The 57,671-nt window shown below is 62.4% G+C and carries 47 protein-coding genes; 14 read left to right on the plus strand and 33 right to left on the minus strand.

The window, feature by feature from the left end:
• A partial coding sequence (locus ACOOE2_RS00005; RefSeq protein ID WP_420380971.1) for a uroporphyrinogen decarboxylase family protein occupies positions 1-229 on the plus strand: 229 nt, incomplete at its 5' end.
• Positions 226-1,209 (plus strand): NAD(P)H-binding protein, encoded by a 984-nt coding sequence (locus tag ACOOE2_RS00010; RefSeq protein WP_420380972.1) that lies wholly within the window; start codon positions 226-228, stop codon positions 1,207-1,209. The genes ACOOE2_RS00005 and ACOOE2_RS00010, both read left to right, overlap by 4 nt.
• Before the next feature lie 15 nt (positions 1,210-1,224).
• Here ACOOE2_RS00010 and hemA read toward each other — a convergent pair whose 3' ends face one another.
• Genes hemA through bchF form a run of 14 tightly spaced genes read right to left on the minus strand, consistent with a single transcriptional unit; the run spans position 1,225 to position 16,740 of the window.
• Complete coding sequence (gene hemA / locus ACOOE2_RS00015) at positions 1,225-2,448, minus strand: 5-aminolevulinate synthase (protein ID WP_420381074.1); 1,224 nt, start codon at positions 2,446-2,448, stop codon at positions 1,225-1,227.
• Positions 2,449-2,462: 14 nt separating this feature from the next.
• Positions 2,463-3,251, minus strand: a complete 789-nt coding sequence (gene puhE, locus ACOOE2_RS00020) for a putative photosynthetic complex assembly protein PuhE (protein WP_420380973.1) — start codon at positions 3,249-3,251, stop codon at positions 2,463-2,465.
• On the minus strand, positions 3,248-4,333 hold the full coding sequence (gene acsF / locus ACOOE2_RS00025; RefSeq protein WP_420380974.1) for a magnesium-protoporphyrin IX monomethyl ester (oxidative) cyclase: 1,086 nt from the start codon (positions 4,331-4,333) through the stop codon (positions 3,248-3,250). The genes puhE and acsF overlap by 4 nt, the downstream gene beginning before the upstream one ends.
• Entirely contained in the window at positions 4,330-4,626 is a 297-nt protein-coding gene (locus ACOOE2_RS00030) for a hypothetical protein (RefSeq protein ID WP_420380975.1), read from the minus strand. Before ACOOE2_RS00030 ends, acsF begins: the two co-directional genes overlap by 4 nt.
• Positions 4,623-5,150, minus strand: coding sequence for a photosynthetic complex assembly protein PuhC (puhC, locus tag ACOOE2_RS00035; protein ID WP_420380976.1), 528 nt, complete (start codon positions 5,148-5,150; stop codon positions 4,623-4,625). Before puhC ends, ACOOE2_RS00030 begins: the two co-directional genes overlap by 4 nt.
• Positions 5,147-5,797 carry a photosynthetic complex putative assembly protein PuhB gene (gene puhB / locus ACOOE2_RS00040; protein ID WP_420380977.1) on the minus strand — a complete coding sequence of 217 codons (651 nt, stop codon included), beginning with the start codon at positions 5,795-5,797 and terminating at the stop codon, positions 5,147-5,149. Before puhB ends, puhC begins: the two co-directional genes overlap by 4 nt.
• Positions 5,794-6,576 (minus strand): photosynthetic reaction center subunit H, encoded by a 783-nt coding sequence (gene puhA / locus ACOOE2_RS00045; protein ID WP_420380978.1) that lies wholly within the window; start codon positions 6,574-6,576, stop codon positions 5,794-5,796. The genes puhB and puhA overlap by 4 nt, the downstream gene beginning before the upstream one ends.
• A gap of 11 nt (positions 6,577-6,587) precedes the next feature.
• Entirely contained in the window at positions 6,588-8,093 is a 1,506-nt protein-coding gene (locus ACOOE2_RS00050) for a BCD family MFS transporter (RefSeq protein ID WP_420380979.1), read from the minus strand.
• Positions 8,090-8,776 (minus strand): magnesium protoporphyrin IX methyltransferase, encoded by a 687-nt coding sequence (bchM, locus tag ACOOE2_RS00055; RefSeq protein ID WP_420380980.1) that lies wholly within the window; start codon positions 8,774-8,776, stop codon positions 8,090-8,092. Before bchM ends, ACOOE2_RS00050 begins: the two co-directional genes overlap by 4 nt.
• A 1-nt stretch (position 8,777) precedes the next feature.
• Entirely contained in the window at positions 8,778-9,683 is a 906-nt protein-coding gene (bchL, locus tag ACOOE2_RS00060; protein WP_420380981.1) for a ferredoxin:protochlorophyllide reductase (ATP-dependent) iron-sulfur ATP-binding protein, read from the minus strand.
• Positions 9,684-9,692: 9 nt separating this feature from the next.
• A complete protein-coding gene (locus tag ACOOE2_RS00065; protein ID WP_420380982.1) occupies positions 9,693-13,370 on the minus strand; it encodes a magnesium chelatase subunit H in 3,678 nt (1,225 codons plus the stop codon).
• Positions 13,360-14,928 (minus strand): ferredoxin:protochlorophyllide reductase (ATP-dependent) subunit B, encoded by a 1,569-nt coding sequence (gene bchB, locus ACOOE2_RS00070; protein ID WP_420380983.1) that lies wholly within the window; start codon positions 14,926-14,928, stop codon positions 13,360-13,362. Before bchB ends, ACOOE2_RS00065 begins: the two co-directional genes overlap by 11 nt.
• A 4-nt stretch (positions 14,929-14,932) precedes the next feature.
• Complete coding sequence (locus ACOOE2_RS00075) at positions 14,933-16,222, minus strand: ferredoxin:protochlorophyllide reductase (ATP-dependent) subunit N (protein ID WP_420380984.1); 1,290 nt, start codon at positions 16,220-16,222, stop codon at positions 14,933-14,935.
• Positions 16,219-16,740, minus strand: coding sequence for a 2-vinyl bacteriochlorophyllide hydratase (gene bchF, locus ACOOE2_RS00080; protein WP_420380985.1), 522 nt, complete (start codon positions 16,738-16,740; stop codon positions 16,219-16,221). The genes ACOOE2_RS00075 and bchF overlap by 4 nt, the downstream gene beginning before the upstream one ends.
• 228 nt (positions 16,741-16,968) lie before the next feature.
• On the opposite strand from bchF, the gene ACOOE2_RS00085 reads away from it, so the two are divergent.
• From ACOOE2_RS00085 to ACOOE2_RS00115, 7 genes are all read left to right on the plus strand, one after another.
• Entirely contained in the window at positions 16,969-17,913 is a 945-nt protein-coding gene (locus ACOOE2_RS00085; protein WP_420380986.1) for a cobalamin B12-binding domain-containing protein, read from the plus strand.
• A 90-nt stretch (positions 17,914-18,003) separates the two neighbouring features.
• A complete protein-coding gene (ppsR, locus tag ACOOE2_RS00090) occupies positions 18,004-19,401 on the plus strand; it encodes a transcriptional regulator PpsR (RefSeq protein WP_420380987.1) in 1,398 nt (465 codons plus the stop codon).
• A gap of 118 nt (positions 19,402-19,519) precedes the next feature.
• A complete protein-coding gene (chlG, locus tag ACOOE2_RS00095) occupies positions 19,520-20,428 on the plus strand; it encodes a chlorophyll synthase ChlG (protein ID WP_420380988.1) in 909 nt (302 codons plus the stop codon).
• Entirely contained in the window at positions 20,425-21,792 is a 1,368-nt protein-coding gene (locus ACOOE2_RS00100) for a BCD family MFS transporter (RefSeq protein WP_420380989.1), read from the plus strand. The genes chlG and ACOOE2_RS00100 overlap by 4 nt, the downstream gene beginning before the upstream one ends.
• Complete coding sequence (locus ACOOE2_RS00105; protein ID WP_420380990.1) at positions 21,789-22,991, plus strand: geranylgeranyl diphosphate reductase; 1,203 nt, start codon at positions 21,789-21,791, stop codon at positions 22,989-22,991. The genes ACOOE2_RS00100 and ACOOE2_RS00105 overlap by 4 nt, the downstream gene beginning before the upstream one ends.
• Positions 22,988-23,470 (plus strand): TspO/MBR family protein, encoded by a 483-nt coding sequence (locus ACOOE2_RS00110; RefSeq protein ID WP_420380991.1) that lies wholly within the window; start codon positions 22,988-22,990, stop codon positions 23,468-23,470. The genes ACOOE2_RS00105 and ACOOE2_RS00110 overlap by 4 nt, the downstream gene beginning before the upstream one ends.
• Positions 23,471-23,517: 47 nt before the next feature.
• Positions 23,518-23,721, plus strand: a complete 204-nt coding sequence (locus ACOOE2_RS00115; protein WP_420380992.1) for a hypothetical protein — start codon at positions 23,518-23,520, stop codon at positions 23,719-23,721.
• 38 nt (positions 23,722-23,759) lie between these two features.
• Here the strand turns inward: ACOOE2_RS00115 and ACOOE2_RS00120 are convergent, their stop codons facing one another.
• The 5 genes from ACOOE2_RS00120 to ACOOE2_RS00140 all read right to left on the minus strand — a co-directional run bounded on the left by ACOOE2_RS00120 (position 23,760) and on the right by ACOOE2_RS00140 (position 29,965).
• Positions 23,760-24,290, minus strand: a complete 531-nt coding sequence (locus ACOOE2_RS00120) for a c-type cytochrome (protein WP_420380993.1) — start codon at positions 24,288-24,290, stop codon at positions 23,760-23,762.
• Positions 24,291-24,961: 671 nt separating this feature from the next.
• Positions 24,962-26,194, minus strand: coding sequence for a replication initiator protein A (locus tag ACOOE2_RS00125; protein WP_420380994.1), 1,233 nt, complete (start codon positions 26,192-26,194; stop codon positions 24,962-24,964).
• Positions 26,195-26,505: 311 nt separating this feature from the next.
• Positions 26,506-27,567 (minus strand): ParB/RepB/Spo0J family partition protein, encoded by a 1,062-nt coding sequence (locus tag ACOOE2_RS00130; RefSeq protein ID WP_420380995.1) that lies wholly within the window; start codon positions 27,565-27,567, stop codon positions 26,506-26,508.
• Between the two features lie 62 nt (positions 27,568-27,629).
• Complete coding sequence (locus ACOOE2_RS00135) at positions 27,630-28,838, minus strand: AAA family ATPase (RefSeq protein ID WP_420380996.1); 1,209 nt, start codon at positions 28,836-28,838, stop codon at positions 27,630-27,632.
• Between the two features lie 137 nt (positions 28,839-28,975).
• Complete coding sequence (locus ACOOE2_RS00140) at positions 28,976-29,965, minus strand: AraC family transcriptional regulator (protein ID WP_420380997.1); 990 nt, start codon at positions 29,963-29,965, stop codon at positions 28,976-28,978.
• A gap of 267 nt (positions 29,966-30,232) precedes the next feature.
• On the opposite strand from ACOOE2_RS00140, the gene ACOOE2_RS00145 reads away from it, so the two are divergent.
• On the plus strand, positions 30,233-30,652 hold the full coding sequence (locus ACOOE2_RS00145; protein ID WP_420380998.1) for a DUF3291 domain-containing protein: 420 nt from the start codon (positions 30,233-30,235) through the stop codon (positions 30,650-30,652).
• Positions 30,653-30,736: 84 nt separating this feature from the next.
• On the opposite strand, the gene fahA is transcribed toward ACOOE2_RS00145, so the two are convergent.
• The 3 genes from fahA to ACOOE2_RS00160 all read right to left on the minus strand — a co-directional run bounded on the left by fahA (position 30,737) and on the right by ACOOE2_RS00160 (position 33,106).
• Positions 30,737-32,047 carry a fumarylacetoacetase gene (gene fahA / locus ACOOE2_RS00150; RefSeq protein WP_420380999.1) on the minus strand — a complete coding sequence of 437 codons (1,311 nt, stop codon included), beginning with the start codon at positions 32,045-32,047 and terminating at the stop codon, positions 30,737-30,739.
• A 169-nt stretch (positions 32,048-32,216) separates the two neighbouring features.
• On the minus strand, positions 32,217-32,711 hold the full coding sequence (locus tag ACOOE2_RS00155; protein ID WP_420381000.1) for a DUF427 domain-containing protein: 495 nt from the start codon (positions 32,709-32,711) through the stop codon (positions 32,217-32,219).
• Positions 32,708-33,106 (minus strand): thiol-disulfide oxidoreductase DCC family protein, encoded by a 399-nt coding sequence (locus ACOOE2_RS00160; RefSeq protein WP_420381001.1) that lies wholly within the window; start codon positions 33,104-33,106, stop codon positions 32,708-32,710. Before ACOOE2_RS00160 ends, ACOOE2_RS00155 begins: the two co-directional genes overlap by 4 nt.
• Positions 33,107-33,346: 240 nt before the next feature.
• On the opposite strand from ACOOE2_RS00160, the gene ACOOE2_RS00165 reads away from it, so the two are divergent.
• Positions 33,347-35,878: a glycoside hydrolase family 3 N-terminal domain-containing protein gene (locus tag ACOOE2_RS00165; protein WP_420381002.1), complete on the plus strand. Its 2,532-nt coding sequence runs from the start codon at positions 33,347-33,349 to the stop codon at positions 35,876-35,878.
• Between the two features lie 10 nt (positions 35,879-35,888).
• Here ACOOE2_RS00165 and ACOOE2_RS00170 read toward each other — a convergent pair whose 3' ends face one another.
• From ACOOE2_RS00170 to xylB, 3 genes are read right to left on the minus strand one after another with little or no spacing between them, the layout of a single operon-like run.
• Positions 35,889-36,803, minus strand: coding sequence for an aldose 1-epimerase (locus tag ACOOE2_RS00170; protein WP_420381003.1), 915 nt, complete (start codon positions 36,801-36,803; stop codon positions 35,889-35,891).
• Between the two features lie 57 nt (positions 36,804-36,860).
• The gene (gene xylA, locus ACOOE2_RS00175; protein WP_420381004.1) at positions 36,861-38,174 is read right to left on the minus strand and encodes a xylose isomerase; all 1,314 of its coding nucleotides are present in this window, start codon (positions 38,172-38,174) and stop codon (positions 36,861-36,863) included.
• Positions 38,171-39,631 carry a xylulokinase gene (gene xylB / locus ACOOE2_RS00180; protein WP_420381005.1) on the minus strand — a complete coding sequence of 487 codons (1,461 nt, stop codon included), beginning with the start codon at positions 39,629-39,631 and terminating at the stop codon, positions 38,171-38,173. The genes xylA and xylB overlap by 4 nt, the downstream gene beginning before the upstream one ends.
• A 156-nt stretch (positions 39,632-39,787) precedes the next feature.
• Between xylB and ACOOE2_RS00185 the strand changes: the two genes are divergently transcribed.
• From ACOOE2_RS00185 to ACOOE2_RS00195, 3 genes are all read left to right on the plus strand, one after another.
• Positions 39,788-41,200 carry a sugar porter family MFS transporter gene (locus ACOOE2_RS00185; protein WP_420381006.1) on the plus strand — a complete coding sequence of 471 codons (1,413 nt, stop codon included), beginning with the start codon at positions 39,788-39,790 and terminating at the stop codon, positions 41,198-41,200.
• Between the two features lie 101 nt (positions 41,201-41,301).
• Positions 41,302-43,269: a sialate O-acetylesterase gene (locus tag ACOOE2_RS00190; protein ID WP_420381007.1), complete on the plus strand. Its 1,968-nt coding sequence runs from the start codon at positions 41,302-41,304 to the stop codon at positions 43,267-43,269.
• A 147-nt stretch (positions 43,270-43,416) separates the two neighbouring features.
• Positions 43,417-44,493, plus strand: a complete 1,077-nt coding sequence (locus tag ACOOE2_RS00195; RefSeq protein WP_420381075.1) for a LacI family DNA-binding transcriptional regulator — start codon at positions 43,417-43,419, stop codon at positions 44,491-44,493.
• On the opposite strand, the gene ACOOE2_RS00200 is transcribed toward ACOOE2_RS00195, so the two are convergent.
• The 8 genes from ACOOE2_RS00200 to ACOOE2_RS00235 all read right to left on the minus strand — a co-directional run bounded on the left by ACOOE2_RS00200 (position 44,490) and on the right by ACOOE2_RS00235 (position 57,569).
• Entirely contained in the window at positions 44,490-46,982 is a 2,493-nt protein-coding gene (locus ACOOE2_RS00200; protein WP_420381008.1) for a glycoside hydrolase family 9 protein, read from the minus strand. The two genes, ACOOE2_RS00195 and ACOOE2_RS00200, sit on opposite strands and share 4 nt — an antisense overlap.
• A gap of 56 nt (positions 46,983-47,038) precedes the next feature.
• Positions 47,039-47,911 carry an alpha/beta hydrolase gene (locus ACOOE2_RS00205; RefSeq protein ID WP_420381009.1) on the minus strand — a complete coding sequence of 291 codons (873 nt, stop codon included), beginning with the start codon at positions 47,909-47,911 and terminating at the stop codon, positions 47,039-47,041.
• 178 nt (positions 47,912-48,089) lie between these two features.
• Positions 48,090-49,688, minus strand: a complete 1,599-nt coding sequence (locus tag ACOOE2_RS00210; RefSeq protein WP_420381010.1) for an alpha-N-arabinofuranosidase — start codon at positions 49,686-49,688, stop codon at positions 48,090-48,092.
• A gap of 52 nt (positions 49,689-49,740) precedes the next feature.
• Positions 49,741-50,754: a cupin-like domain-containing protein gene (locus ACOOE2_RS00215; protein ID WP_420381011.1), complete on the minus strand. Its 1,014-nt coding sequence runs from the start codon at positions 50,752-50,754 to the stop codon at positions 49,741-49,743.
• 19 nt (positions 50,755-50,773) lie between these two features.
• Positions 50,774-51,490: a SapC family protein gene (locus ACOOE2_RS00220; RefSeq protein WP_420381012.1), complete on the minus strand. Its 717-nt coding sequence runs from the start codon at positions 51,488-51,490 to the stop codon at positions 50,774-50,776.
• A 2-nt stretch (positions 51,491-51,492) separates the two neighbouring features.
• Positions 51,493-53,034: a tryptophan halogenase family protein gene (locus ACOOE2_RS00225; RefSeq protein ID WP_420381013.1), complete on the minus strand. Its 1,542-nt coding sequence runs from the start codon at positions 53,032-53,034 to the stop codon at positions 51,493-51,495.
• A 108-nt stretch (positions 53,035-53,142) separates the two neighbouring features.
• On the minus strand, positions 53,143-56,091 hold the full coding sequence (locus tag ACOOE2_RS00230) for a TonB-dependent receptor (RefSeq protein WP_420381014.1): 2,949 nt from the start codon (positions 56,089-56,091) through the stop codon (positions 53,143-53,145).
• 356 nt (positions 56,092-56,447) lie between these two features.
• Positions 56,448-57,569: a Gfo/Idh/MocA family protein gene (locus ACOOE2_RS00235; protein ID WP_420381015.1), complete on the minus strand. Its 1,122-nt coding sequence runs from the start codon at positions 57,567-57,569 to the stop codon at positions 56,448-56,450.
• Between the last annotated feature and the right edge of the window lie 102 nt (positions 57,570-57,671).

Below are 57,671 nucleotides of genomic sequence, written 5' to 3' on the forward strand. Positions count from 1 at the left end.
GGTCGATCCGGCCTGGGCCAACGCGGCGCTGCCGCGCCATCTGCCGGTCCAGGGCAATCTCGACCCGCTTGCGTTGATTGCGGGTGGTGCGCAACTCGATGCCGGGATCGATCGCGTGCTGCGCGCATTTGGCGATCGGCCCCATGTGTTCAATCTGGGCCACGGAATTTTGCCGGACACGCCGATCGCGCATGTCGAGCGGTTGCTGGCGCGCGTGCGGGGCATGTGACGCAAGGCCGGTCACTTCAACCCCGGCGCGTTTTTGTCATTGGCGCGACCGGCACGATCGGGCGCGCGACCGTTCGGGCGCTGGTACAGGCGGGCCACGACGTCGTGTGTTTCGTGCGGCCCGGCAGTGCCGCCCTGGCCGAGCTGGCAGGCGCTACGATCCGGTTCGGCCAGGTGACCGATGCCGGGTCAGTCGCGCGCGACGGGTTTCGCGCAGAGCCGTTCGATGCCCTGGTTTCGTGTCTGACGTCGCGAACAGGCGCACCTGGCGATGCATGGGCAATCGACCATGCCGCACATATCGTGGTGCTCGATGCCGCGAGGGCTGCCGGCGTAAAACATATGGTGCTGCTTTCCGCGATCTGCGTCCAGAAACCCACCCTGGCGTTTCAGCAAGCCAAACTCGCTTTCGAAAAGGTGCTTATCGAGTCGGGCATGGACTATTCGATCGTGCGCGCGACAGCATTTTTCAAATCGCTGTCCGGGCAGATCGACCGCATCAGACAGGGCAAGTCGTTCCTGATGTTCGGGGATGGCACAGCCACTGCGTGCAAGCCGATCAGCGACGACGACCTTGCATGGTTTCTGACCCAATGCCTCGACGAACCGAGCCGTCGCAACCGGATCCTGCCGATCGGTGGACCGGGCGAGGCTGTTACGCCGCGCGCGCAGGCCGACCGGCTGTTTGCCCTGCTCGGCCGCAAACCGCGTTTTACGCGCGTGCCGATTGCCCTGCTCGATACGATCATCGTGGTGCTTGCAACGCTTGGCCGGATCAGTCCTTCCCTCGCCGCCAAGGCAGAACTGGCACGCATCGGCCGCTATTATGCGACCGAATCCATGCTTGTGCTCGATCCTGTCACCGGCCGCTACGATGCCCTGGCCACGCCATCGACCGGATCGGAAACGCTTTTCGATTTTTACGCGCAGGTGATCGCCGGCGAACGCAGCGTTCAGCGCGGCGAACACGCGGTGTTTTGATCGTGCCGTTTCGGGCTATGCCGCGAGTTCCTGTCGCGCGAGGCGGCATTGCGACCAGATTTCGCTGATCGCTTCGACCAACCGGTCGATATCGGCATCGGTGTGTACTGGCGACGGCGTGATGCGCAGCCGTTCAGTGCCTTTGGGCACGGTCGGGTAATTGATCGGCTGAACGTAGATGCCATGATTGTCCATCAGCCAGTCGCTGATCATTTTGGCATGGTGCGCATCACCCACCATGATCGGGATGATATGGCTGGGATTGGGCAAATGCGGAATGCCCAGGGCATTCAGCCGGTCGCGCACGATTTTCACCCGGTTCTGGTGGCGCACGCGTTCGATCTGGCTTTCTTTGAGATGCCGGATCGATGCCGTCGCACCCGCCGCGATCGCCGGGGGCAAGGCGGTTGAAAAGATGAACCCGCTGGCAAAGCTGCGCACGAAATCGCAGACGTTTTTCGATGCGGCGATATAGCCGCCCATCACGCCGAACGCTTTGCCCAGCGTACCCTCGATTACGTCGATCCGGTGCATCAGGCCTTCGCGCTCGGCAATCCCGCCGCCGCGTGGGCCATACAGGCCGACCGCATGGACTTCGTCGATATACGTGAACGCACCGTGCTTTTCGCAGACATCGAGAATGTCGGCGATCGGAGCAATGTCGCCATCCATCGAATACACGCTTTCGAAGGCGACCAGCTTGGCCCGGCCGGGGGCAACAGCGCTCAACAATTCATCGAGATGCGCGCAATCATTGTGCCGCCAGCGCTGGCATTCGGCGCGGCTGTGGCGAATGCCTTCGATCATCGAGGCGTGATTCAACGCGTCCGAAAAAACGACACAATCGGGCAGGCGGGCGGCCAGTGTGGAAAGTGATGCCCAGTTCGACACATAACCCGACGTAAAGATCAGCGCAGCTTCCTTGCCATGAAGATCGGCCAGTTCGGACTCGAGCACGACATGCTGGTGATTGGTGCCCGAAATGTTGCGCGTGCCCCCCGCCCCCGCGCCGCAGCGGTCGAGCGCCTCGTGCATCGCGTCCAGCACTTTGGGATGCTGGCCCATGCCGAGATAATCGTTCGAGCACCATACGGTCACATCGGAAACCTGGCCGTCTTCGGTCCAGCGGCTGGCACGGGGGAAACTGCCGGCGCGACGCTCGAGCTCGGCAAAGACCCGGTAATTGCCCGCGCCGCGCAGGCCATCCAGCTGCTCTGCGAATGCTGCGTCGTAATCCATCGCCGTCTCCCCACTCATATCATGGTCTCTGATTTTGTTACTTTTGTATTCACTTTGGTGTTTTGAGCCCAGCGAAAAAGCTCCGCATCGCGCACCGGGATCACCAAAAACAGATGCTCGACCACACCCAGCGCGGCAAGCCCTGCAAGCAGGCCAGCACAGGCTGCCTTTCCGCTGCCGATCGGTGCCGCCTGCGCGACGAGCCACACCCACACCGCAAAGCCGCTGCCGCACAGCACCGAAACCGGAAACAGCGGGTTCATCGCCCGTTTGCGGAAATAGCTTTTCAGATAGGCGAGGTGTTCCGGAAACACCTCATCGCTCAGGTTGGGCACGCCCAGATACAGATTGAATTTCGCCGATAACCGCAGCACGAACATCAGCAGGAATGTCAGCGGTGCAGTCTGGTTGGGCAAATGCCAGGTGATTGCAAACAGCACGATCGTCGTCGCCGCAATGGCGAGCTCATGGTGGATGACCGTTGCGGTCGCCGCCTTGAAGCGCGCCCAGCCGACTGCGCCGGCGGGACATTCCGCCCGGTTCGGGCCGGAGACTTCCCCCATCAGAAAGCTCATTTCGTGCCAGGCCCAGATCGTGATGGCCGCGCCGAAACCGAGATAGGCGCCTTTCAGGCTGTCGTCACCGGCAGACCACCACACCAGGCCGGTAGCGCCGATCGCCACAAGGCCAGCAAGCGTAAGGCTGGTGCGAAACGTGGCGGCCGGGCGACTGTCGAGCCAAACGACCGCGGCCGTGCCGATGAACCATATCAACAGCGCAAAGAGCAGCGGGGGCAAAGTCACCAGGCGGGAACCATGCAGACCTGCGCCGGCGCTTCGTTGGGTTTGACCGGCATCAGGTACAGCCGCACAAACGTGATCGCTGCCCGGCCAGTCAGACCCGCGCGCTGGATCGCACCGATCACACCGCCGCGTTTTTTCGCAGCGTCGATCCCTGCGGCAATCCGGCGCATGGTTTCAAGCCCGCGCGCAAAGGCGGGATTGTCGGTGTCGAGCACCACCGGAAAGACCTGACGGGTAATCTGCGAACAGATCGTAAAGACGCGGTTGTCGTAATCGGTCGGATCGATCCCGAGCGCCTGGTGGAACGCCGGACGGTTGTGATCGCGCACGTACATCGTCGCATAGACGGCAACCAGAAAGAACCGGATCCACAATCTGTTGATCCCGGTCAGCAATGTGGGATCGGTGCGCATCAGGATCGCAAAGGCATCGCCGTGGCGGAATTCGTCATTGCACCACAATTCGAACCAGTTGAAAATCGGATGAAAACGCAGCTCGGGATGCTTGGCAAGATGGCGAAAGATCGTGATGTACCGCGCATACCCAATCTTTTCGCTGAGATACGTCGCATAGAAAATGAATTTCGGGCGGAAATACGTGTATTTCTTTGTCCGCGTCAGAAAGCCCAGGTCGATACCGATCCCGGCATCTTTCAGCGTGTCGTTGATGAAACCGGCATGGCGGCTTTCATCGCGGCTCATCAGCTTGAACAATTGCTTGATGTCGGGATTTTTGACCCGCTTGGCGATCTCGGCATACAGGATGCATCCAGAGAATTCGGCAGTCAGCGAACTGATCAGGAAATCGGTGAATTCCTCGCGCAGGCCATCGGGCAGACTTTCGATCACGCCGTCGAATGCCTCGGTCCGCTTGAAATGCAGGCGATTGGGATCGCTTGCCATTTCGGCGATGAGCGCATCCCATTCGCGGCGCATGCCCGACACATCGATCCGGTCCATCGCCGCAAAATCGGTGGTGTAGAATTTGGGCGACAGCATCGTGTTTTCGCGCGCGACCGCCAGCGTCTCGCCGCTTTGCACAGGGCTGGACGCTGCCAGCTTGATCGGGGTCATCGCATTCATAGGGTGGTCCGATCCGAAAAGCTGACTTCGTACAATTCGGCCATTTCGAAATGACCGACGAATTTGGTCCACAACCGCGTGACGGTGCTCGCGCGCTCGACTGTAACTGCGCGCTCCACTACGCGGCGCTCGCCGAAACCCACGCTGATCGGTGCCCCGTGAACCCGCACACAATCACCGGGCCCCACCGCGACATCATTCGCCAGCACGACATGGGCGCACAGGAATTCGTCGCTGTGTTCGACTTCCACCCGGCAAGTCGTATCGAACGATGTGCGGCGAAGCGCGATCATGTTACCGGTACCGTCAATGGCGCACGTCCCGGCACAGCCTGGGAAGACGCAGTTGGTGCAGGCAAGAGCGCGGCAAAGGCTGCGCGATTGGTCGATCCGAATGCGGTCAATTCAATCTGGCGGCCGGTCGCGCTGTCGGTCAGCGACAGCTCGCCGTCGCGCCACAGCGTCAGATTGAACGGCGGCTGAAAACCGATCCCGCGCGAACGGCGTTCTCTGGCCAGGCCACGCATCACTCCGCGGATGAAGCCGGTTTTCTGACCGGCGGGGATCACCGATGCCGGCTGACCCGAATGCACATCCTCGATCACCACGGCACCATCCGCGCGGTCCAGGAACCGCAAGTCGCGCGATGCGACGGGCGCAATCTTTGCCTCGATCCGCATTGCCGCAGGCGAGGCAGCAGCGGGAATGCCGGCAACGCGCACGATCGCCGTTGACGTAAAGGCAAATGCAACCAGCGCGCCGGCGATCACCAGAGTGCCGCGCGGCAGCATGTCGGAATGGCTGTGGGTGCTGCTCATGCCGGGTGTGCCTCTTCAAATGCGGGGGCGGCGGTACGTGGCGTTTGCGCCTGCGCGTGCTCGATCGGCGCGATACGGCCGTTCGGATTGGCAGCAAGGCACGTCCGCGCAACCAGCGCCGCAACCGTCGCCGCCTGTGGCACCGAACGCATCATCGGGGCCGGCCGGGCGATTTTCAACGGCCGGGCGTGGGGCCACAGCGCGACGTAGCCCAACTTTGGCGCGCCGATGAGCGTCAGCGGCAGATCACCGGTGCCATTGGCGCGACCGGCAAAATCGACTGACGCGATCATTCCCAACGGCAAATTGATGCATTTGGGTACGGCCATGCCGATGCGAAACACGATGCGGCGGTTGGTCAGCGTGTAGATCGTCGTGCGCGCCGAACCCCAGGCAAGCACATGGAGCAGGCCAAGCCCGACGAGCCCCAACGAGACTGTCAGTTCCAGGCCGGCATAGGCGCCATGCCTGACCGCGAACAAGGCCGCCATGAGCGAGAGCCCGGCAAAATAGACCGCGACCAGCCGCGTGTGGAACGCGGTGCGCGCAAGCGAGCGCCAATCCGGCGATCCCTGCCACACGATCGTCTCACCCGGGGGCAGTATTCCCGGAAGGCCGGGGATCGGTTCGTTGTCGTATTCGGTCACAGCAATGGCTCCTGCCGGTCGGCATTGGCATAAAGGTACCCACCGCCAAACCAGGCCATGACGCGCTCTTCTTCATACAGCGTGATCTGGTCGGTTGCCTCGAGGCGGGGCACACCGCCAAATTGCGCCGCGTTGAGCGCATCGATCACGACCCGGCGACGCCGGCGATCGACTGTTGCCATCATCATCGGGACCAGGGCCGGGCCAACCAGCGCGCGATCGTCCGTGGCGGTAAACTGGATATAGCGGATCAGCCGGTCGGCTTTGTCGATCCACAAATCGCAGACCGTCCCGGCGATCGCGCCATCCGCACCGAGGATCGGCCAGCCGTGCAGGTCCGAATCGCGCGGTGCAACGCCATACCCGGCGGCCCCGCTCAACGGCACGATACGCGGGTGCCCTTCCATATCGATGTCGGGACGCTTGGCGCGGTTGGCCCAGGCCGCCGGCCCGATGCCATCGACCAGCGGATCGCCGGTCGGCACATAAGGCGCACCCGCAAAGCGCTCGGTGCGGCGCGCCGCGATGTCGACAGGTTCGCGCCCTTTGGTGGGGGCGGTGACAATGCCATGGCCGAACGGCAGCAGGAATGACTTGGTTTCCGCCGTGTGCAGCGGGCCGCCAAAGGTGTCGATGCGGCCGGTTGCCTCATCCTCCAGCGGATACCCCTCGCGCCTGTCCTCACGGCGAAGATAGAACACGAGGCAGACAAAAAAGAGCACGAATGCGTTGAACACAAGCAGTGCGACATCGAGATGCGGCGTGAGATCGGGGTGCATGTCAGTCCCTTTCAGATCGGAAATTCGCTGAGGCCGAAGCGGCCAGCAACATTGGCGGTCCCGCCATCACTGCTGCGGACGAGCGGCCCAAGCGCGACGAGCGTGCACAGCAACAGCGCAATCTCGATACAATAGACACAGGCGTAACCGGTGATGGGCCCATCGAGCGAAGGCCCGAGATCGTGGGCCACCGCCGCGGCGGAAATCAGGTCGCGGGCAAATGCGCCGAGTGCGATGGCAAGGCCGGCGCACGTCGCCTGCACTGCGCCCCAGGCACCCAGTGCCAGCCCGGTACGGCCCAGCAGCGCATCATCATCGGAAATCGCCATGACCGCGGTCAGTGTGCCGACCGAGAACAGCCCGCCGCCAAATCCGATCAGCGTCGCGCCGATCTTTAGCAGCAAGACGCCATGAAGCGGCCCGGCGAAAATCACGAACAGGAATGCGAAGATGCCGATGAACCCGCCAAAGCCGGCCAGGCGGTGCGGATCGTGGCCCTCGCCCAGATGGCGCGCAGCGAGCGCAAACCCGCCGAGCATGCCGAAAGCCCACAGCGCAGTCAGCCACGTGGTCGCACCGACGCTGAGCCCCAGGATCTGGCCGCCATACGGTTCGAGCAGCACATCCTGCATGCTGAACGCAGCGGCGCCAAGCCCGACCGCGACCAGCAGACGCATCGTCTTGGGCCGCGCGATGAAAATGGCCCAGACCTGGCGGAATGCCGGCGGAACCTCGCGTTTGCCGGCGGGGAGGCGATTGCGCGCTTCCTGCTTCCACAGCGCCGTCAGGTTGAGCACCATCGTCAGCACCGCCGCACCCTGCACCAGTTGAACCAGCCTGGTCGGGCTGAAATTCGCGAGCAATTGCCCGATCACGATCGCACTGACCATCGTACCGATCAGCAGCATGACATAAAGCAGAGCGACGACCCGCGGCCGGGCATGATCGGGCGCAAGATCGGTTGCCAGTGCCAGCCCGGCGGTCTGGGTCGTATGCATGCCCGCGCCAACCAGCAGGAAGCCGGCCGCCGCACCCAGATGTCCGACAAGCGCAGGCCCGGTACCGCCGCCCGACATGATCAGCAGCGCGAACGGCAGGATCGCCAGGCCGCCGAACTGCATCAGTGTGCCAAACCAGATATAGGGCACCCGCTTCCAGCCGAGCAACGAGGCATGATGATCCGATTTGAAACCGATCAGCGCGCGCAAGGGCGCAAACACCAGCGGCAGCGACACCATCGCTGCGACCAGGCTGGCCGACATGCCCAATTCGACGATCATCACCCGGTTCAACGTTCCGGTCAGCAGCACTGCGGCCATGCCCACCGAGATCTGGAACAGCGACAACCGCAACAGGCGCCCCAGCGGCAGGTCATCCGTCGCGGCATCGGCAAACGGCAGAAACCGCGTACCGAGACGGTTCCAGAAAGAGCCGGTCTTCAGGCTTTCCAGACGGCCCGCTGCCCCGCGCACGCGGTCCGGAGCCAATGACGCGCGCAAGGCACCGAGATAAGTCATTGCGTCAGCACCTCCATGGCGTGACTGGTGTAGAAGCTGGCCGAAATGCGCTCATCGCGGCCGATCCGTGCGTGCGGCAGGGCATCGCCGATCATTTTGCGCAGTGCCACATCGCGCACAGGCAGGATTGCGGGCGAACGGTCGCCGCGCGGGAACAGCCGCCCTGCCCCCAGCATCGCCATCAACAGCGGCGTTTGCGGTGCAAACGTAAAGCCGATCGTGCCGCGCGTCTTGCCGGCCAACTGGTGCAGCACAGCAATGATGTCGGACGGCTTGTAATGGATCAGCGAATCCATCGCCACAATATGGTCGAACTGGCCCAGGGCCGGGTCGAGCATGTCGCCCACGCGCCAGTCGATCGACAGCCCGCGCGGGGCGCGTTCGGCAGCTATTCCTACCAGGCTTCCTGCGACATCGATCGCAACCACATCCGCGCCGCGTTCGGCCGCTGCCACTGCCAGCGCACCCGTGCCGCAGCCCGCGTCGAGCAGGCGCAGGCCGGTCATGTCCGATGGCAGCCATGACAGCAGCGTGTTGCGCATCCGGGTCCGGCCGGCGCGCACGGTCGCGCGAACCCCGCTGACCGGCGCATCGGACGTCAACTGTTCCCACGCCCTGGCCGCGGTACGGTCGAAATAGGTTTCGAGGTTCGCGCGGAACCGGTCGTAGGTCGCGGTGGTCATCTCATTCGAATCCCAGGAATTCAAAGATATCCCGATCTTTCATCGGCTGCGCGTCGAGCGGATCGCAACCCGCCCACATCTGCGCGGCCAGCCGCTTGTATTCCAGGCAGGCGGCATCGACTTCGGGTGTCGAATCCATTTCGAACAGCGTGCATTTTTTCAGCCGCGAACGCCGGATCGCATCGAGATCGGGGAAATGCGCGAGGCGTTTCAACCCGGTCGCGGCATTGAACCGGTCGATCTCGTCGGTCGCGGCCGACCGGTTGGCGATAACCCCCGCCATGCGGACATCGTAATTCTTCGACTTTGCCTTGATCGCCGCGACGATGCGGTTCATCGCAAAAATGCTGTCGAAATCGTTGGCTGCGACCACCACGGCGCGCTCGGCATGCTGCAGCGGCGCGGCAAACCCGCCGCACACCACATCGCCCAGCACGTCGAAGATGACCACATCGGTTTCTTCGAGCAGATGGTGCTGTTTGAGCAACTTGACCGTCTGCCCCACGACATAGCCACCGCAACCGGTGCCTGCCGGTGGCCCGCCGGCCTCAACACACATCACACCGTTGTAACCTTCGAACATGTAGTCCTCGGGCCGCAATTCCTCGCTGTGAAACTCGACCGTTTCCAGCACATCGATGACCGTGGGCATCAGCTTCTTGGTCAGGGTGAATGTGCTGTCATGCTTGGGATCGCAACCGATCTGCAGCACGCGCTTGCCGAGCAGCGAAAATGCGGCGCTCAGGTTCGACGAGGTGGTCGATTTGCCGATCCCGCCTTTGCCGTAAACGGCAAACACTTTTGCCGATCCGATCCGGTCGTTGGGATCGAGCGCGACTTGCACGCTGCCATCCCCGTCAAGACCGATCCTGTCGCGCGTGCGGGCGGGAAGTTCGAGCAAAGCCATATCAGTTCCTTACGCTGCCACCGCAACGACACCCTCGAGACGATCCTCGAGTTCATCGCTTGCAGCATGGAGTGCGGCCAGAGTTGCCGCATCGGGTTGCCAGTAATTGCGTTCGCTCGCCTCGATCAGCCGGTGCGCGACACGCGCCGCCGCCCGCGGATTGAGCGCCGCGATCCGTTCGCGCATGGCCGCATCGAGCACGTAGGTTTCGCCGATCCGCTGATAGACCCAGGGATCGACTTCGCCGGTGGTCGCAGACCAGCCCATCGTCGTGGTGACACTGCCCTCGATCTGGCGGACGCCTTCGTATCCGTGGCGCAGCAAACCTTCGGTCCAGACCGGATTGAGAATGCGTGTACGGGTTTCCAGGGCGACCTGTTCCTGCAACGAGCGCACTTTGCCCGATCCTTGCGTCTGGTCGCCGATATAGACGGGCGCCGCGGTGCCTTTGGCGCGCGTGACGGCGCGGCTTATCCCGCCCAGGGCATCGACATACTGGTCGATCGTGGTGATGCCGAGTTCGACGCTTTCGAGATTCTGGTACGCGCAATCGACCGTCCTGAGCGCAGAGCTCAAAATCGCCGCCTGGCGGACAGGAACCCCTTTGGTCCCGTAAGCATAGCCCTTTTGCCGTTCGAAACTGTCGGCCAGTTCGTCGGGATCGGTCCAGCCGCCGTTATCGATCATCAGATTGACATTGGCGCCGTAGGATCCTTCGGCGTTTGAAAACACGCGCAAAGCCGCCGTTTCGATGTCGCAACCATGCTCGGCCTGATGCGCCAGGCTATGACGCCGGATGAAATTCAATGCAGACGGCTCGTCGGCCTGCGTGGCCAGCAATGCCGCTTCGGCCAGCATCCGCGTCTGCAGCGGCAGCAGATCGCGAAACACGCCGGACAGCGTGACGATGACGTCGATGCGCGGGCGGCCCAGTTCTTCAAGGCCGATCAGCTCTGCCCCGGCGAGCCGGTTATAGCTGTCGAACCGTGGCCGCGCGCCCATCAGCGCCAAAGCCTGGGCGATCTGCGCGCCTTCGCTTTTCAGATTGTCGGTGCCCCACAGCACCATCGCGACCGTTTCGGGAATATGGCCGGCATCGGCAAGGCTGCGTTCGACCAGGCGCTGCGCCTGCGCCGCACCATCGCGAACCGCATAAGCCGAAGGCAGGCGGAACGGATCAAACCCGTGGATGTTGCGACCGGTCGGCAGGATCTCCGGTGAGCGCAGCAGATCGCCGCCGGTGACCGGACGGATATAGCGCGCATTCAGGGCATGAACGATGCCGTCGATTTCGCCATTCGAGGACAGCGCGGTGTTGAGCGCGTCCATGTCCCGCAGCAACGGCGTATCGAGCCGAAGCGTGCCTGCAACCAGGCCCTCGATCGTGTCGAGCGACAGCAATTCACCGCGCGCGCTGGCAGACGCGGCGATCATGTCGATGCGTTCTTCGCGAGTCGCTGCGGCGCCTGCGACGTGCAGCCCCTGCGGGATGAGTTCGCGTTCGATTTCGTACAATTTGGCGGCAAGAGCGGCAATGTCGCTGCCGTCGAGATCGATCGCGGTGGCCTGATCGCCGATCAATTCGCCAAGATCGGTCCATTCGTCGCTGCCGGGTTCAGCATGGCGCCAGCGTTCGACCGACGATTTGAGATCGGCCAGACCCTTGTAGACGCCCGCATTGGTCAAAGCCGGCGTCAGATAGCTGATCAGCGTGGCGCCCGAGCGGCGTTTGGCGAGCACGCCTTCCGACGGATTGTTTGCCGCATACAGATAGATATTGGGCAGATCGCCGATCAACCGGTCGGGCCAGCATTTGGCGCTAAGTCCGGCCTGTTTGCCCGGCATGAATTCCAGGCTGCCATGCGTGCCGAAATGCAGCACGGCATGGGCGCAGAAATCCTCTTTCAGCCAGCGGTAGAACGCGGCGAACGCGTGCGTCGGCGTGTAGCGGCCGGCAAACAGCAGCCGCATCGGATCGCCTTCGTAGCCAAGCGCAGGCTGAATCCCGACAAAGACATTGCCGAATTGCGCGCCCAGAATCTGCACCGCGTTGCCGTCGGATTGCAGTTTTCCCGGTGCCGGCCCCCAGGCGTCCTCGATTTCGGAAAGCCAGGTCTCGCGCTGCACGATCGTATCGGCGCTGACCCGGGCGTGGACATTGGCCTCGGTGCCGTGGCGAGCGGCGTTCCCGCCCAGGACGCGGTCACGCAAGGCATCGATCGATGCCGGCACATCGACCGTATACCCTTCGCGATCAAGCCGCAGCAGCGTTGCGTGCAGCGAGGCGAAAACACTGAGAAACTGGGCCGTACCGGCCGCGCCGGCATTGGGCGGAAAATTGAACAGCACCACGGCGATGCGTTTTTCGGCATTTGCGGCCTGGCGCAGTTCGATGATCCGCAGCACCCGGGCGCTCAACATCTCGGCGCGTTCGCTGCACGCCTGCATGGCGCGGACCTGGCTCGACGCGGGGAAGGTACAGCCGCGCTGGCAGCCGGTGCATGGCGTGTCAGACCCGTCCGAACGCCCGCCGAACACCATCGGCACGGTGCCACCGTCGAGTTCGGGAATGGCGACCATCATCGTCGATTCCAGCGGCAGCAAGCCCTGGCGATTTGTCCCCCAGGCCTGCAAAGTCTGGAATTCCACCGGATGCGCGGCGATATAGGGCCGATCGAGCGTTGCCAGCATCGCCTCGGCCGCAGCAGTATCGTTGTACGCTGGGCCACCGACCAGGCTGAAACCGGTCAGATTGACAACCGCATCGACGATGGCGACCCCGCCCTTCATGAACAGCGCCTCGATCGCCGGCCGCCCGTCGAGCCCGCCGGCAAACGCCGGAATCACGTTCAGCCCGCGCGCTTCCAGGGCGGCAATCACGCCGTCATAATGGCCGGTGTCCTTTGCCAACACATACGAGCGCAGCATCAACAGGCCGACTGTGCCCTTGGCGCCGCGACGGCGCGGCAATTCGGTCGCGGTGGCGGCCATGCGCTGCGCCAGCGCCGGATGATAGACCCCGACTTCGGGATAATCGCGCGGTGGCACCGCTTTCATCGTGCCGCGCAGGGCGCGGCGTTCGCCGTCGGCATAGCGATCAACCAGCGAGCGGATCATGTCGACGACATTGTCATCCGACGCCGCCAGCCAGTATTGCATCGTCAGGAAATAGGTGCGCACATCCTGCGCCGTGCCGGGAAAGAATTTCAGCAGCTTTGGCAGGCGGCGCAACATGGCCATCTGCCGTGCGCCCGAACTCGCGCCCGACTTGGTGGTGCCGCGCATTTTCTTGATCATCGACAACAGCCCGGTGGCGGGCTTGTCCATGCGATAATCGCCCATCCGGGTCAGTTTGACGACATCGCCCGCCGACATCAGCCCGATCATCGCATCGCAATCGTTCTGGCGCGCCACCAGTTGCGGCAGCACGGCGCGGATGTGATCTTCAAGGAACAGCATCGTCATCAAGATGATGTCGCCGCGCGCAATGTCGGCGCGCGCAAGATCAAGCGATCCCGGCTCTTCGTCCCAATCGGCCGCGGCATGAAACCCGATCGTCACGCCCGAATTCCGGGCCGCGAACTGTTCCTGCGCGCGCAGGACCGCGCCCGAAAGATGATTGTCGAGCGTGATGATCACGACACGGACCGGAACCGACATGGCGGTGATGGCTGAACTAGCGGGCATAATGCGCCTTCGCATCGTAGAGCGTTTCGAGCGTAATGGCGGCGATGCCCTGCTCGGTGGCATAGCGCTCGGTGTTCCGCCGTGCTTTCCCACGCACGAAGAACGGGATTTTCAGAAGTTCTTTTTCAGCGTCGCTGGACCAGCCGGACACAGCCGCAAAGATGTTCTCGGTCACAGGTTCGGCGGGCGAGTCTGCAGGGGCCGAAGGGGCCGCAGGCGCCGCGCCATGACCAAGATGCGAAGCGCCTGCGCCATCGCTGAATTCGAAATCATCGCGGAACATCGTCAGCAGATGCTCCTCCAGCCCCATCACGAGCGGATGGACCCACGTGTCGAACAGCACATTGGCGCCCTCGAAACCCATCTGCGGGCTGTAGCGCGCGGGAAAATCCTGCACATGGACCGGGGCGGAAATCACGGCGCAAGGGATACGCAGGCGCTTGGCGATGTGCCGTTCCATCTGCGTGCCCAACACCAGCTCGGGCTGCGCCTCCTGGATCGCCGCTTCGACGTCGAGATAATCGTCGGTGATCAGCGGCTCGACGCCGTACAGCGCGGCCGCCTCACGAACATCGCGGGCAAATTCACGATTGTAGCAGCCCAGGCCCACCACTTCGAAACCGAGCTCATCACGGGCCACCCGCGCCGCTGCGACCGCGTGCGTCGCATCGCCGAAAATGAACACCCGCTTGCCGGTCAGATACGTCGAATCGACCGAGCGGCTCCACCAGGGCAGATTGCCCAGGCTTTCGAAGCGGCCGAGTGCGGCAGATGGGTCCAGCCCGCCCAGCATCGACACTTCGGTGATGAAGGCGCGCGTCGCGGCATGGCCGATCGGGACAGTCCGCACGGTTTTCTGGCCAAATGTCTTGTCCAGCCAGCGGCACGCCGTGTCGGCGATTTCAGGATACAGGCAGATATTGAAATCGGCCTGGCCCAGCCGCGCCAGGTCGGCCGGTGTCGCACCCAGCGGCGCGGTGACATTCACGTCGACACCGATTGTCGCCAGCATCCGGGTGACTTCGATAAGATCGTCGCGATGGCGAAAGCCCAGCGCCGTTGGCCCAAGCAGATTGGCCGTGGGCCGGCGCGTTTCGCGCGGAGCGCGCGTCACGTCTTTATCGGCGAGCTGGCGCACCAGTTGGTAAAACGTTTCTGCCGCGCCCCAGTTTTCCTTGCGCTGATAGCTTGGCAGCTCGAGCGCGATGACCGGGCAAGGCAACCGCATCGCTTCGGCCAGGCCCGCCGGGTCGTCCTGGATCAATTCGGCCGTGCACGATGCGCCGACCAGCATGGCCTGTGGTTTGAACCGCGCGTAAGCATCCCGCGCCGCCCGCTGAAACAGGTCGGCGGTATCCTTGCCCAGATCACGCGCCTGAAATGTCGTGTATGTGACCGGCGGGCGCTTTGCGCGACGCTCGATCATCGTGAATAGCAGGTCGGCATAAGTATCGCCCTGGGGCGCGTGAAGGACGTAGTGCACGCCTTCCATCGCGGTTGCGATCCGCATTGCGCCGACATGCGGTGGTCCTTCGTAAGTCCAGACGGTCAGCTGCATCGCCCTAGACTTTCAAAACGTCGCGCCGCCGCAGCGGACGGGCAAACAGTTCGGCAAGGTCGCCGGCCTGGTCGAAACCATGGATGGGCGAGAACACCAGTTCGATCGCCCATTTGGTCGTCAGCCCTTCGGCTTCCAGCGGGTTGGCGAGACCCAGGCCACACACTGTCAGGTCGGGCCGGGCGGCGCGCACGCGGTCCAGCTGCCGATCGACGTCCTGCCCTTCGCTGATCACCGTGCCAGGCGGCAACAACGCCAGTTCCTGCGCCAGATGACGACGATGCAGATAGGGCGTTCCCACTTCGACCGGGATCATGCCCAGCTCGGTCGCCAGAAACCGTGCCAGCGGCACTTCCAGCTGCGAATCCGGCAGGAACGTGATCCGTTTGCCCTCCAGACGGGCGCGCGCGTGGTCGATCGCGCGTTTGGCGCGTTCACGGCCCGGTGCGACCGTGCGGCGAAAATGCATTTCGTCGATGCCGAACACGCTGGCGGCGGCATGCAGCCAGCTGGTCGTGCCTTCGGCGCCGAACGGGAACAGCGCATCGATCCGCTGCGCGCCGCGATCCTGCAGCGCGCGGGCCGTTTCACCCAGAAACGGCTGCGCCATCAGAAAGCGGGTGTTGGGCCCCACCGGCGGCATGGCGCCGGCATTGCGCGCCGGCAATGCGTGAACGGTCGTGATGCCCAATTGGGCAAACAGCCGCAGAAACTGATCTTCGACGACATCGGGCAATGTGCCGACGATCATCAGGCTTGGCGTATCCGACGTGTCGGCGGCCAGATCCGGCACCAGCGCGGCCAGGCAGGCATCCTCGCCTTCGGTAAAGGTGGTTTCGATGCCCGAGCCCGAATAGTTCAGGACCTTCGTCATTCCGGCATGCTTGACCGACAGCCGCGCGGCGGCGCGCGACAGATCGAGCTTGATGACTTCGGACGGGCATGATCCGACAAGAAACAGCAGCTTTATATCGGGGCGGCGGGCCAGCAACCGATCGACCACACGATCGAGTTCGTCGTTGCAATCGGCCATGCCGGCAAGATCGCGTTCCTCGATGATCGCTGTGCCAAAACGTGGCTCGGCAAACACCATCACGCCTGCCGCAGACTGCAGCAGATGCGCGCACGTGCGCGATCCGACCACGAGAAAAAACGCATCCTGCACTTTACGATGCAGCCAGATTATGCCGGTCAGTCCGCAAAACACTTCGCGCTGGCCACGCTCGCGCAGCACCGGGGATGTCGTGCAGCCCGCCAGCTCGCTTGCCAGTCCGGACGCCGACACGACGGTCATGCGGCCATCGCCAGGTGTGGCTGGACGCTGCCTTGCAGCCGCGCCGTGCGCAGCTTCAGAACGAATTGCGTCGCATTGACCGCATAGCTGGCATAGGCCGCAAGCGCGATCAGCATCCGGCCATGGTCTGTGCCCAACCCGCCGAAAAATGCCACCAGATATGCGGTATGCAACGCCAGCACGAGCATCGAGACCACGTCTTCCCAGAAGAACGGCGCTGCGAACAGCCACTTGCCGAACACGACCTTTTCCCAGATCGAGCCGGTCAGCATGATTGCGTAAAGCGTGCATGTCTTGATTACGATTGACACGCTCGCGGCAAACGCGCCGTGGCCGGTGGCGAGGTAACGCAAGACGAGCGTAAGGCTGATCAGGAAAATCAGAACCTGGACGGGGGCAAGAATACCCTGGACCAGAGTCCACGATGTCGTGTCGCGGCGCAGCCGTTGGGCGGGCGTATAAAGCGGGCGGAAACCGACCTGCCTGCCATCTGCAAAAAATGGGTCCTTTGACCGCATCGCTACCCGCCACCCTTGCTCTGTGTGAAGAAAGACTAGGGCAGCATTGGCAGAAGTGTCAATAAAATTTGACGTCCAAATATTTTGACACTTTGGGCCACACAGGCCGCTAATCCGGTTGCCAGCCACTTATAAATGAGTCTAGGTTCGAGGGGTATTCGAGTCGCACGCTGCAAAGGCGGCAGGCCCGGGCATGTGGTTGTGGTGTTTGCCAGGCGGGAGCTGGTTATGGCGACGATTGCTTTTTCCGACGCAAATGCAGCTTGGCCCGGCGATGCCGGACATGCGTCGCAACACGGCGCGTCGGAGTTCAGCGCGCGCGTGTCTCCGTCATTTGATGCCGACACGAAAAATCTGGCCGCGTTTCGCGTGATTGCCACGACCGATTTCAAGAACTCGCTATCCCGGCTGATCGAAAACGAGGTTATTCCGCGCCTGATGCTTGCGCATGCTTTGGAAACGTTCGACACGATCCCCGCTGCGGTCGTCGCCAGCATCGTTGTCGGTGAAGCAGAGGCGCTCGCGGTGCTGGTGCTGCAAGTCGACGCCGGCGTCCTGCTCGCCCATGTAGAGGCGATTTTGGCGCGCGGCGTGACAGTCGATACGGTCATGGTCGACCTGTTGGCGCCCACTGCACGACTGCTTGGCGAATACTGGGAAAGCGACCGCTGCGACTTCGTCGATGTGACCATGGGGCTGTGGCGCTTGCAAGAAGTCGTGCATGTTATTGCTGCACGTGCACCGTCGGAAAGATTGCTTGCTGCCGGCGGCCACCGCGCCCTTTTTGCATCGATGCCAGGCGACCAGCATAACTTCGGCACAGTCGTGATCGACGAAATGTTCCGCCGGGATGGCTGGATTACCGATCGGTTGAGTGGTGCCGAGACGTCAGAGCTGCTCAGACGCGTCGGCGAAGAGTGGTTCGACATGATCGGGTTGACGGTCAGCTGCGAGTGTCATATCGCGACCCTGCCCTCGGTAATTGTTGCACTGCGGAATGTGTCCAAAAATTCGCAAGTCAGCATTATGGTCGGTGGGCCAGTGTTCAGCAAAGATCCCGGGCAAGCAGAGAAAGTGGGCGCGGATGGTACCGCACCTGATGCACAAGTGGCCTTGAAAGTGGCAGCTGGCCTTGTTCGTACACGGCAGAGACAGGCTTTAGCGGGCAATTAAACGAGAGCTGGTCATCACGCTGGTTCGCAGGAGTGCTAAAACCCGGCCATGGATATGCATAGCGCCAATTCGGCAATCGCCCCCTTCCCCATGGCCGACTTGGTCAAGGGATCACTGCCAGCGGGTGTCGTTTCGGCATTTCTGGCGGCGGTTGGCGATATTGCGCTGATCCTTTCCGGCGACGGCATGATCGTCGATATCACAGTGGGGCATGGCGAACTCGCCAGCCAGGAATTCGCCGATTGGGTCGGAACCGCCTGGATAGATACGGTCACAATCGAAAGCCGGCCCAAAGTTGCCGAAATGTTGGCCGATGCAGCAAAACCCGGCGCCCAGAAAGCCTTGCGGTGGCGGCAGGTCAATCATGTCACGCCGGGCGGCGACGTTCCGATACGGTATCTGATGCTGGCGCTGGGCGACGACGATCATCTGATCGCGATCGGCCGGGACTTGCGCGGTGCAGCCGTGATGCAGCAACGCCTGTTGCAGGCGCAGCAGGCGATCGAGCGTGACTACATCCGCCAGCGCCAGTCAGAGATCCGCTATCACATGCTGTTCGACAGCGTGTCGGAACCGGTGCTGATTGTCGATGCCGAAGACCGCCGTATCCGCGAAGCCAATCCGGCCGCATACCGCCTGCTCGACGCCAGCCCTGGTGATCTTGCCGGTCGCGCCCTCACCGAGATCGTCGCACCTGAACACCGTGATGATCTGATTGCTTATCTGGGCGCGGCCGAAGTGACCGACGATCGCGCGCCGCTCGGATTGCGCATGGTCAATGGTCGCGGCGACGCCAGTTTGGCTGCGCGGCTGTTCCGCCAGGCAAGCAAGCCGTTGTTTATCGTGCGCATCGAAACGATCCCTGAATCAAACGCAGTGCCACAGTTCGACGCGCTGCTGGGCAGTGTCATCGAGCGGATGCCCGATTCGTTTGTCCTGGTCGATCGCGAATTGAATGTCCTGACGGCCAATTCCGCATTCCTCGAAATGACCGAGGTATCGTCGATCGATCGGGTCGTTGGCCTGCAACTGGGCAAATGGCTGGGTCGCCCCGGGATCGACCTGGAACTGATCGTAGGACAGTTGCGCGAACATGGTGCGGTTCGCAATGTCGCCACGATCATGCGCGGCGCGGCGGGTTCGAAAGAAGAGATCGAGGTTTCAGCGGTGTGCGCCCCGATGGGCGACAGCGAATGTTTTGGCTTCACGATCCGCGATGTTGCCCGGCGGGAGCGCGGTGTTCCCGTAAGCCCCGGCGACGTGCCGCGCTCGGTCGGGCAATTGACCGAATTGGTCGGCCGGATGTCGCTCAAGGATATCGTGCGCGAAAGTACCGATCTGATCGAGCGGCTGTGCATCGAGGCAGCACTCGTATACACCTCTGACAACCGCGCCTCCGCCGCCGAAATCCTGGGTGTCAGCCGGCAAAGCCTCTATTCGAAGCTGCACCGGCACGGGCTTGGCAATCTGGTCCCCGCGGAGATCTAGCGCTTCGCGCAAGCGCTTGTAATATCGAGAGAATGGCAACTTCGCCACAGTGCGAGCACGACGTTGGCGCTGTCTATTCGGTTTGACACTATTTCCTGTCAAGTATAGCATTTCGGCGATGGAACGATTAAGCGCCCCGGGATTCGAAACGCCCTTTCCTGCCCCCAAAGACATTCTCGAACTGCTCAAGCCGATCACATGGTTTCCGCCCATCTGGGCGTTCATGTGCGGGGTGGTTTCATCGGGGGTTCCCATAGCGAGCCGCTGGCCTTTCGTCATCGCCGGCATAGCGCTGGTCGGGCCGCTGGTATGCGGGACAAGCCAGGCCGTAAACGACTGGTTCGATCGTCATGTCGACGCCATAAACGAACCGGACCGGCCGATCCCATCGGGCCGTATCGCCGGATCCTGGGGCCTGGGAATTGCCGTCATCGGCACTGTGATCGGCTTGATGGCGGCGGCGGCAATGGGGCCCTGGGTCCTGATCGCGACGATTTTTGCGCTGATATGCGCGTGGTCATACAGCGCGCCGCCGTTCCGGTTGAAAAGGAGCGGCATATGGGGCCCTGTAGCGGTGGCGCTGACTTATGAAGGCCTGACCTGGTTCACCGGCGCCAGCGTCATGGCAGGCACCCTGCCCCCGCCCCATGTGCTCGCCATTCTGGCGCTCTATGCCGGCGGCGCGTTCGGGATCATGACGCTCAACGATTTCAAAGCCATCGAGGGCGATCAGGCCATGGGTATCCGTTCCCTGCCCGCAACGCTCGGCGTCGGCCCGGCGGCGCGCATTGCCTGCCTGGTCATGGCGGTGGCCCAGATCGCGGTTGTCGCCTTGTTGGTTCACTGGCGTCATCTGGCAGTGGCGGGTATCGTTGCCGCGCTCGTTGCGGGCCAGATCGGGCTGATGCCCCGGCTCTTGCGCGATCCGCGCGCAAACACGCCGTGGTACAACGCGACCGGCACCACGCTTTATGTGCTGGGCATGCTCGCGTCGGCGCTTGCGCTTGGCGGGGTGGCTGGCCTGTGAGCGCCTCAAATGCGAGCGCTCAGACTGTAACCGGCCGAACTGCGCTCGGCTGGCTTGGCATCGTCCGGCTCGGCCTCGTGCAAAGTGCCATCGGCGCTATCGTGATGTTGGCCACATCGCTGCTGAACCGGGTCATGGTGGTGGAATACGCGCTGCCGGCGGCTTTGCCTGCCGGGCTGGTTGCCTGGCATTACGCAGTGCAGCTTTCGCGCCCGGCCTGGGGCCATGGGTCGGACGGGGGTCGCCGGCGTACGCCGTTGATCGTGCTTGGCATGGCAACGCTGGCGTCCGGCACGATGCTGGCGGTTGGCGCGCTCAATCTGCTTGCGGTCCGGGCGCCCTGGGGTGTTCCTGCGGCCGTCGTCGCCTTTACGATGATCGGTGCCGGTGTGGGCGCGGCGGGCACATCGTTGCTGGCGTTGCTTGCCACCCGCGTCACACCGGACCGGCGCGCGGCCGCGGCATCGATCACCTGGATCATGATGGTGGCCGGTATCGTCGTCACCGCCGGCGTCGCAGGGGCGTGGATCGATCCCTTTTCACTGCCCCGTCTGGCCATGGTCGCCGGCAGCGTCGCCGGCGCGGCGTTCCTGACCGCGATGCTGGCGGTTTGGGGAATCGAAGGAGCACCCGCTGCGGTCGCCGCACAGGCCCTGACACGTACGACAGACGGGCAATCGGCACCACACCAGCCATTTGGCATCGCGTTGCGCGCCATGTGGGCCGATGACGAAGTGCGCCGGTTCACGCTGTTCGTGTTCCTGTCGATGCTCGCCTACTCGATGCAGGAGCTGATCCTTGAACCTTTTGCCGGTTTGTTGTTCGGCTTTACCCCGGGGCAATCGACCCAGCTGTCCGGGGTGCAACATGGCGGCGTGCTGGCAGGCATGATCGTCGTGGGGCTTGGCGGCGGTGCATTTGCGGGGCGCGGCGCCACGGGCTTGCGCCGGTGGGTCGTGGGCGGCTGCATCGGCTCTGCGCTGGCGCTTGTCGGGCTGGCCTTTGCGGCACGTATCGGCTTGGGCTGGCCGCTCGCGCTCAACGTGGCACTGCTGGGCTTTGCCAACGGGGTGTTTGCTGTCGCCACGATCGGCGAGATGATGGCGCTGGCCAGCGTCGATGGCGGGCGTGTCGGCATGCGCATGGGCGTATGGGGCGCGGGCCAGGCGATCGCCTTTGCGCTTGGCGGCCTGACCGGCGCGGTCGGCATCGACGCGGGCCGTGCGCTGATCGGGTCGACGCCTGAAACGTTCATGATCGTGTTTGGCGCAGAAGCATTGCTTTTTCTGGTGGCGGCGTCGCTCGCGTTGCGCGGTGCGGCACAGACCGTCAGGACGTTGACACTTGCCGGTGCGCAACAATGATAGAATATGATTGTGTCGTCGTGGGCGGAGGCCCTGCCGGAGCGACTGCAGCCACCGATCTTGCTGCATCCGGGCACAGCGTGTTGCTGCTGGATCGCGCGGGACGGATAAAGCCATGCGGCGGAGCCATTCCGCCCCGGCTGATTCGCGACTTTGCCATTCCCGATCACCTGATCGTCGGCCGCGCGCGTTCGGCCCGGATGATCGCGCCGTCGGACAGCACTGTCGACATGGCAGTCGATCAAACGGAGACCGGTGCCTTTGTCGGCATGGTCGACCGCGAAACCTTTGACGAATGGCTGCGCGCACGTGCCGCGGATCATGGCGCAACGCGTGCCACCGGAACCTTTGACCAGATCGAGCGGGATGCGCAGCCCGGCGCCATCGTGGTGTTTTCCGAAGCGCGCGCGGGCGTGCAGCACCGTGTGCGCGCCCGGTGTGTGATCGGCGCCGACGGCGCCCGGTCGCGCGTGGCGCGTGGTGCGCTTGCCGGCGCCGAACGCATGCCTTGCGTGTTCGCCTATCATGAAGTGATCCGCTCGCCCGCACCACATGCCACAGGGTTTGATCGCGAGCGTTGCGATGTGTTTTATCAGGGCAGTGTATCGCCCGATTTTTATGGTTGGGTGTTTCCACATGGCGATACCACGAGCGTCGGGGTCGGCAGCGCCAACAAGGGCTTTTCGTTGCGCGATGCGGTGACCCGGCTGCGCGCGCGCGAGCATCTGGACAGCTGCGAAACGATCCGGCGCGAAGGCGCGCCTATTCCGCTGCGGCCGCTGCGCAAATGGGACAATGGACGTGACGTGCTGGTTACCGGTGATGCCGCCGGCGTGGTCGCTCCTGCGTCTGGCGAGGGGATTTATTATGCCATGGTCGCGGGGCGCTGGTCGGCAAGCGCGGTAAACGCCTTTCTCGTTTCAGGCGATCCGCGCGCGCTCAAACAGGCGCGCCGCGCTTTCATGCGATCGCATGGCCAGGTTTTCCGAATTCTTGGAATGATGCAGTATTTCTGGTATCGCAACGACCGGCGACGGGAACGGTTTGTGATGATGTGCAAGGACCGCGACGTGCAGAACCTGATTTGGCCTGCGTACATGAACAAACGTCTGACATATGCCCGGCCGCTCGCCTATGTGCGGATATTCCTCAAGGATATGCGGCATTTGTTGGCTACCATGACGGCGCCCGCACGATGAGCCGTGCGTGGATCTTTCCCATCCTGATCGCGGGCATCATCGCCATTGGCGTGGCGGTGATGGGCGCGACGATCACCGATATCGGTCCGTGGTATCATGGCCTTGCGCAACCGCGGTGGGCACCGGCAGATGCCGTCTATGGCCTGGCGTGGACAGCGGTTTATGGCTTCGCGGCATTGGCGGGCGTTACCGCCTGGCTTGCCATGCCGCGGTCAAAGGACCGCGAATGGCTGTTGGGCCTGTTTGCGTTGAACGGTTTTCTGAATATCTTGTGGAGCCTGTTGTTCTTTCGATTTCACCGGCCGGATTGGGCTGAGATCGAAGTCATGGGGCTGTGGTTGTCGGTGGCAGCGCTGGTCATCACCATCTGGCGCCGTTCAATGACAGGCGCACTCTTGCTGCTGCCCTATTTGCTGTGGGTCATGTATACCGGATACTTCAACATGATCATCGTCCGGCTGAACGGGCCGTTCTCCTGACCACGCTGCACTGGCTCTATGCCAGCGGCCACGCTGTCGATATCGTGTTGACGATCATCACGATCGAATATGTATGGCTGGTTCGTGTGGGCGGTTGGAAAAACACCGACGCGGTGCTCCGGCTCTCCCCGGGTATCATGATGCTAGTTGCCTTGCGGGCGGCATTGGCCGGGCAGGAATGGTATTGGATCGCCCTGCCCCTGCTGGTTTCGTTTCCGCTCCATCTTGCCGACATCGCCCGACACCGATGATCCGTACCCGGCGATCGCAATCGCCGGGTACAAGATGGTCAGGAGTTGGTTTTGAGATAGGCGATCACGTCGGCGCGTTTTTGCGGATCGGACCAGCCTGGAAAGGTCATTTTCGTACCCGGAACAACGCGCTGCGGATTTTCGAGATACTGGAACAGCTTTGCTTCGGTCCAGGTTATGCCACTGCCCTTGTTGGCAGCGGAGTACGTGTAGCCATCGATGCTGCCGGCCTTGCGTCCCACGACGCCGTGAAGCGATGGACCGATCTTGTTGACCCCCTGCTCGATGGCATGGCACGTCATGCATGTGGTGAAATCGGCTTTGCCGGCCACCGCGTCGCCAGTGTAGCTGGCATATTTGACGCCGCTGATCGTGTCTGTGTTGTCCGCGGCCGGTGCCGCCGCTGCGGGTGCCGCAGGCGATGCCGCGGCGACGGCGGGATCCGGGGCCGTCGCGGCCGTCGTCGTGCTTGTGTCGGGCGCTTTCTTTGCGCACGCCGTCAGCGCAAGCACGCTGACCGACACACACACGGCCACATAACCAAGCCGACTTTTCGATACTGAATGCATCATATCATCCTCTCCGCTGCATATCTGTCCAGCGCCTGCACTTTCGGCCCCGCACGCCTGAATGTCCAATGGTCTTTACACATTCAATGACGAAAAAATGCACAACTTCTCAGATTGTTTCGGCGACGGGTTTGCGGGTCGCTTTGTTCACGGTTGAGCGGTGTCGACGCTGAATACGATATCGCGTCACTGCTGTGCTTGTGATTTGGTTGGAAGCGCCTCGAGCGCGTACCCCCCTGCCCCGATACCCTATGTCTTTCTTATCAGATTCACTGAAAAGAAGAATCCGGGCTGTTAGACTGGTTTCTTTAGGGGTTAGATAGTTAAGTCGGCGCGAGTCGGTCGTAACGTCTTGTATTTGGCCGCTATTGCCGGATCGGTCGTTCCCGATGTATCGAGCCTGTGTTCCTGAAGGATCGAGAATTGTGTTCCCGATGTGTCGACTATCGGTTCCCGGAATACCGTGATTCGTTCCTGATGTGTCGATGGGTCAAGAAAACAGGCACATTCGGCATAGGGTTTGAATCATTTTCGAGGCCAATCGAGGAATAGAGGTTCAAGAATTCGGCTTGGCCGCGCCAGAGGCTGCGCAGGTGGGTGAATTTCAGCGGTAAGGCAACCAGGGCCCGACACTTCAGGAACGCTTGGGGCCGATTTGCACGGCAAACGGCTTAGCCGCGGAGGGTATGGCGGTTGTCCTTGTCATACCTTCGAACAAACCCGAGGAAGGCATTCTGGTAATTGACAGGCGTGCGCGAGGGGTCGCCGTCAATCCATTCTCTGAAAAGCGCGTGGAGGTTCTGATAGTCCCAGCCCGGACAATCGCTCCGCAGCGTTTGCATCGTCTGGTCGGTGATGAAACCTTCGGTCGCCCTGGATGACAGGTTTGAAACGGTACGGCGCACCAGACTGCGGACATCATAAGTGTTCGTCGAGGCGCTATCTTGCGCTTGGACGGTTGTCGATGATGACCGTTCGTTGGATGCGCCGGCATCGCCCTTCGGTTTGGTGTCCGGTCGGCGAGCCCCCTGCCCTTTCTGATGGCGTGTCGTGTGCTCGGTGTCGGCCTCGGATCGCCGCCGCATGCGCAAGGCTGGTTCACGTTTGCCCGGAACTTGCTCGACCGTCACGGCGTATCCTGGCAGCTCGTTGCGTTCGGCTATTTTTGCAATCTCGAACTTGAAGCGCCGATACTGCCCCTCGGCCCCCGATTTTTCGAACAGCGTCGGTAGCGAAATTGCAAAGCCGGCTTCGCCCGCACCCCCTGCGTGCTTTCGCGCAACCTTGTAGAGCCAGCGCTCTCTGCCTCCGCTGATATCGAAATACGCGCGATCGATCGAAAGGATGCCGCCCTGCATGAGGACACCTTCATGGAACCAGTTGCTTAGCTCGATCGTCATGCCGCGCGACCGTTCGGTCTTTTCATCGACAAGTTGGGTCCAGCCATCGAGCCAGCTGAAGGTTGCCTCGCGCCGGTTCTCGGCCCGGATGTTGGTCTTGACCGTGGTGGAGACCAGGCGGTCCAGTGACTGGGCGAGCAGTTCATACGCGCGGCCGGTCGTGGGGCGGCCGATCGCGCGCAACAGATCGTATGGCATGAGATGGAGTTTGCGCGGAACGTCATTCGCGCCCCGGCGAGCCATATCGGCAAGTGTCGACGCACAATAGATCAGGATATCCGCATCCCAGATCGTGGCCATGCCATAACCCGGGTTTGCCGAGACATGGACCCATAACTTGCCGTCAGGGGAATTGTAGTCGATCGGCTTGATCCGTTTTGACTTTGCCAGGCTGAAGAACGGTCGTTCCATCATCTCGCGTTGATCGCGCAGAGGCAGATCGGCGATATAGGGAAGGAACAGGTCGAACTGGTCGCTGATTTGGGTTTTCTTTGCTTTTGTCACGGATGCTGCCTGGTGAGTGATGTTTGCGTTTCAGGGCGGGGTTTCGGGGCAGGGCGGGGCGGGGGCGTCGCCCGGTGAAGGCATCGATGCCCAGGTTCCAGGACCGCGCGCTGGCGTTGAGGCGGATAGGCAAAGTTTCCCCGGGGAAACTTCGTGGCTCCAACCGGGTGCAGGGCAGGGGCGATGCAGACGACAGGGCGGGGCAGGGGAGGGCGTCCGACCTCCGGCCGGCAATGGGCGCGCGCTTGCGGCGTGGTTGGCCTGTCGCGGGTGTTGGCAAGCTGCGCATGTTTCCCCGGGGAAACATGCGCTCAACGAAGACGATTGCGGCCTGTGTCATCGAGATATGCAAGTGCTTCGCGCAGGCCCCGAAGCAGATCTTCCTCGGTGGCCCCCGAGCCGGCATGAAGCCTGATGGTCACCCCCTGCCGATTGGATGACACGACACTCAGCGCTGTTCGGCCCAACTTGCTCTGGAAGATAAAGGGTTCGCTGGCATCTGCCGTATTCTGCGTCGCCAGATGAAGGCGACGGAACACCTCGGGGGCGGCAAGGGCTGGCTCACCACTCGACTTGCGCCCTGCTTGCTGTTTTGCCAGCACCTTGGCGGCGGCGACGATGGCGGCCGCCCTGGTCTTGTCATCGAGAAGCTGTGCCAGGGCATAAGCCGGTTTCAGGTGGATGTCGGACGGGGTGGCGAAGGCCGACACGACCATATCAGGCAGCGCTGCGACCTTCAGCATCTTGGAGAGCCAGCCCTTCGACACTTTGAGGCGCTCTGCCATCCGGGTCATATGGTTGCCGTAATGTTGTCGCAGGGCGGCAGCGTAATTGCGGGCGCGCTCGAGATCGGAGACGTCTGTACGCGCGCGGTTTTCCAGATCAGCAAGCCGAAAGGCGGCTTCGTCATCGAGAACCGCCACCTGGGCGACAAACTGCATCTCCGGATAGGAGTTGCGCCTGAGCCACGAGATCGACCAGTGACGACGCGTGCCGGCGATCACCTCGAAATCGTGCGCCGGGTCGTCAGCGACCCGCCGGACGACGGCAGGCACCTTTTGCCCGCCCTCTGCGAGGATCGAATCGATCAATTCGCGGCAGTTGTCTTCGGTCAGATGCTCATAGAGGCGGGCGTTTCCACTCCAGACGCGAACCCGCGCGGGATCCAGGAGCATCTGGGTGACCTGGCGGACTTCACCGGTGGCAACGCGTGCCAGCGCGGTCTCGCGACCGAGCAGCGTATTGCCGCGCATGCGATCCGGCCTGGCCGGAGGGGTCGCCCGCGCGCTGGTCTCGTCGTTCGAAGAGTCGACCCCAGGCGCATCTTCGTCCGCAAGAAGATCGGCGAGATAGCCCTTTTGATTACGCGCCATCGGATCGCTCCCAATCGGCCGGCGACGGCACCGGAGTGCGGGCTGCAGCGGGGCGGGGGGCGTCAAGCGGCTTCATTGACAAGAGCCTCCTCGCTGACGGGCGATACACGGCCCCAGCCCCGGCGGACAAGCTGCTCTACCTGGCCAAGTGCCTCGTCGAGATTTGTGCGGCACCGCTTGTGCGTCCGCGTTGTCCCGATTGGCTTGTCGAGTTCATATACGGTCATCATCCGCATTGCCGCATGGCTTATTTCCGCTGACTCCAGTATCGGCACCGGCAAGAGGGCCGGCCCGAAAGTCTGTTCCATGATCTGCTGGACCATGGCATGCGCGGGGTCATTCCCGTTGAATTTCGAGCAAATCAGGCGGACGAACGCATAGTCGACATCGATCCCGGCCTGCCCGAGCTGATCGATGACCTGCTCCATCATCGACAGGAATTGCACCGTCGAGCAAAAATCCGGGGTTGTTGCCGCCAACGGCACGATCAGCGCATTGGCCGCCTGCATGACGGCAAGACTGATCGTGCCCAGTGCAGGTGGCGGGTCGAGCAGCACGACGTCGTACGATCGTGCAAGATCCGTAAGACCAGCTTTCAGTTTTCGGAACCGTGTTGCAAGAATGCTCCCGCCGTCGGCGCCGGCTGCTGCCATCTCGTATTCCACATCGAACAACTCGAGATTCGAGGGAATCAGATCGACATTGGGCCAGGGCGTCTTCTTTACCGCATAAAGAAGGTCGGCCTGCGTCGGGTCGATCGAAAGATACGGATAGAGTGTTTCCTCGCGAGTCACGTTGAAATGCGGATTGAGCCCGAAAAGCGTCGTCGTCGTCGCCTGGCTGTCGCAATCCACCACGAGCACGCGATAGCCCTGTACCGCCAGATAGTGGGCCAGGTGGGTCGTCACGGTCGATTTGCCAACGCCGCCCTTGAAGTTCTGGACGGCGATTATGGGCGGCTGATCCATCGGCGCGCGGGCAGGGGAGGCGCCCAGCACTTCACGCATATTCAGAAGTTCTTCAATGGTATAGCCGGATCGGCGGCCGGAATCGGTGGCCGGCGGTTGGGGCAGCCGGCCATCATCTTCGGCCATCCGAATGCGGTTTGTCGAGCACCCGAGCAGAGTGGCGGCCTCGGCGATGCCGTATCGCACATCCAGACCCTTGCGCGTATCGGGGAGAAAGGCTTTCCGGCGGAGGCGTTCGATCATTCGAACGCCGGCGTCTGCCAGCTCGGCGATCCGGCTCGCGTCTGAAGTCGTGTCAGCCATTAGCATCCAATCTGAATATAATCGAGCGAACATAGGCTCAATTTCATTCAATCGTCAATCGTATACTCAAAAGTGATCACGTCGGCCGTGCCACTTGTGGGATGTCTTCATCGCGATCTTCGCCCCGGAAACCTGCATCATCCTGGCCTGGGTTCTCCTACGTATCTTTCCGGATTGGCATGCGAAATGTGAAGCGGGTTTCGCCGCCCGACGACGCGACTTCGAGCGGCCCTGCCATGCTGCCGCGGCGACACGCCCATGATGCGTTTGAAAGCCGCGCCAAAGGCACTTTCGGATTCGTATCCGGCGCCTCGCGCGGCCTCGGCAACCGAGACGCCTGCATGGGTCAGGCGGTCCGCTGCCACCATCATCCTCCAGCGGGTCAGATAGTCCATCGCCGATTCTCCGACCTTTTCCTTGTATCGCAGCGCGAAGCTCGATCGCGACATGCCGGCAAGTCCGGCGAGCATGGCCAGCGTCCATTTACGCGCCGGGTCGGCATGCATCGCGGTTATCGCGGCAAGTATCTGCGGATCGCCCAGCGCAAACAGCCAGCCAGCGCTGGCCATCGCATCATCCGCCAGATGCAGCCGCAACGCCTCGATCAGCAACGCCTGGGCAAGATGCCCGGCGATGAGGGCATGGCCGGGCCGCTGCACGCGCAATTCGCGCATCAGGCGTTCGATCGAGCTGCGCAGCGCCAATTTGTCCGGTTCGGTCCGGATATGCACGACCGGCGGCAGCATCCCCAGCAGGCGCTCGGCATGTTTGCCACTGAACCCGAAAAAACCCCCGACACCGGTGCAGCTGCCGCCCCCGTTCAGCACGGCGGTTTCACCGGGAGGGACGCGCGGAAAGAACGCGTAGGCGTCAATCGCGGGCACATCGGGCGAACTGCAGAGGCGAAACGCGCGACGCGCGGGCGACAACACGAAGTCGCCCGGATCCAGCCAGACCGCCGCCGGGGTTTGGTCGTCCAGCAGCCAGCAGCCGCCGGTCTCGACCGCAAAGCATTTGATGCCCTCGGCCGCCGTGTATGCAAGCGCCCATTCGCCCCCGGCTTCAAGACCCCGGAAACCGTAGCTGTTGGGCCTGAGCAGGGAGAGCACTTCGGAAAGGGGATCCATGACACTTCCGGACGATCGCGACGATATTGCGGATTGCAACGCATAGCATGTCCACAAAGGTGGCGCTAAATGCAATCAGCATCGCATCGCAACTGGCTTGGGAACACGCATGACACGCAATTTCCATCTCTGCGGATCGCGATCCTGGGCGCCGGAAACATCGGCTTCGCCAGGTTCGGCCCCTGCCGCAGATGTCGCAGCCATTGCCGCCACGATGCCGGCGTAAGCTTGCGATCAGAAGGTTTTCCCTGTTTACGAGGTGCAATCTTGCCCGTTGTCAGCGTCACACGTTTTCGTACCCGCTCCTGGCGGTTCGTGCCCTCGTTCCTGTTTCATGCGCAGCGCGCGATCGCCCAAATGCGCCGGTCGGACGGCTATATTGCCGGCGCCGTGCGCCGCGACCGTGATCTTGCGTTCTGGACGATGACGGTGTGGCGCGATGAGCAGGCGATGATGCGCTATGTCCTGAGCGGGGCGCACCGCACCGCCATGCCGCGCCTCGCAAACTGGGGCGCCGAGGCGAGCACGGTCCGCTGGACGATGGCAGGGGACGATGTGCCCGACTGGGCGACTGCCGATGAGCGGATGAAGGCAAACGGCCGTGCGCTTGCGCTGCGGCATGCAGAGCCGCTGCATGAAGGCGTTGCCTATGTTTCCTCGCCCGCCACGTTTACGACACGTCTCTGATTGCTGGACAGATTATCGAGATTCATCAATGACCTCGCGCTTCATCGTGGTTTTCCTGTTGCTGGCATATGAGGATATCGCCAATCAGCTTGCTGAGGGTGATGGCACTATCCGTCCCTCGCAAGGGCCAAAGCCGATTGTCGCAAATCCCGCCCGGGAGCATCGTCCGCTGAGAAAAATCCGGTCGCCGTCTTCGATGAAGATCCTGCTTTCTCCGCCAGGAAGCATCACGGGTTCGACACCGCCGCGCGTCCGCTCGATCAACGCGCCGCAGGACAGGGCATCGGGACCCGAAATCGTGCCTGTGCCAATCAGGTCGCCTGGCCGAAGATTGCAGCCGTTGCTGGCATGGTGGGTCACGATCTGGGCGGCAGTCCAATACATATGGGAAGCGTTCGACCGGCACAGCGTCGCCGGGCCAAGTCCCATTCGCTCCATCGCCGGGCTGGCCAGAGTCACCTCCAGCTCGATGTCGAGCGCGCCGCCCGCCTGATCCGCTGCGTCGAGTAGATAGGACAGCGGTTGAGGATCACCGGGCGGCCGCGATGGCTGGGGAATGCGGAATGGCGCCAGGGCCTCGGCCGTGATGACCCAGGGGGAGATGGTCGTGGCAAAGCTTTTGGAAAGAAACGGCCCAAGCGGCTGATTCTCCCAAGCCTGGACATCCCGCGCCGACCAGTCATTGAGAAGCGAGAGGCCAACGATGCGTTCGTGCGCCTGTGCGACTGACAGCGTGGCGCCGAGTTCGTTACCCTCTCCCAGCCAAAGCCCCAGTTCGAGCTCGTAATCGAGACGGCGCGATGGTTCGTAGCGCGGTGGCGCGTCGGGCGAGGGACGCACCTGGCCACGCGGACGTTTTATGGTGGTGCCGGACACAACCACCGAAGAGGCGCGGCCATGATATCCGATCGGCACGTATTTGTAGTTGGGGAGTAGCGGTTGATCTGGCCTGAACACCCGACCGACGTTCATTGCGTGGTGGATGCCGACAAAGAAATCGGTGTAGTCGCCGATTTGTGCAGGCAGACAGGCCACGCACTCCGATAACGGCTTGAGCAGCTGTTCGGTCGCTGCGCGATGTTTCGAACCCACCAGAAGCAAGGCGAAGAGCTGGCGGCGAAGGTCCCGGCGGGGAGCCGGGCCAAGCGCGAAGAAGCCGTTCAGCGTCCCGCCTGCCATCGCGGCAACCGCACGACCGGCTGCACCGGAAAGCAGCCCGGCGGCCGCGGCTGCATGCAGGTCGAGCACATAGTCGCCGATCGCGGTGCCTGCCCACGGCTTGCTGCCCCTGGACGAGACGATGCCGAATGGAAGATTCTGGATCGGGAAGTCGCAATGCCCGTTGGCCGACGCGACCCAGCTTCGCGCCGTGCCGTCATGCGTCTCGTCGATCATTTGACCACGTCGGAAACTGTGCCGGCTTGCGCGCTTTTCATGCTTCGCGTTTAATCCTTCGGGCAGGCGATAGACCAGTGCTTTCTCGCGCTTGTCCGCGTGATCGGCCCGGCGTTGAGCGGGCGGGTGCGCGGCGCTTCGTGCCAGGCGGGCAGCGCGGGTGGAAGATTTACCACCACTGGCTGCCGGGCTCGCCCTTGAACGGGCCGGCTACGTCCGGCGTGATCCAGCCACCGTAGAACTGTCCGGATTGCGCAATGACCTGCTGTCCATCGACGGTGCACAGGTCCAGCGGGCCTGCATAAAACGCGACATGATCGCGCAGCAACCGGAATGCACGGGTGGGATCAGGATAGCTCCAGGCGATGTCTTTCAACCGGCGATCCCCGATCACCAGATCATGATAGACTGCATGGCCCTTCCACTCGCAAAACGATCGGCGTGCCGAAGGCTGCAGCACCCTCGGCGTGATGTCGTCGGGCGGAAGATAATAGCTGGGCGGATGACTGGTCTCGAGCGTGCGCACCGCACGCCGGGTGTCTGCCACGACCATGCCGCCATGCATGACGCGGATGTGGCGCGGCGAAAGCTCGGCGATCGCGGGGCGGGGGTAGCGCCACACGCTTTCCTGGCCGGGGCGGGGCGGGTCGGGAACGGGTGTCATGTGCGAAGCCAATCCTGCAGGCGAGGGCGAACTTTCAGAAAGCGGCGATACGTCCATTCCAGCACCCGCAGCGCGAACGGGTGCCGTGCGAGCAGACCCAGAGGGCGTAAAAGCGGAATTGCGCGCCACATGGCGGCGAACGCCGCAGCGCCGGACAGCAGCCGGCCATCCTCCATTGCGTGAAACCGGGCCAGCAACGCCGATCGATCGATCGGGCACGCGGTCGCCTGATCCGCCGCATCGACAAATTGAATGGCACCGCGCCTGTCGAGACGCCGCATCAGGGCAATCTCGCGCGCGCACAGCGGGCATGCGCCATCATGCCACACGGTGATCCGTCCCGGCGTTGTCATCATGACGGCACGGCCGCGCTCGCCGGGGTTATCGTCGCTCATGCTTCAATTGCCGTTCCAGTCCGCGCCGCACACAGCAGGCCGCGGTCTCGCGCCGACATTACCAGATATCGCGCGCCGAAAAGCCGATATGTGTCGTGTGTGCACCAAGGTGAAGTGCCGGGTTGGCCACCCTGGTGTGCCATGCGGCAAACCAAGGCGCTTGACCGCCGTATGATATCGGTGCCATCGTTGCCAAGGTAGCGGTACCAAAGATGCCGCAAACGGGTGGGTGAAAGCAGCATGTCGCGACGGCTTGACGGCATTTTCTTGTATTCGGTATGGGCGACCCTGGCGTTCTGCGTTGCGGCGCCCGGCTGCGCGCAAGCCGGTGACGCGGCAACACCCTCCGCCGCTTCCGCGCAGCGCGGCGCAGGCATTGCGCATCCGCAGATATGGCCAAAGTATCACTGGCCGGTCGTACCGGATGATCGCGCCGAAGCCAGAATTAAAGACCTGCTGTCACGCATGACCCTCGAGGAAAAAGTCGGGCAACTGGTTCAGGGCGACATCGCCTTCACCACGCCTGATGACGTGCGCAAATACCACCTTGGCTCCGTGCTGAGCGGGGGCAGCAGCGGGCCTTATGGCAACGATCTGGCGCCCGCCCCCCAATGGCTGAAACTGGCGGACGAATACTGGTCCGCATCGACCGATACCGCGCATGGGGGGGTCGGCATCCCGGCCTTGTGGGGGATCGATGCGGTGCACGGCCATTCCAACATCATCGGCGCGACGCTGTTTCCGCACAACATCGGCCTTGGCGCGGCGCACGATCCCGCACTGATCGAACGGATCGGCGCCGCTACTGCTGCGGAAATCCGCGTGACCGGGCAGGAATGGACTTTTGCACCCACCGTCGCCGTTCCCCAGGATTATCGCTGGGGCCGCGCTTATGAAGGGTATTCGTCCGATCCTGCGCTGGTCTCTGCCTATGTCGGCGCCATGGTGCGCGGATTGCAGGGCCCGCCTGCGCAGACTGATCTGCTGGCCCATGGCAAGGTCCTGGCATCGACCAAGCATTTCCTGGCCGATGGCGCCACGACCAATGGCGTGGACCAGGGTGATGCCGCGATCAGCGAAATCGACTTGCGCGATATTCACGGCGCACCCTACGGGCCGGCAATCGAAAACGGCGTCGGCACTGTCATGGCCAGTTTTTCCAGTTGGCAGGGGCACAAGATGACCGGCAACGCCAGCCTGCTGACCGGTGTGCTCAAACAGCGCATGGGCTTTGGCGGCTTCGTCGTTTCTGACTGGAACGCGCATGGCCAGGTCGAAGGATGCACCAACGCCGCGTGTCCGCAGGCGCTGGTGGCGGGCATCGATATGTACATGGCGCCGGACACCTGGAAAAGCGTGTGGGAAAATCTGGTCACCGAGACCCGCGCCGGGCACATTGCGATGGCACGGGTCGATGATGCGGTGGCGCGTATCCTGCGAGTCAAATTCCGGGTGGGCCTGTTCGATGCGCCGCGTCCCTCGGCCCGTCCGTTGTCGGGCGACTGGGCGCTGCTGGGCGCGCCCGACCACCGCGCGATCGCACGCGAAGCCGTGCGCAAATCGTTGGTACTCTTGAAAAATACCGGCGTGTTGCCGTTCAGGCCTGGTATCCGGTTACTGGTGGCGGGCGACGCCGCCAACGATATCGCGCGCCAGTCGGGCGGATGGACGATCAGCTGGCAGGGGACCGGGCTCACCAATGCCCAATTCCCCGGCGCGACGTCATTGTGGCAGGGTCTGGCGCAAGCGGCGCACACGATAGGCGGCACCGCCGAACTGTCCCCCGATGGCCAGTTTACCACGCGCCCCGACGCCGCCGTGGTGGTCTTTGGCGAAAAGCCCTATGCAGAATTTCAGGGCGATCGCGCCTCGTTGCAGCTCGATGCGGACCTGACCGCGCCATGGGCCACGATCCGCCGCCTGAAAGCGGCCGGCATCCCGGTGGTCGCCGTCATGCTGACTGGTCGTCCGCTGTATGTGAATCCGGCGCTTAACCTGGCTGATGCGTTTGTCGTGGCCTGGTTGCCCGGCAGCGAAGGCGAAGGCCTGGCCGACGTGCTGTTTGGCGATTCGCGGGGCCGACCCCGTTTCGGGTTTAGCGGCACGCTGCCGGCAAACTGGCCGCTCAAGGCGCAGATCGCGGACGGTGTACTGTACCCGCGCGGCTACGGGCTTACTTATGCCAGCAGCAACCGGCAGTGGGCGCCGCTGGCCGAGCTTGCCGCCACGGCGGCTGGCGGTGACAGCCGGGTGTGGTTTGCCAATGGTGTGCCGGCCGCGGGCTGGTCGCTGCGGGTGGGATCGCCCGGCGACGATCAGACCCGGATCAGCGCTGTCCCGGCAAAGGCGCTGGATGGACGGATGACGATCGCTGCCACCGACTTCAAGGTCCAGGAAGGCGCGCGGCGGTTTACCGTCACGGCGGGGATCGCCAATCTGCTGCTGGATCCGCCCGGCCCGATCGATCTGGCCCGGGAGACCAATGGCGATGCCCTCGTGCTCATGACCCTTCGCAACTTCGGCCCGGCCTTGGCCGCCCGGCTGGAAATGCGCTGCACCGGCAAAGTCTGCGGGACTGCGGTGCCGATCACCGTGCCAACCTCCGATCATTATGTCCGCTACGGCCTGCCGCTCCGCTGTTTTGCCACCCACGGCGTCGACATGCACGCAATCAGCACGGCCTTTGCGATCGGCACGTCGGGACCTGCGGATTATGCGCTGGGCGAAATCCGCATCGGCACCGATGCAGACACGGTGCTGCCGTGCCCGTGATCCAGGGCAGTCAATCCGGCGCCCTTGCAGGATGCGCAGCCATGCGGATGGTGGCGTTGAAACAGGCGCCGGCCGCGATTACCGGGACAGGCGAGGCATTCGGCAGATTCAGCGCATTGTTTGCGTGCGGGACGGGCTCGAAGCAGAAATAGGCCTCGCCTTGCGGAATATAGACGATGGCACACGGCAATCCGGCTGTGGCTGACAACGCCAGTCGCCAGGGCAACCCGTCCCAGCCAATGTCTGCCACGCCGTCCCAGCCTTCATAGCAGTTGTCGATGCGGCGGCCGGCAACCAGGCCGCCATCGGCGAAATCGAAATCACCGCGCGGCGGATCGCGTTGGTCGGGCAGGTGCAGGGCGGAATTGCGCCATACGGTCTGCGCACCAAACCGCAAGGTTGCGCCTTGCGCATCGAAATAGGGGTGATGGCCAAATCCCATGGGCACTGCGTGATCGGCCAGATTGCGCGCCTCCAGCTCCAACGACAGCACGCCGCCTGTCAGGACGATGCGTTGCCGCGCAACGAAGGGCCAGGGCCAGTCTGCATTGGCGGCATGATGCATGCTCATCACCGCGCTGTCGCGCCCGATCGCGTCGAGACGCCAGCGCGCGCGCCACCCCACCCCGTGGATGGCGTGGGGTTCCGGCGCGAAATTCTTCCGAATTCGGACCGGCTGCCTATCCCAGCGGAACTGGCCATCGGCAATCCGGTTCGAATACGGCACCAGCGGAAAACCGGCGCTGTCGACCGGCTGCGTACACGTCATGACCGAAGGAAGCGCGCTGCGCACCAGCGGTTGCCCGTGATGGTGCCAGCCCAGCAGCATCCCGCCGGTCACCGACATCGCGATGAAACTGTCCGGCGTGCCAAGCCGGAAGACATCGCTATCCGCTGTATCGGGCACATCGCAAAAGTTCAGCATCTGGCGTCTGTCAAACAGACCACGATGATCCCTTTGGCTGGCACACGTTCCGCCGGCTCAGCAGCAATTGCTGATGATGTTTTCCAGCATTTCCTGCCGTCCCGAGCGAGGCTTGGGCGCAACGCCGTCGGCCACGGCCTTGTCGGCAATCTCGGCGAGCCCGATGCTGCCCGACAACATGGCCTGCGCCTCGGGAGTCTGCCAGCCGGCATACCGCTCGGCAATGATGCCATCGAGCTGTCCGCCCTCGATCAGCTTGGCCGCGCCGAGCAGACCGCGTGCGAGGACATCGATGCTGCCGACGTGGCCATGGAACAGATCCACCGCATCAATGCTCTGGCGCCGCACTTTGGCATCGAAATTGTTGCCGCCGGTGCCCAGGCCACCGTTCTTGAGAATATAATACATGGCCATCGTGATTTCGCGGACATCGTTCGGGAATTGGTCGGTGTCCCAACCGTTCTGCGGATCGCCGCGGTTCATGTCGATCGATCCCAGAATGCCCAGCGATACGGCCGTTGCAATTTCGTGTTCGAAACTGTGGCCTGCCAATGTCGCATGGTTGGCTTCGATATTGACCTTCACCTCGTTTTCCAGGCCGTGCTTCTGCAGGAATGCATACACGGTCTCGACATCGAAATCGTACTGATGCTTGGTCGGTTCGTGCGGCTTGGGCTCGATCAGGATTGTTCCGGTAAAGCCGATCTTGTGCTTGTGCTCGACGACCAGGTTCAGGAACCGGCCCAATTGCGCCTTTTCCTGCGCCAGGTCGGTGTTGAGAATAGTGTCGTAGCCTTCGCGGCCACCCCACAGCACGTAATTATCACCATGCAGGCGATGCGTCGCCTCCAGGCACTGGCGCACTTGCGTTGCGGCAAAGCGGTACACATCGGGATCGGGATTGGTCGCGCCGCCCGCCATATAGCGCGGATGGCTGAACAGGTTTGCCGTGCCCCACAGCAACTTGACGCCGGTCTGCGCCATCTTGCCCTCGATCTTGTCGATGATCGTGGCAAAATTGCGGACATGTTCGTCGATCGTGCCGGCCACAGCCATCACGTCGACATCGTGGAAACAGAAATAGGGCAGGCCGAGGCGCGTGAAAAATTCGAACGCTTCGTCAAGTTTGTGCTCGGCGCGCGCCTGATCGACCGGGCCGCCGTGCCACGGCCGATTGAACGTACCGGCGCCGAACACGTCGAAGCCGTCCCAGCAGAACGTGTGCCAGTAGCACACCGCCAGACGCAGGTGATCTTCCATCGTCTTGCCCATCACCATGCGGGTCTTGTCGTAGAATTTGAATGCCAGCGGATTGGTCGAGTCCGGGCCTTCGTAGCGGATCGGTTCGATGTCCGCGAAATAACTGGTCATGCTTGGCACTCCTTGAAACGGGCCTGCAGAGAGGAATACAATGAACGGAAATGGGGTTGGTGCCGGGCGAAATGTTCGACCAGGGCGGGTTCGGGTTCGATGACCCGGTCGACCGGCGGCGGTGCGCATACAATTTCGACAGTGCCGTGGTCGACGCCGAGTTGTGCGAGCCGCGCCGCGCCATAGGCCGGCCCGACTTCGCCGCCGCGCCGATAGGTCAGCGGCCGGTCGAGCGATGCGGCGAGCAATCGTCCCCAATAGGCCGAACGCGACCCGCCACCGATGACCGTGATGGTATCGAGCTGGCTGCCGGCATCGACCAGCGCATCGAGCCCGTCGCGAAAGGCCATGGCCACGCCCTCAAGCACGGCTTGGCCCACGACGGCTGCATCGCTGTCGTGATTGAGGCCGAACAGCACACCGGTCGCATTGGGATCGTTGTGCGGGGTGCGTTCGCCGGACAGATAGGGCAGGAACACTACGCTTTGCGCCAGTGCGCCCCGATTTTCGACCACGCGCAACAGCGCGGCCGCGTCGTTCAGCCCGGTCAGCCGCGCGGCCCAGTCGATACAGCTCGCAGCGCTCAGATGCACAGCCATCTGGTGCCAGCGGTTGGGCAGGGCGTGGCAGAAGGTGTGCACGCCGCCGGCAGGATTGGGCTGGTAAGTGGCATTGGCCAGGAACAGCACACCTGATGTTCCCAAGGACAGGAATGCGTCGCCGGGCCGGACCACGCCGACACCGACCGCACCGGCGGCATTGTCGCCGCCGCCTGCCACCACCGGGACCTGGTCCATGCCCCACGCTTCGGCCAGTTCGGCGCGCAGGCGCCCGGTAATGTCGGATCCTTCGTGCAATGCGGGCATCTGGCTGCGCGTCAGCCCGGTTGCTGCCAACAGCCGATCGGACCAGTCGCGCCGGGCGACATCGAGCCACAGCGTGCCCGCCGCATCCGACATGTCCGAAGCGCAATCGCCGGTCATGCGCAGCCGCACATAATCCTTTGGCAACAGCACCATCGCAACCTGATCGAAAATCGCCGGCTCGTGTTCGCGCACCCACATCAGCTTCGGCGCGGTAAAGCCGGGCATCGCGCGGTTGCCCGAAATTGCGCCAAGGTCGGGGCAATCTGCCTCCAGCTGCACGCATTGCGCAGCAGCGCGCCCGTCATTCCACAAAATGGCGGGGCGCAGCGCACGGTGCGACCGGTCGAGCAATGTGGCGCCATGCATCTGTCCGGCAAGGCCGATGCCGCGCACGCCACGCCGGATTCCGGCCGGCAGCTGGCTGACTGCAGAATTGGTGGCAGACCACCAGTCGGCCGGGTCCTGTTCGGACCACAGCGGATGCGGTCGCGAACTGGTCAGATCCACGCTGGCCTGTCCGACCACCGTGCCTGTTTCGTCCACCACCACGGCTTTCACGCACGAAGTGCCTATGTCCAATCCCAAAAACATGCTTATGACTCACTTCGTCTGGCCAGCTGGTTAGCGCTACCAATTGGACTTGTACAACCTCTTTTCGTGTGCTTGTCCTCTTAACCGACACAGCCCGTTCGAATCAACGAACCGGGTCCCGCGCAAACGACGCGGCAAAACAGAGGATATCAGGGGATGAGCGATCCACAGGCAGCGGTTGGCGATCAGACCAACTTACCGTTGATTGCCGCAATCGTCGGGGTGGCGACGATCGGCGGCTTTATGTTCGGGTATGATTCGGGCGCGATCAACGGCACGCAGGTCGGGTTGCAGACTGCGTTCGGCTTGAGCGATGCGGCGCTTGGCCAATTGGTCAGCTCGCTGTTGCTGGGATGCGCGACCGGGGCCTTCATCGCCGGGCGACTGGCCGATGTGATGGGCCGCCGCATGGTGATGATGGCCGCCGCAGTCCTGTTCACGCTGTCTGCGCTGGGCGCAGGCGCGGCGCAGTCGGCTGGCGTGTTTGCTGCATTCCGCTTTTTGGCCGGCGCTGCCGTGGGTGCTGCCTCGGTGCTGTCGCCTGCCTATATCGCCGAAGTGACGCCTGCCGGCATTCGCGGGCGGCTGTCGAGCGTGCAGCAGATCATGATCATCACCGGCCTGACCGGGGCGTTCGTCGCCAATTACCTGCTGGCGCAATGGGCCGGCAACTCGCTGCAGATCCTGCATGGTTATGCAGCGTGGCGCTGGATGTTCTGGGTGCAGGCAATCCCGGCGCTGCTGTTTCTCGGTACGCTGCTCGTCATTCCCGAAAGCCCGCGGTTCCTGGTGTCGAAAGGCCGGATGGCCGAGGCCGAGGCCGTCATGGCCCGCTTGTTTGGTGGGGCCGCCGCCCACGCCAAAGTCCAGGACATCAACAATTCGCTAGTTGCCGACCATCGCCCGACATTTGGTGATCTGCTGGACCGTGGCACCGGTCGCGTCCGCCCGATCATCTGGGTCGGGATCGGTCTGGCGGTGTTTCAACAGCTCGTCGGGATCAACGTGGTGTTTTATTATGGCGCGATCCTGTGGCAGGCGGTCGGGTTCAGCGAAGCGGATTCGTTCAAGGTCAATATCATCTCGGGCGCGGTTTCCATCGTCGCCTGCCTGATCGCGGTGCTGGCGGTCGATCGGATCGGGCGCAAACCGATGCTGCTGATCGGTTCGATCGGCATGACGGTCACTCTGGCCATGCTGACGTTCTGCTTTACCCAGGGCGTGTTCATCCACGGCAAACTGCAATTGCCCGCCGGTATCGGGACGTTCGCGCTGCTGTCCGCCAATGCCTATGTGGTGTTCTTCAACATCAGCTGGGGTCCGGTCATGTGGGTGATGCTGGGTGAAATGTTCCCCAACCAGATGCGCGGTTCGGCGCTGGCCGTGGCCGGCGCTGCGCAATGGCTGGCAAACTACGCCATCTCGTCCAGCTTTCCCCCTGCGGCCAAAACCCTGGGCCTACCCATAACCTATGGCTTTTACACGATTTGTGCTGCGCTATCGGCCATATTCGTGCTGCGCATGGTCAAGGAAACCAAAGGCATAGAATTGGAAGACATGACCGGCTGACCGGGTTCTTCATGATTGTACCTGCCCGCCCGCCTTTTTTGATAGCGCTATCATAAAAGGCGGACGGGCAGGGGAACAGCGGTGATACGGATGTGTTCACAATGACCCTGATTGATGCTTTGCAAACCGTGTCGCTGCGTTGCCGCCAGCCGCGCCCTTCGATCTCCACAGGGTCTGCCCTCCTGATCCCGGCCCTGCTGGCTGGGGCATCTGCCTCGGCCGCGCCGGTGCCGGGCCCGGCATGGGCCGATCACATGGTCATCCAGCGCGATGCGCCGATCGTGATCGAGGGCACGGCCAACGCGGGCGAAGCCGTTGCCGGGTCGGTGGGAACCGACCGTGCGACTGCCACCGCCGATGCCGCCGGTCACTTCGCGCTGCACTTTGCCGCCCATGCGGCCAGCGCCACGCCGGTGCCGATCGAAATCACCGCCGGGCAGGGCACTGCGCCGATCGTGCTGCACGATGTCCTGATTGGTGATGTCTGGCTGTGCTCGGGCCAGTCCAACATGGAATATCCGCTGACACGCGCGCTCGATGGACCCAGTGTCGCCGAGGGTTCGGCCGACGCCGGTCTGCGGCTGCTGACCATCGCCAAAGCCACGAGCACTGTCCCAAAGGCTGATTTTCCTACCGCCGTAAACTGGCAGGCAGCGGCGCCGGCCAGCGTGTCGCCGTTTTCGGCGGCCTGCTATTTCATGGCACGCGAATTGCGCAAGACATCGCGTGTGCCGATCGGCGCGATCCATGCGAGCTGGGGTGGATCGCAAATCCGCCCGTGGCTGGCACCTGCGACCGGCGTGGCGCTGTACGGCTCTGCCGACATGGCGCTGTTGCGTCAGTTTCCGGGTGATCCGCTCGGCGCCGTGGCTGCCTTTGCCCCGCGATGGGCCGATTGGTACGCCGGGGGCACCGGCGGATCGCGGCCATGGCTGGCACCCGACACACTGGCGTGGCACCCGGTCCCGAAGATCGGCTACTGGAACGATTGGACCGGCACCCCTCTGGCGTCGCATGCTACGGGTACGGTCTGGCTGCGCCGCCAGGTCACGTTGAATGCGGCGCAAGTGAGGGCGGGCGGCACGCTAAATCTCGGCATTCTCGACGATATGGACATGACCTGGGTCAATGGCCACGCCGTGGGCAACAGTTTCGGCTGGGATTACGAACGCCGCTATCGCGTGCCGCCATCCTATCTGCACGCGGGGGCCAACGAGATCATGGTCGCCATCACCAACAGCTATGGCACCGGTGGCTTCACCAGCCCGGCCGACCATCTGCAATGGGCCGTCGAGGGGGGTACACCGCTATCGCTCGCGACGGACTGGCGCTATGCGATCGCGCCCGTCAGCAGTTATCCGCCGCGCGCGCCGTGGGATTCCAATGGCGGTATCGGCGTGATGTATAACGCCATGATCGCGCCTTTCGGCCATTTCGCGCTGAAAGGCGTGGCATGGTACCAGGGTGAAAGCGATGACGGCATACCGGGCTATGAGGCACGGCTGCGTGGCTTGATCCAGGGATGGCGCGGCCAGTTCGGATCGAGCGCGCAAATGCTGGTGGTGCAACTGGCCAATTTTGGCGCGCCCCAACTGGCCCCGACGGAATCGGGATGGGCCACCGTGCGCGAGGACCAGCGCCTGGCAAGCGTCGCAGAGCCCGACACCGCACTGGTCACTGCGATCGATCTTGGCGAGGCGGAGAATATCCACCCGGCCAACAAGGCGAGCCTGGGCCACCGGCTCGCGCTGGCGGCCCAGGGCGTTGCGCTGCCGGTGCCGATTTCGGCCCGTCGCGAAGGGTCTGCCATCCGGGTCGTGTTTGCCGGAATCGAAGGCGGGCTGGCCGCGTGGAGCGCGGCCGCGCCGATCGGATTTGAACTGTGCGGCGCAGGCCAGTCCAGTTGTCGCTATGCCCCCGCGCGCATAGAGGGGACCAGTGTCGTGCTATCGGATGATGGCAGACCCGTCACCCGCGTGCGGCATGGCTGGGCGGGCAATCCGTTGATCAACACCCGCGACGCGCGCGGTATCCCGTTGCCCGGGTTCGAGCTTTCCGTCGGGCCATAACGTTCGGCCGATCTTGCTGGATCGCCTGGATAAGAACGCCGCCCCGCCCTGGTTGGGGGAAGGACGATTTTGGGCTGGCATTGAGGCGGGTTTTGGGTACGACGAAAAACCGCCATTTGTGGCACCCTCAACCCGGCTGACCGCATGATGAGCACCAAAGGATCGCGCCGACAAAGCAGCGCACCTACGATCGCCGATGTTGCAGAGCATGCCGGCGTTTCGCCGATGACGGTCTCGCGCGTGATCAACGACCACAAAACCGTGCGTCCCGAAACGCGGGAACGTGTCGAACAGGCCATTGCCAAGCTGAATTACGAACCCAGCCCGGCGGCGCGGACGCTGGCAGGTGCAAAAGAAACCCGTATCGGCCTGCTGTATTCCAACCCTTCGGCGTCGTACTTGTCCGAATTCCTGATGGGCAGCCTGGATCAGGCAAGTCGGCTCAACGTCCTGCTGACTGTTGAAAAATTTGCGGATGACATGACCGTCGACCGGGTCATCGACCACTTGCACCGGGCGCGCGTGTTTGGCGTGGTGCTGCCACCGCCGCTGTGCGATTCAAACGACATGCTCGCTGCGCTCAAGGCTGCATCGATCTACACGGTTGCCGTTGCCACCGGCCATATCCGGACCGATGTGTCCTCGGTCAATATCGACGATCAGCTCGCCGCCGAGGAAATGACCCGCCATCTTTTGACGATGGGGCACAAGCGGATCGGGTTCATCAAGGGCAACCCCGATATCTCGGCGAGCGAACGCCGCTTTGCCGGATATTGCGCCGCGCTGGCAGAGGCGGGTGTGCCGTTCGATCCGGCGCTGGTTGCGCAAGGGCTGTTCACATACCGTTCTGGCCTCGATGCGTCGGAACACATCCTCGACCAGGCCGTGCCGCCCACCGCGATCTTTGCCAGCAACGACGACATGGCAGCCGCAACCATGGCAATCGCGCATGGGCGCGGGCTCGATGTGCCCGGCGACCTTACCGTTTGCGGGTTTGACGATACCCCGCTGGCGACCGCAATCTGGCCCGAATTGACGACAATCCGCCAACCGATCAGCGATATGGCGCGCTCGGCGGTGGATCTGCTGGTCCAGCACCTGCGCAATGGCACCCCGGCCGACGACGCGGATCCCGCAGAGGCGGTGACCCACGTCCGCATGGATTATCAGTTTGTCCGCCGGCAATCCGACGCCGCGCCAAGGCGCAAGCCGCGCAAGCGTTAGAACGTTTCCGCCGCAGCCGCCGTCGCAGCGCGCGCTGCAAGAATGTACGCAGCCGTCGTGCTGACCGTGTATTCGTTTTCGAACCACAGGAATGGCCAGTCGGTCTTTACTTCGGGAAAGTCCGGCTTGATGACAACCATGCCGGGCTCCAGCCCGCCCGGGATGAACGTATAATCGGCGCGGTTGTGGCCATAGCCGATCAGTTTCGACGCGGTTCCGACTGTCGATACGAATGACAGGTTGTTGGCCGGATGGCGCCCGAGCACGTAATCGAGCGCGTCGAGCGTGTAGGCCGTGCCGACAATATCCGGAAAGGCCTTGTGCAGCATGTACATCGTCGTGCCGAAGCTGACGACCTGGTTGGAACCACCCCAACCGCCCATGCTGATCGGCACGCCAAACGGATTGTGCCCGTCCGCGCCGTCCGCCCGGGCTTTGATCGCCCTGACCAGCGGCACCAGTTGCGCGCGGTAATCTGCGTCCATGAACGGTATCGCGCGCACTGCGACACTGGCGACTCCTTCGAAATTCTGCCGGATCACGGGCATCAGGGCGCGCAGCCGATCGGCATAGACCTTGTCGCCCTTGGTGGTCAGCAACAGTTCGATCGTCGCAGAGACATTGCTCATGTCCGGCGACCGTGCCCAGGTGCCGTCATCGCGCCCGTCGCCCGCTCGCAAGGTGCCCGATTGTTGCCGGGCCCACAGCGTCTTCGCCGCGGCAAGCGCCTGGGCCGCCATGGCCGGGTCACTGGCGGCCAGCGCCCGGCTGGCGCCGGCCAGCGCGCCTGCCATCAGCAGGTCGTTGGCAGGATAGTCGGTCGTGAATGCCCAGCGATCGTCGGGAATCGCCGATGCCACACCGGTCTGCGTGTTGGGCTTGAGCGCGGCATCATAGATCAGGCCATCGGTCTGCGACCCTGCCTCACCCAGATGGGCATATTGGCGCAACGCCGGATCGACGATGCCGACGATGGCGTGGCCAAACACCTTGTATTGCGCCAGCAGCTGCAGCGTGCCGTGCCGGATCTGCTGCACGGCATCCTCGATCCCGTCGGGCCGGCGAATTTCGACAGTCCGGGCAGTCTCGTCGATGCTCGTTTCGTCCCAATCGAGCCCGAACAGTTCGCGCGCCCAGACCAGATCGCGCACGACCATCGTGTTTTCAGGCGTCTGGATATCGTAATCGCCCGCATCCTGCCAGCCGCCGACGCTCAGGCCGGCGATATGCTCGCCCGGCTTGAACGGCGAATCGAGGTTTGCACCCATCTTGTAGGCATCGAAATGCACGATATTCGGCGGTGCCTGCCGCGCATCGTCGAGGTGGGAAGGGGCTGTCCAGACGCGGTACTGTTCGCGCACGCCGATATGATCCATCTGTTCGGCGATGAACGTATCGAGCGATGCCTGCCAGATCCGCCCGTAGGCATCCGCCGAAATCCGGAACGGGTTGGTCGTGCTGCCCGCATAGGAAATTGCATAAATGCCGGGATCGCGCACCGACGAAAAATCGAAACTGGCATAGTTGTAGCGTGTCCACCGGCCTTGCGGTTTTATCGCGGCGCTCAACACCGTCTGGCGCGTGCCATCGGCCGCCAGTTTGACAAGTTGCGCCTCGCGCGGCGCGGAAAAATTGGGGTCGAGTTCGATCATCGCGATCTTGCTGCGGGTCGGGGTATAGCCGGACTGGTTGAACGATACGACCGGCTGGCGCACCCAGTTCTTTATGACGTTGGGCCGCACGTGCCACACGATCGCATTGTCCCTGGCGCCGGCCGCGATCATCGAACGAACGACAAACCAGCCGTTCTGGGCACGGTTGCGGGCGTCGTACAACATCAGTGGCGCCCCGTCGGAGGCGATCGTCACCCGCGTCAACGGGTCTTCGGGTGCCAGCGTCAGCGCATGGCCGCCCTCTGCGATCGGCAGTGGATCGCCCGATCCGTCCTTTGCCATGGGGCCGTCGGGATGGCGGGGAAACAGGCCCGGCGCGCGATCCATCAGGTATGTCTTGCCGAAATAGGTGGTCGGCAGAAAATCGAGATTGAACCCGGCTTTGCCCGCCAGGCTTTCCGGCAACGGCTGATCCAGGTCGACTGCGATGCGAAAGCCGTCACCCTCGGCGGTGACTTTGACCGTATAGGCGAGATTGGCGGCCTTGTATGCCGATCGCACGACGACCTGGTTCGGCTCCTTGCCGAGCGTGCGGCCGACAAATGCCGGGACCGGGGCCCATTGCTCCGGGGTGCGATCGAGCCGGACCGCCCCATCGGTGGCAATCCGGTCGCCATGCAGAATGATCTGGATGCCGGCATTTTTCTCGTCGAAAAAGATCGGGTTGAACTGGTTCTGATCGATCACGACGGTAAGGCCCTGCATCTCCAGCGTCTGGGCCGGCGTCACGGTCAACGCCTGGCCAAGCGCAACGGCCGGGCCGGCGAGCGCGCTGGCAGAGGCCAGCAAGGCGGTTCCCACGTATTTCAGCACCATCAACTCCTGCTTTTATCGTATCGTTGCCTGCGGCCGGGATTTCTGGATGCGGCAGATTACCCCGCTGGTTTCACCCACCCGTGCATCGTCATCCAGCGCACGAATTCGTCGAACCAGCCGGTGCTCGTCGTCGGCTTCTGATACATGCCAAAGCCGTGGCCGCCCTGTTCGAAGAAATGCAGTTCGACCGGGCGCTTCGCCGCGCGCCAGGCATCGATCAGGCCAAACCCGCTGTTGCCGAAATACGGGTCATCGGTGGCCAGCGCGACAAACAGCGGGGGCGCATCCGCCGGGACGGTCATCGCTGTCATCGGGCCATAGATATCGCCGACAAAGGCTGGTTTCACATCGGTCGCGCGCAATGTCGTTGCCATCGTCAGCATGGCGCCTGCCGAAAAGCCGATCATTCCGATGCGCGCGGGATCGATATGCCATTTACCCGACCGCTGCCGGATCAGCGCGAATGCTGCGCGCGCGTCGGCGATCTGCGGGTCGATATCCGCCATCATGGCGCTGGCATCGGGTCGTGGCCGGTTGGTCCCGGATGTGGCGGCAGGTGGCGCGGCAAAAGTGGCTAGATCCTGCGGTGTCTGATGCAACCGGTATTTCAGGACGAAGGCGGCAACGCCCCTGGCCGCGAGCGCGCGTGCGACGTCCCACCCTTCGTTTTCCATCGACAGCGACTGAAATCCGCCACCAGGCGCCACCACGACCGCGGTCCCTGTGGCCTTGGCCGGATCGGGCAGAAACGGCGTCAGAGTCGCGGCCGTCACATTGCGGGCAAACATGCTGCCATACTGGCTGTGCCATGCTTCGGGCGCTTTGGCTCCGGCGACACCGCCTGTGTTCAACGCAATCGCACCGGGCTGTGCCGGGATGGCGATGGTGGTCATGTGATCGTTCTGCGCCACGACCGGGGTTGCGATCATGCACCCGATCGCTGCATTGCAAAGCCAAACCGCCGTGCGAATACCGCGCGCCGATCGACGCAATGGCGTCATGCCAAAGGCTCGAATCATCGCATCTCTCCGTCGTTGTTCTTATGCCGGCCGGTGTAGCGGTAGCGCTACCATCTGACAATCCCCGGCAGATGGCTGGCGTGCCCGGTTACTGCAGATCGAGCACGACCACCGACATCGGCGGCAGTGCAACCGCCAGTGCGCCGCCTTTCACTTGCGCGCCGTGGAACGGCATCGGCACAAGCGCATCGGGGTGATCGAAATCGTTGTGCGCGTCCATCGCCAGTGCGGTCAGGATACGCCCGGAAACCGAGCCGGGGCGCAGACCCGCCAAGGTCATGGCAACCGGTATCGCGCGGTGCGGATCGAGATTGGCCAGCGCGACATGCATCCGCCCGCCCGTGTCGCGCACCGCCGAGGCACTGATCGCGGGCAGGGCGGTGTCGCCGTTGCGATAGACCGGCGATTGCAGATCGATCGGCAGCGTCGTTGCATCCTGCCAGGGCTTGTACAGGTCGAACACCCAGTACGTCGGCGTCTTGACCATGCGAACGCCATCGGTCAGCAGCATCGCCTGCAGCACGTTGACCATCTGCGCGATCGCCGCCATTTTCACGCGGTCTGCATGATGCGCAAAAATGTTGAGGTTCAGCGCGGCGACAACGGCATCGCGCAGGCTGTTCTGCTGGACCAGGAAGCCCGGATTGGTGCCGGGCGCCGGGTCGTACCACGTGCCCCACTCGTCAACGACCAGCCAGGTCTTTTTGGCCGGGTCGTATTTGTCCATGATCGCCGAATGGCGCGTGACGAACTCTTCCATCTGCAAGGTATGCGCCATCGTTGCCGCCCACTCGCGTTCGGTGAAGCCCAGCGCCGGTCCCTTGTCGTTCCAGTTGGCATCACGCGGGCGGGTGTAATAATGCAGCGACAGGCCGTCGATAGCCTTGCCCGCCAGACGCATCATCGTGTCGGTCCATTCATAATTGGAATCGCTCGGCCCGCTGGCAATCTTCAGCATCGGTCCCGCGCCCGATTTGGCAAACTGGGCATAGCGATTGGTCAGGTCCGCTGCATATTCGGCGCGCATATTGCCGCCGCATCCCCACAGCTCGTTGCCCACGCCCAGGTACGTCACCTTGAACGGCGCGGGATGGCCGTTTGCGGCGCGTTCCTTGGCCAGGGTCGATCCGGTCGGGGACGTCAGATATTCGATCCACGCGGCCGTTTCGCTCGGCGGCGCACTGCCGACGTTGGCCGACACATAGGCCTCTGCGCCCAGCCGTTCGACAAAACCCATGTATTCCTGCGTTCCGAACGCATTGTCTTCGTTTACACCGCCCCAATTGGTGTTGATCTTGACCGGGCGCGCGGCGGCCGGCCCGATGCCGTCGCGCCAGTGGTATTCGTCGGCAAAGCATCCGCCGGGCCAGCGCACCACCGGGACCTTGATCGCGCGCAACGCCGCGATGACATCGCTGCGATAACCGTGGTCGTTGGGTATTGCCGAATTCGCGCCGACCCAGACCCCGCCGTAGATCCCGTGCCCCAGATGTTCGGCGAACTGGCCAAACACCTGGCGGTTCATGACCGGCCCGGGGCGGTCGGCATGGATCGTCCCCGTCGCCGTCTCGGTTGCGGCGCCGGGCGCGGCCCCGGGCGCGGCTTGCGCCAGGACCATCGGCGCGGCCATCGCCGTCGCCAGACCGAGGATGGCGGTGATCCCGCGCAAGGGGGGCTTTGCAAACATGGCAATCCTTCTCTCGTGGTGGGTCGGCCCGGCCCGGTGGGCGCAGGGCCGTCTAGTGCAGGTTGCGCAGCAGATGCATGACGCGTGCCCGGATCGCGCCGTAGTTCTGCCGCAGCGGGCCGAGCAGGCCGTGCTTGTCCGGGGGCAAATGCGCCAGCGGGTGCCCGTCTTGGCGAAAGACATAGTGATCGAAAAACGCGCGCCAGGCGTTGCGCTCCGCCAGCGGCCGCTCGCTCATCGTGATCATGGCCAGCAGCAGTGCGGTATAGGGCGAATCCGGTCCGGCGGCGAAAGCATCCCACCAGTAATTGACCAGGCCATTGACCGGCGCGGTCGCCTCGACTTTGTGCCACCACAACTTGGGCAGATACAGCGCATCGCCCGCGGCAAGATCGGCCACCAGCATCCGTTCGCGTGCATGCGCAAAGCGCGGATAGGCGCCGGCGTCGCCCGACGATGCGGCCAGGCTGACCGGTTGCCCCGCCATCGTGTGGTCGATCGGCCCGACATACAGATTGCCGATGGTATCGGGCGGAAACAGCGTAAACCGCCGTTCGCCGGCGACGACACAGGCCAGATTGTCGAGCGTGTCATAATGCGCAGAAACCGTCGAAGCGTGGCCAAGCCACAGCCGTGGCGCAATCGCCGGCGCCAGCAACGGCATCGGGTTGGCCTGTGCAAACCCCGTCAGATACGCTTCTGCCGGGATCGACCCGATATAGATCGTGTCGTCGCCCATTGCGGGCGGAGACAGTATCGCCGCAATGGCATCGCGCAATTGCATGGTGCGGCGCTCGAAATTGAAGCCGGCCAGGTCGTCGTTGTAGTAGTACGTGCCCTTGATCTGCGGCGAACCGATGAAGGCCTCGACGTCGCCGGTCGCGGCAAACTGGTCCAGATAGGCGCTCAATGCCTGATCAGAGTGCGTGGCGGCGCGGGTGATCGGCCATTGCGTAACCAGGCCGCGAATGATGACCGGGCGGCATCCGGCCACGACCTCTGCGTAAAATTGCGCAGGATCGCGCAAGCTGGCGCCGTCGATCGTGGCAGGCGAGTGCCCTGTCATCGCGCACGCATGGGGGATATCAACCCAGATCCAGCAAGGCGCGGTTTTTCATCTGGGCAAGCCCGTTGACGTGCCTGACCGATGCCATCATCAGATAGATCAGCTTCAGATACCCGCGCCGAAAGAGATCGGTGACCACGGCATCGTCCAGCTGCTGCAAGGTGTCCTGGCTGATGGTGTAGAGCCCCACCACATCACGCCGCGTTCCGTCATCGAATGCTACATCGATCGCAATCGGCTCGATCAGCTTGTGCTGCAACAGCGTGTCGATAAACGCCCTGGTCGCAGTTGCCCCGGTCGTCAGCGCCCGCATCGTGCCCACAATGCTGTCAAGGTACGGGCTGGCCGATCCGTCGGGGCCAAACAGCGGCTGCCCTTCCATCCGGCTTATGCGCGGATGATCGAGGTCGATGGCCAACTCGTTGCCCGCTGTGAAAAACGGCCCACGCTGCAGATTGAGCGGACGATAGATGTCAAGCGGCGCACGCTTGCCCAGAAACAGGTTCTCTTCTTCATCGAAGCCCATCATCGCACCGCAGTAAAAAGCTCCGGTATCGGCATCTTTTGAGAAGAAGAGCGGGTAATGCAGTATCAGATTGGTAAATTCCGGCAAAACCACCGGCACGAAGCGTACCGCATCGCCAAGATGCGCTGCGCTATCCGTTTTGATACGAATATCCTTGTGGGCTTCACCATTGAGCACTGCGATATTTGGCATACGGGAAGGACAGTCCAAAGCTAAATTGCCTGAAAGCCGTATTGATGTATCTTGGCGATCAGATCACGGTTTTTCGGCAGTTGTGTCCGCATTTTTCGCGTGAGGGCGGTATTTTCCTGAAACATGCGTGCTGCAATCAATGACGATCGGGCGTTTTCGTCCGGCTCGACTTCGGTTTTGAAGCCCATGCCGTACAAGACGTATTGATAGCTGGCGGCGGGAAAAACCTCCTCCAGACGGTCGAATTCGTCAAAAAACCACGGCGACTGGTATTTCCACAGCGTCAGCAGATTTTTTAACCGATCGGGAATGCTGGATGCTTCCAGATTGTCGCGCCAGAACGGCGTGTCGGTCCGCTTGGTCAGCACATAATGCAGTTTCAGGAAATCGATGATCCGACCCCAACGGTAGGAAGTCGTCTCGTTGAACCGCGCTGCGATTATGTCCATCACTTCGCGGTTGGCCGGCATCTGCTCTGCGATCAATTTGGCCGACAGCTCGACCAGGACGATCGCCGATGCCTCCAGCGGTTCGAGAAAACCTGCCGCCAGACCCACTGCAACGCAATTCTTTTTCCAGAACACCTCCCGGTGCCCCGAACGGATCGGAATTTTGCGGACCGTATTGCGCTGATGACTTTTGCCGACATAGCGCATCAGCTCGTTATGCGCCTGGTCTTCGCTGATATGGTTGCTGGAATAGACATGGCCCACGCCGCGCCGCGTGGGCAGGCCGATATCCCAGATCCACCCTGCGCTTTGCGCGGTCGACAGCGTTTCCGATGCCATGGGGGCATCCTGCGTATCGTAATCGACCTGTACGGCCAGCGCCGTGTCGCAAAACAGCACGTCGCTGCAATCCTTGAACCCGACGCCCAGCGTCTTGCCCAGCAATAGCGACGAAAAACCGGTACAGTCGATGAACAGATCCCCGGCGATTTCGCCGGCTTCCCGCGTCAGCACGCTGGCGATATCACCCGTATCGGTCTGGTTGACGGCCACGACGTCTGCGAGCACGTGGCGGACATGCAGCTTTTCCGTGCAGTGTTTCTGCAGGAACGGCGCAAACTTGCCCGCGTCGAGATGATACGCATAATTTGCCATCGCGTCATATTCGGCGGTCGCGATCGTCTTAGGCGCCAGGCCCTCGTCGCACAGCACGCCCTGCGGGCTGACCGCGTCGCAAAACGTGCCGACCTGCTCTGCTGCCAGCCAGTGCGGCGCCAGATTCATCTGGGTAAAGCCCTGCGGCATCATCAGCGGGTGATGATAGGCATCGCCTTGCGCACCCGTCGTCCAATGGGCAAACTTTGCGCCCTGTTTGAACGCCACGTCGCAATGACGGAAAAACTCGGTTTCCGACACACCCATCTTGGCCAGCGTCGAGCGCATCGTCGGCCAGGTGCCTTCGCCTACGCCGATAATGCTGACCGTCGGGGATTCGACCAGAGTGACGGTAAAGCCCGACTTCATAAGGCCCTGGTGGCGGGCGGCAATGACGCCGGCCGTCAGCCATCCGGCCGTACCGCCACCAACGATCACGATATTCTTTACTGCGTGCACGGCAACCACCATCAAAACGCAAGGGTAACGCACGATCCGAAATTCCGGCCAGACAAAAATGGGGTTGCTCCCGAAAGAGCAACCCCGGATTTGGAAAACCTTGCCGGCTTACAGTTTCATGTGCACGCCGAAGGTGAAGCTCCGGCCGAATTTGACGACATCGAGCACTTGCTCCTTGAACCGCCCGTGCGTGCTGTACGTCGAATTGTTGAGGTTGAGCGCCTCGAAGTAGACGTTGAGGTGCTTGTTGACGTCATAGCTGGTGCTGAAGTCAACCTGGGTATTGGCATTCACGAACGTCGGCTCCGACCCAAAGGCCGAATTGTTCTGCTGCTGGCCAAAGTGATCGAGGTAATCGGCGCGCCAATTGACCGCGACACGAGCCTGGAAGCCATATTTGTCGAAGAATGCCACGGCGTTGACCGAGTTGGCAAGGCCGGTCACCGCAAAGTTGCTGACGTCGGTATTGGCCTTGTCATACGGTTTGTTCGTACCAACAAGGGTTCCGTTGACCTGGGCCCCAAAGCCCGACTTGCCAAAGACGTGCTGGATGGCGCCTTCAAGACCATAGACCGCAGCCGATGGACCATTGATGTTGGTCGTGACACTGAATTGGCCGGGCTGCCCGGTCGTTGGATCGATTACATTGTTAATGGTTTGACGAGTCGTACCACCAATAATGAAGTTGCTGACCTGTTTGCCATAGGCGGCAAGCGAGATGTACGAGTTGGCCGCATAGTACCATTCCGCACCCAGATCCAGGTTGTCCGAGAGATAAGGCTGCAAGTTCGGATTGCCGCCGGTTGCGTTCAAACTGTTCAGGCGTTGGGTCGCGCCGATATTGAGAACCGGGGTCAGCAGGTTGAGCGGCGGACGGGTCAATGTGCGTGACGCATCGAACCGAATCTTGAGGTGATCGGTTGCCGACAAGACCAGATCGAGGTTTGGCAGTAGATACCGATACACGTTCTTGCTGGTGACGGGGGTGATGTCACCAGTTTTGACCTGGAATGCAGTGTGATCGCTTGACTGAATAGTCAGCAACACTGGCAGGGTAGCCAGGCCAGAGGATCGCGTTGTAGTCTGCTCGAAACGCAACCCCATGTTGATCTTCAGTGGCATGTCACCGACACGCGTTTCATCGTTGATATTGAGGAAGGCCGAGGCAGTGCTTTCCTCGATCGTCTGGAAGCTGCCTGTATTGGGAGCCGTGCGATAGATGCCATCGAATGCCGGTATACAACACGCGGTGTTTGCACCCGGAATCACTTTGGTCTGCGGATTGCCGAGCCCTTGCAGATAGTTCAGCACCGAATACGGATTGAACGCCAGAATATTGGCAGGCAGATTGCCCCCGTTCTTGAAGCCGTTGATGAAATTCGCCGTACTGAACGAATTGGTGAACAGGTTCTGCGGTAGGGCGACACCGCCGGGATTGTTCGATGCCGGACCGTACCCGGCATACGCCTGCCAGTCATTGTTGGCGAATGTGTCATATTCGCTGAGGTTTTTCTTGTCATTGACGTACTGAACACCAAATTTGATTTTCAGCGTGTCTTCGGACCAGGCGCCTTCAAGTTTGCCTTGAGTAACGACGTCCTTGTTCTGCTGGCTAGTAATCGGCAGAACATGCGAGCCAATGAGGCCGTTGTTGATGAACATCGCCGCGTTACCGTTTGGCCCGATACCCGTGGGATACGGCAAACTGCCAGGCGCAACGCCGGCAATGCCGACATTGGTGCCATTGATGCCGTTCGGGCTCGACGGCCCATAGCCGACATCGACGTCGAGGCTGCTCAATTCACCCTTGGGATTCAGTTGCGATTCAGCGCGATCAAGGTCGAGAACGACATTGAACTTGGGGCTGACCGTCCATTTGGTGTTGAAGCCGACTTCGTTGTTGACGATGACCGACGAATTGATCTGTGACTGGAAATCGGTCGGCGTGTTGGCCTGAGAGAAGTTCGTCAACGTGCCGTTGGCATTGCGCTCGACCCCGGTCAGGGAGCTGGCGTTGAACCACACCGAGTAGCCATATTGCTGCTGGCTAAGGTGATCGCGCGAATAGTCGTCGTTCAGCGTCATTTCGATCGAGTCGCTGGGACGCCATTGCAGGACCAGGCGGCCGTCGATGCGCTTGTCCTCGGTATGCTCCTGATACACGCCATAATCCTGGATCACCCAGGACGCCGGATTGGAGGGAGGATTGGTCTTCGCACCCGCATCGGTGAACCCGGCTGCCATCGCGGCTGCTGGATCTGCAAACTGGCCGGGCGCCATATACCTGTTGCCCTCCCAGCCCTGGATGTTGACGTGATTCTGGCGCGTTTTCTTGTCGGAATAAGCAAAGTCGGCCAGAATACCGATCGTGTTGTTGGCAAATGTATCGCTGATCAACGCGCCACCGTTTGGCGTAACGCTCTTGGCATCGGGCGAATACTTGCCGGAAAACGATGCCGATGCGCGCAGGCCCGGATGATCGAACGGCTTGGGGTATTTGATATTGATCGTCGCGCCGATCGCACCGCTGGACAGCGTCGCGTCTGGCGTCTTGAGAATGTCGACTTCGCTGACGAAATCGGACCCGACCGCGCTGAAGTCAAAGCCGCGGTTGCTGGTGCCGGTCGAAGCCTGGCGCCCGTCGTACAGCGTTTCGTTGAAAGTCGGTCCGAAGCCGCGAACCGTGATTTCGGTCGCATCGCCGGTCGAGGTCGGCAGGCCGCCGAGGCTGCTTGCACCGCGACTGACCGAAATGCCCGGAATACGCTGAACCGCAGCGGCGAGGTTCGAGTCGGGAAACTTGCCGATATCTTCGGCCGAAATCGCGTCGATGACGCCAACGGCGTTCTTCTTGATATCCAGGCTGCGCTGCAACGAGCCACGAAGCCCGGTAACAATGATTTCCGACGGTGCCGGCGCGTTGGTTGATGTGATGTCTGGTGCTGCCTGTTGCGCAGCGGCCTGTTGGGCAAATGCGCCTGGCGTTACTGCGCCGATAGCTACGGTTGAGACCCCACCCAACAAAACAAGGCGCGCAAGACGAAGCACGGCTGTCATGTCCCCATTTTTATTCACTTTGCTCTCCCACTTTTAATTTTTTTCAGAATTACGTCAGAGGTGCGGCGCAATCGATGGCTGACAAAGCCCGCTTTATCAGTGTTTCCATTGATAGCGCTACCAACTGCGATAGATATGCGTGAATTTGCGACGATTGCAACCGAAAAATGGGGCTATGATACACTTCGCCGACAATCCCGTCAGGAATGGCACAAGCATCGCCGCCGGCCCGCGTCTGACCACGCCGATGCGTATCCGATTGCACCAGCAGCGATTGCACCAGCAGCGATTGCCCCGGCTGCGTTACAGGCGAACCACGACGCCGTCTGCATCGGCGCTGCGGTAGATCGCCTCGATCAGGGTAATATCGCGCAGGCCATGGACCCTGGCGTGCGGTGCGGCACATTGTCGCGCGCAGCCTGGGAAAATGCGTCGATCTGGGCGGAAAATTGCGGCAATGACGCGGTGGTGTCGATGACCACGTCGGGCTGATCCACCCGCCGCCTGTGTGCGACATTGCGATCATAGACATTGGCCGGATCCATCGCCAGGCTGCCGCGTGTGCCGGTAACGAGCTGGCGATTGATGTGCGACATCGCATACGACGAACAGCCTTGCGCATGAACGCCGCCGGCAAAGCGCATGCGCCACAGGACGCCGCCTTCGACTTGCGCAAAGCGCGGATCGCCGGCCGGGGTCGTATAGATCGCGCTAACATCGGTCGGTGCGGCGTCATCAAGCATCATGAGCGTACCGTTCAGGCCATAAATGCCATAATCGAACATCGATCCGCCGCCGCCCAGCGCTTTGGTCAGGCGCCACGCGTGCGGCGGAAATGCAGGATTTGCGTCGAAACAATTGTCTGCAGACAGATACCGCACCGCACCGATCTCGCCCGATCGGATCATCTGCGCAACCTGGCGATTGAACGGATCGAAATGCACGCGGTAGGCCACGCCCAACTGGCGCCTGGCGGTGTGCGCCGCTGCGATCATGGCGCGACATTCGGCACTTGTCGATGCCATCGGCTTTTCGCACAGCACATGTTTTCCCGCTTGCAGGGCACGAATGGCAAAGGCTGCGTGCAGCCCGACCGGCAAGGCAATATAGACGCAATCGATTTGCGGATCGTGGGCGATCTGATCGAATGTTTCGTATGTATAGCACCGCGCCACGCCAAAGCGTGCGGCCAGATCGGCCGCTTTTGCCGGGCTGCCCGAAACCAGCGCGGTGATTCGTGCACGCCGCGATTCCAGAAAGGCCGGCATCATGTGACCCACGGCGAAATTGCCCAGGCCGACAACCGCCCAGCGCATGCGGTCGCCCATCGGGTCGGGTATGTCATCGACGCCCGACAGGATCTGGCTTTGCGCACGCGGTGGTATTGCGGGCGTGGCAGCGACCGCTTCCCTGGCGGCAAGGCCGGCCGTCACCGCCGCAGCCAACACACCGCGCCGCGACAATCGGGCAGATGTCATGGGTATTGTCCTCTCTCACAGGGGAGTTTTTTGATTTCATCGCATACATTGCGGCGCCATGCACAATAAAAAGGTAGCGCAATCATTGGCGGCTTGACGTCA

This window comes from Novosphingobium sp., assembly GCF_965214355.1.
GTDB lineage: Bacteria > Pseudomonadota > Alphaproteobacteria > Sphingomonadales > Sphingomonadaceae > Novosphingobium.

What these genes read in the sequence shown, in the direction of transcription:
- ACOOE2_RS00085 (WP_420380986.1), top strand. Translation starts at nt 16,969, where the DNA reads ATGGCGACGATTGCTTTTTCCGACGCAAATGCAGCTTGGCCCGGCGAT.
- ACOOE2_RS00065 (WP_420380982.1), bottom strand. Translation starts at nt 13,370, where the DNA reads ATGCCCGCTAGTTCAGCCATCACCGCCATGTCGGTTCCGGTCCGTGTC.
- bchM (WP_420380980.1), bottom strand. Translation starts at nt 8,776, where the DNA reads ATGACCACCGCGACCTACGACCGGTTCCGCGCGAACCTCGAAACCTAT.
- ACOOE2_RS00210 (WP_420381010.1), bottom strand. Translation starts at nt 49,688, where the DNA reads ATGTTTGCAAAGCCCCCCTTGCGCGGGATCACCGCCATCCTCGGTCTG.
- ACOOE2_RS00165 (WP_420381002.1), top strand. Translation starts at nt 33,347, where the DNA reads ATGTCGCGACGGCTTGACGGCATTTTCTTGTATTCGGTATGGGCGACC.
- ACOOE2_RS00215 (WP_420381011.1), bottom strand. Translation starts at nt 50,754, where the DNA reads ATGACAGGGCACTCGCCTGCCACGATCGACGGCGCCAGCTTGCGCGAT.
- ACOOE2_RS00170 (WP_420381003.1), bottom strand. Translation starts at nt 36,803, where the DNA reads ATGCTGAACTTTTGCGATGTGCCCGATACAGCGGATAGCGATGTCTTC.
- bchF (WP_420380985.1), bottom strand. Translation starts at nt 16,740, where the DNA reads ATGCGGTCAAAGGACCCATTTTTTGCAGATGGCAGGCAGGTCGGTTTC.
- ACOOE2_RS00135 (WP_420380996.1), bottom strand. Translation starts at nt 28,838, where the DNA reads ATGGCTGACACGACTTCAGACGCGAGCCGGATCGCCGAGCTGGCAGAC.
- ACOOE2_RS00130 (WP_420380995.1), bottom strand. Translation starts at nt 27,567, where the DNA reads ATGGCGCGTAATCAAAAGGGCTATCTCGCCGATCTTCTTGCGGACGAA.
- ACOOE2_RS00205 (WP_420381009.1), bottom strand. Translation starts at nt 47,911, where the DNA reads ATGATCGCAACCCCGGTCGTGGCGCAGAACGATCACATGACCACCATC.
- ACOOE2_RS00075 (WP_420380984.1), bottom strand. Translation starts at nt 16,222, where the DNA reads ATGACCGTCGTGTCGGCGTCCGGACTGGCAAGCGAGCTGGCGGGCTGC.
- ACOOE2_RS00155 (WP_420381000.1), bottom strand. Translation starts at nt 32,711, where the DNA reads ATGACACCCGTTCCCGACCCGCCCCGCCCCGGCCAGGAAAGCGTGTGG.
- ACOOE2_RS00235 (WP_420381015.1), bottom strand. Translation starts at nt 57,569, where the DNA reads ATGACATCTGCCCGATTGTCGCGGCGCGGTGTGTTGGCTGCGGCGGTG.
- hemA (WP_420381074.1), bottom strand. Translation starts at nt 2,448, where the DNA reads ATGGATTACGACGCAGCATTCGCAGAGCAGCTGGATGGCCTGCGCGGC.
- puhC (WP_420380976.1), bottom strand. Translation starts at nt 5,150, where the DNA reads ATGAGCAGCACCCACAGCCATTCCGACATGCTGCCGCGCGGCACTCTG.
- ACOOE2_RS00160 (WP_420381001.1), bottom strand. Translation starts at nt 33,106, where the DNA reads ATGAGCGACGATAACCCCGGCGAGCGCGGCCGTGCCGTCATGATGACA.
- ACOOE2_RS00140 (WP_420380997.1), bottom strand. Translation starts at nt 29,965, where the DNA reads ATGGATCCCCTTTCCGAAGTGCTCTCCCTGCTCAGGCCCAACAGCTAC.
- ACOOE2_RS00050 (WP_420380979.1), bottom strand. Translation starts at nt 8,093, where the DNA reads ATGACTTATCTCGGTGCCTTGCGCGCGTCATTGGCTCCGGACCGCGTG.
- xylA (WP_420381004.1), bottom strand. Translation starts at nt 38,174, where the DNA reads ATGACCAGTTATTTCGCGGACATCGAACCGATCCGCTACGAAGGCCCG.
- ACOOE2_RS00105 (WP_420380990.1), top strand. Translation starts at nt 21,789, where the DNA reads ATGATAGAATATGATTGTGTCGTCGTGGGCGGAGGCCCTGCCGGAGCG.
- fahA (WP_420380999.1), bottom strand. Translation starts at nt 32,047, where the DNA reads ATGATCGACGAGACGCATGACGGCACGGCGCGAAGCTGGGTCGCGTCG.
- ACOOE2_RS00200 (WP_420381008.1), bottom strand. Translation starts at nt 46,982, where the DNA reads ATGGTGCTGAAATACGTGGGAACCGCCTTGCTGGCCTCTGCCAGCGCG.
- ACOOE2_RS00110 (WP_420380991.1), top strand. Translation starts at nt 22,988, where the DNA reads ATGAGCCGTGCGTGGATCTTTCCCATCCTGATCGCGGGCATCATCGCC.
- acsF (WP_420380974.1), bottom strand. Translation starts at nt 4,333, where the DNA reads ATGAATGCGATGACCCCGATCAAGCTGGCAGCGTCCAGCCCTGTGCAA.
- ACOOE2_RS00120 (WP_420380993.1), bottom strand. Translation starts at nt 24,290, where the DNA reads ATGCATTCAGTATCGAAAAGTCGGCTTGGTTATGTGGCCGTGTGTGTG.
- ACOOE2_RS00030 (WP_420380975.1), bottom strand. Translation starts at nt 4,626, where the DNA reads ATGATCGCGCTTCGCCGCACATCGTTCGATACGACTTGCCGGGTGGAA.
- ACOOE2_RS00190 (WP_420381007.1), top strand. Translation starts at nt 41,302, where the DNA reads ATGACCCTGATTGATGCTTTGCAAACCGTGTCGCTGCGTTGCCGCCAG.
- puhA (WP_420380978.1), bottom strand. Translation starts at nt 6,576, where the DNA reads ATGCACCCCGATCTCACGCCGCATCTCGATGTCGCACTGCTTGTGTTC.
- bchL (WP_420380981.1), bottom strand. Translation starts at nt 9,683, where the DNA reads ATGGCTTTGCTCGAACTTCCCGCCCGCACGCGCGACAGGATCGGTCTT.
- ACOOE2_RS00195 (WP_420381075.1), top strand. Translation starts at nt 43,417, where the DNA reads ATGAGCACCAAAGGATCGCGCCGACAAAGCAGCGCACCTACGATCGCC.
- ACOOE2_RS00230 (WP_420381014.1), bottom strand. Translation starts at nt 56,091, where the DNA reads ATGACAGCCGTGCTTCGTCTTGCGCGCCTTGTTTTGTTGGGTGGGGTC.
- ACOOE2_RS00185 (WP_420381006.1), top strand. Translation starts at nt 39,788, where the DNA reads ATGAGCGATCCACAGGCAGCGGTTGGCGATCAGACCAACTTACCGTTG.
- xylB (WP_420381005.1), bottom strand. Translation starts at nt 39,631, where the DNA reads ATGTTTTTGGGATTGGACATAGGCACTTCGTGCGTGAAAGCCGTGGTG.
- bchB (WP_420380983.1), bottom strand. Translation starts at nt 14,928, where the DNA reads ATGCAGCTGACCGTCTGGACTTACGAAGGACCACCGCATGTCGGCGCA.
- ppsR (WP_420380987.1), top strand. Translation starts at nt 18,004, where the DNA reads ATGGCCGACTTGGTCAAGGGATCACTGCCAGCGGGTGTCGTTTCGGCA.
- chlG (WP_420380988.1), top strand. Translation starts at nt 19,520, where the DNA reads ATGGAACGATTAAGCGCCCCGGGATTCGAAACGCCCTTTCCTGCCCCC.